Raw genomic sequence first — 57,671 nt, 5'->3', positions numbered from 1 at the left:
CCGGACATCGGGCCGCTGCGCCCGCCGCTGGGGCGGCGGGCGACGCCGGCGCTCAAGCGCCGGACGCTGTCGGGCACGGCGAAGAAGGAGTCCGAACAGGCGCAGGCCGAGCTGCTGGCGCGGGCCGCGCTGTCCGCCGACGCCATCTCCGGTTCCGGGTCGCTCGACGTCAACCGGCACGGGTACATCCTGCGGCCGCGCGAGCTGGTCGGGGTGCGCGGCGCCGGGGTGACGTACGACGGCGACTACTACGTCAAGTCCGTCACCCACAACATCAGGCCCGGCTCGTACCAGCAGAACTTCACGCTCTCGCGCGAGGGGCTGATCGCCCGGAGCAGCACCGTCCGGCCGTAGCAGCGGCCACAGGACCGGCCGTGGATCCGGCCGTAGGACCGGCCGCAGGAAGGGATCAGGGAAACAGCGCATGGCTGCAGGAGGGAACAACCGGTTCCTCGGCAAGTTCCGGGGGCGGGTGGTGAGCAACGACGACCCGCTGAAGATCGGCCGGGTCACGGTCAACGTGCCGGACGTGCTGGGAGGCGAGACCTCCACGTGGGCACTGCCCTGTCTGCCGTTCACGGGCCGGGGGTCGGGGCAGTACGTCGTGCCCGCCGAAGGAGCGGGCGTGTGGGTGGAGTTCGAGCAGGGGGACCCGAGCTACCCGATCTGGACGGGGTGCTGGTACGGGGAGCGCGGGGAGCTGCCGCCGGACGCGCTCACGGGCGGCCCGGCACACCAGAACGTGGTGATCCAGACCTCCGACAAGCACAAGTTCGTGATGGGTGACGTGCCGGGGGGCAACGGGATCCGGCTCCAGGCCGCGACCGGGGCGTACATCCAGGTCGACGAGAAGGGCGTGACCATCGCCAACGGTCAGGGCGCGTCAGTCGTCCTCAGCGGCGCCGAGGTCAACATCAACGACGGCCGGCTGATCGTGCCGGGCAAGCAGTGACCACGCACGGCAGTGACCACACAACGGGGAGAGAAGTCTTGTCCGGACACTCCGGTAACTCCGGCGTCTGCATCAGCGCCGCATCGGCGATGCACTGTCCGCACGGCGGCCGGGTGTTCGCCGCGTCGGCGGCCGGTGCGGTGCGCGTCGACGGGCATCCCGTCCACACCGCCTTGGACGTGTTCGCCGTGACCGGCTGCGCCCACACCGTGGACGGTGTGCCGCAGCCCTGCACCAGCGCCCGTTTCGATCCGCACGCCAGGGGTGTGCTGGTGGACGGCGCGCCGGTGCTCCTGGACACCACGGCCGCGCAGTGCTTCGGCGCCGCGCTCGTGCCGCAGGGACCGGTGGTCGTCTCCGCCGGACGACAGGGAGTGATGTGCCGATGAGGGCCGTACGCAGTGACATCGCGTTTCCGTTCCGCGGCGACCGGCGGGGGCGTACCGCGCATGCCGCGTACGACGAGCATGTGCGCGATCTGATCGAGCAGTTGCTGTTCACCAGCCCCGGGGAGCGGGTCATGCGCCCCGACTTCGGCTGCGGGCTGCTGGACCTGGTCTTCACCCCGAACAGCCCCGAACTGGCCTCCGCTCTGGAGCTTTCGGTACAGGCGTCGTTGCAGCGCTGGCTGGGTGAGCTGATCGAGGTGGAGTCGCTGGACGTGGTGAGCGAGGAGAACGTGGTCCGGGTGTATCTGCGCTATTCGGTGCGCGCCACCGGGAGTCTGCGCGACGAGGTGTTCGAGGGGAGCGGGCCCGCATGAGCGGCGTGGAGGAGCTGGTCTGCCGCGGCGACGGCAGGCGTGGGAAGGTGCGCGCGGCGCAGCTCGGCGGCGTGGACGCGGTGGAGGTGGGTGACGACGGGCTGACGCTGACGGTCACGTTCCTCGGCAAGGCGCCGCACGGGCTGTGCCCCGAGAACATCCGCATCGACGGCGGGCGCCGGGTCACCGGGATCGAGGCCGTCGACGTCGTCGTGGAGCGGGAGGAGGACCCGGAGCTCGACGACCGGCTGCTGGTGACGCTGGACCGCACCGGGGACACGAGCCGGTACCGGCTGTCGGTGGTGGACACCGATCCCTACGGGCGGCCGGGGACGGAGCCGTTCCCCGGTTTCGACCAGCGGTACTTCTCGGCCCGGTTCGCGTTCCGGCCGGACTGCCCCACCCCGTTCGACTGCAAGGACGAGCCGGGCGACTGCCCGCCGGACTTCCCGGCCGCACCTGTCGTCGACTACACGGCGCGCGACTACGACACGATCCGCCGGCTGATCCTGGACCGGCTCGCGCTGACCACTCCCGACTGGGTGGAGCGCAACCCGGCCGATCTCGGTGTCACGCTGGTGGAGCTGCTGGCGCACACCGCCGACCGGATCAGCTACCAGCAGGACGCGGTCGCGACGGAGGCGTATCTCGACACCGCGCGGCGGCGGGTGTCGGTGCGCCGGCATGTGCGGCTGATCGACTATCCGATGCACGACGGGTGCAACGCCCGCGCGTTCGTGACCGTCGAGGTGGCGCGCGAACTGACCCTGCTGCCGGGCACCTTCCGGTTCGCCGCGGTCGACGTCGCGCGGCTCGGCCCGAGGGACCGGCCCGAGATCGGCACGGTGATCGACGACGGGGATCTGGCGGTCCTCGGGGAGCGCGGGTCGGTCGAGGTGTTCGAGCCGGTCGTGGCGGCCGAGCCTCTGGTGCTGCGCCCGGCGCACAACACCATCGGATTCTGGACCTGGGGCGGCGAGGTGTGCTCGCTGCCGAGGGGGGCGACGTCGGCGACGCTGCGCGACGCGTGGGCCGACGAGGAGTGCTCCGTCAGGGAGTTGTGTCTCGCGCCGGGCGACCTGCTGCTGATCGAGGAGGTGCGCGGGCCGGTCTCGGGCACGCCCGGTGACGCCGACCCGTCGCACCGGCAGGCGGTGCGGCTCACCTCCGTCACCCCGGTGGTGGACGCCCTGTGCGACCAGCCGGTGCTGGAGGTCACATGGGCGCAGGAGGACGCGCTCACGTTCCCGGTGTGCCTGTCCACGCGGGGCGGCAGGGACTGTGAGCCGGTGGCCGACGTGAGTGTGGCGCGCGGCAACGTGGCGCTCGTCGACCACGGACGTTCCCTGACGTTCTGCGAGGGCACGGCGGAGACGGTGACCGTGCCGGCGGAGCCCGCCGTCCTCGGCTCGTGCGATCCGTCCGGCTTCGGCTGCCCGGACCGGGACGCGGGCAACGCCGTCGCGGACCTGATCGGTGCGCGCATGGACCAGACGCGGCACGGCGGGCTGCTGACCGCCGGACAGATACGGGAGCTGTTCGCGGTCGTCGGCGAGGACGCGACCGGGCGGGCCGGTCTGGGTCTGGAACTGGCGGGCCGGCGGCGCGAGAAGGTCGTGCCGGGCACCGCGTACGAGCAGGCGGAGGCGCTGGAGACGCTGCTGGCGCAGGTCGTGTATCCGGGCATCCGCCCGCGGTTCCGTCCAGTGCTGCACCACTCCCCCGTGGTCCAGTCGGTGCCGTTCCCGCTGTCGGCGCACGTGTCGGGCGGGCAGGCGGCCCGGCTCGCGGCCGTCCCGGAGCGGGTGCGGCAGCGGCTGGTGGAGCTGTGGCGCAGCGCCCGTGACCGCGACGGTCTGGCCGAGGCGGAGATCGCCGAGCTGACGGTTCTGTTCGGGCTGAAGGTGCTCGAACGGCTGGAGCTGCGCCGCCGGCCGGTGCCCGCCCTGCGGGAGCTGCTGCACCGCAGCGAGCGGCTGCTGGCCCCGAAGCTGCGGCGGCTGGAGGTGCTGACGGCCCGGGCCCGCGCGGGCGCCGTTCTCGACGGCGGGATCGCCTGGGAGGTCGCGCACACCTGGGGTCCGGTGTACGCGGCGGGGCTGCACCCCGACGAGCCGGAGCTGCGAGGCCCCGCGGCGGCCCTCGTCCAGGACCCGCGTCAGGCGCTGCCCGCGGTGCGGGTGGTCGACGCGGAGCGGGACGAGGAGTGGACGGCTCGGCGTGACCTGCTGGCGAGCGGGAAGCGGGACCGGCACTTCGTCGGGGAGCTGGAGGACGACGGCCGGATCGCGCTGCGGTTCGGCGACGGGCGGCACGGGGCGCGGCCGCGGCCGGGCGCCCGTCTGGAGCTGCACTACCGGCTCGGCGGCGGCACGGCGGGCAACGTGGGCGCGGAGGCCATCAACCACCTCGTACTGTGCCGGGATCCGCACGTGGCGGAGGCGGGCGAGGCGATGCCGGTGGCGGGGGTGCGCAATCCGCTTCCGGCGGTGGGAGGCACCGAGCCGGAGCCGCTGGAGCAGGTGCGTCAGCTCGCGCCGCTGGATCTTCGGCGTTCGCGGCTGCGCGCGGTGACCGCCGACGACTACGCCGCGCTGGCGTCGGCGCTGCCGGGTGTGCAGCGGGCGGCGGCGGAGATCCGCTGGACGGGAAGTGTGCAGGAGGCCCATGTGGCCGTGGACGCCCTGGGCGCGGGTGAGCCGTCGCAGCGGCTGCTCGACTCGGTGGCGTACGGGCTGGAGGCGTACCGGCGCATCGGGCACGACCTCGTGGTCGGCCCGGCGCGCAGGGTGCCGCTGGACATCGCGCTGTGGGTGTGCGCGGCTCCCGGCCACCAGCACGGGCAGATCCTCGCCGAGCTGCACCGGCTGCTGGGCAGCCGGCGGCTGCCCGGCGGACGGCTCGGCTTCTTCCACCCCGACGCGCTGTCGTTCGGCGAACCGGTGCGGCTGAGCCGCCTGGTGGCCGCGGCGGCGGCCGTGCGGGGCGTGGAGAGCGTGCGGGTGACCAGGCTGGCCCGGCTCTTCGACGCCGGGCCCGCGCAGGAGACGGACGACACGGCACTGGAGGCAGGCGTGCTGCGGCTCGGCCCGCTGGAGATCGCGCGTTGCGACAACGACCCCGACCGGCCCGAGAACGGGCTGCTGTCCATCGAGATCGGCGGAGGTGCGCGATGAGCGGCACGTGCGGCTGCGGCTGCGGCGGGCACGACGAGCGCCGCGCCCCGCGGGCCCTGTACAACCCTCCGGGCCGGGACGCGCTGGACTACCGCGTGGGCGAGTACGGCTCGTTCCTGGCGGCCATGCTGGACCGGCTGGCCTCGCCCGCCTATCCGGCGCTGCGCGGGCTGACGGTCCGTACGCCGGACGATCCGGCGATCGGACTCCTGGACGCGTGGGCGGTGGTCGGTGACCTGCTGACCTTCCATGCGGAGCGGATCGCGGACGAGGCGTATCTGCGCACCGCGAACGAGCACCGCTCGCTGGCGCTGCTGGGCAGGCTGGTGGGGCACCGGCCGCGGCCGGGCATCGCGGCGGACACGCATCTCGCGTACACCCTGGACCGGGATCCGCGGGAGCCGGATCTGTCCGTGCTGATACCGCGGGGTGCGCGGAGCAACAGCGTGCCCACCTCCTCCAACGAGCAGTCGCAGGTGTTCGAGACGAGCGAGGACATGGTGGCGCGGGCGGCGTGGAACGAGCTGGCGGTGCGCCGGCGCAGGCCCTCGCTGCTCACGCCCGACGATCTCGGGCGGCGGTCGGAGATCTTCGTCGCGGGTACGTCCACGGGGCTGAGCACGGGTGACCGGCTGCTGTTCGTGTTCGCCGGGGAGGAGGGCGGGCCGGCGGGGCAGCGGCTGCTGCTGCCGGTCGCGCGGACCCGGGTGGACCGCGACGACGACGTGACCGCGGTCGCGCTGCCGCGGTCCGCGCCGCCCACGCTCGGCGAGCTGGTGGACGAGCTGCGCCGGTGGATCACGGAGGACGACCGGGCGACCGAGGACGGCGAGCCCGCCCCGGACAACCCCAATCCGCGTCCCGTCAGCCGGTACATCGAGGAGTTCGACGCGCAGGTGCTCGCCCCGCTGCGGGCGGGCCTCGACACCGTCACCACGCCCGCCGCGTTCGCGTCCCTGCTCGCCGGTCCGCACGAACGGCTCGCCGAGGCGCAGGCGGTGGCCGCCGCGTACGAGGACGTGGCGGCCTGGTTCGAGCAGTTGGAGGCCGTGGTCGGCGATCTGCGCGAGCGGGCGGCCGATCTGGAGCCGTCCCGGCCGGCGCCCCGGCCGGAGGAGCAGGTGTCCGGCGGCGCCGCGGCCCTGCGGGCGCTGGGCGCGGTGCTGCCCGCGCTGCGGACCCGTGACGTGCGGCCGGGCGCGGGCGCCCGGGCGCTGCCCCAGGACCGGCTTCCGGCGGCGGGTTCGGAGCTGGGCGCGCAGTTGCTGTCCGCGCTCGACCCCCGGGTGGCCGACGGGATGTACGCGGCGTGGCGGCGGTCCGCCCCGACCGCACCCGCTCTGCTGACCGAGCTGCAGGCGATGCGGGTGACGGCGGCGCCGTTCGGTGCGACGGCTCCCCTGCGGCCGGTGCAGGACGAGCGCGGCCGGGTGGTCCGGCAGGCAGACTGGCCTCTGACGGGCGCGGCGCTGACGACGATGCGGATCGTGTACGACCCGTCGGGGCGGGTGCCGCAGCGTGCCGAGTTCCAGCACACCGAGACGGGCTCGTCGGTCCAGGTGGCCGAGAACCTGCCGGCGGACAAGTCGTTCGAGCTGGGGCCCGGCAGGATCACGCTGCGCACGCGGTCGGGCCAGGACCACGACCTGAGCTGGCTGAGCAGGCGGCCCGCGGACTCCCAGGAGCCGGGCGTGACGGCACAGCTGTCGGACGGCCTGCCGGAGCGGACGCTGTTCGTGTCCCGTCCCGGTGAGGACGGCCGCGTGCACGTGGCCGTGCAGAACGGCGAGCCGGTGAACTGGCGGCTCGCCCCGGGCGAGCGCCGCCAGGTCCGGCACGGGGGCATGGAGCTGACCGTGAGCTACACGGTGGGCAGCGAGCCGGCGAACGTCGTGGTCGGTATCGCGACGGTGCCGGAGCCGGCGAACCGTCATGTGCTGCCGCTGGACTCGGTGCAGGACTCGGTGACGGTCGGCAGCTGGGTGGCGATCGAGCGTCCCCGCAAGGGCGCGGAAGGGCCGGACGGGATCCCCGGCGACGCGCGGCTGGGCTTCGTCACCACTCGGGTGACGGCCGTGCGCACGGCCGTCTACACCAACTACGGCATCACCGGCCGGGGCACGGAGCTGACGCTGGCCGACCCGTGGCTCGACGAGCACGACGTGCTGTTGTCCAACATCCGCGACACCACGGTGCACGCGGGCGGTCAGACCCTGCGGCTCGCGGGTGAGCCGCTCGGCGAGGACGTGCACGGCGACGAGATCGAACTCGCGGAGCTGTACGACGGGTTGCGTCCGGGTCGCCACCTGGTGGTCTCCGGGGAACGGACGGACGTGCTGCCGCAGTCCCCGGCGGCGTCAGGGGTCATGGGCACGGAACTGGTGGTGATCGCGGATGTGGAGCAGGTCGTCGATCGGCGCCTGCCGGGCGATCATGTGCACACCCGGCTGTCGCTGACGTCGAAGCTGGCCTACCGCTACCGCCGTGACACGGTGCGCGTGCTGGGCAACGTGGTGCCGGCGACGCACGGCGAGAGCCGTGACGAGCCGATCGGCAGCGGGGACGCGAACCGGCCGAACCAGACGTTCGCCCTGTGGCAGTCGCCCCTGACATGGCTGCCCGCCGACACCCCTCTGGGGGCGACGCCCGTGCTGGAGGTCCGTGTCGACGGGCTGCTGTGGCACGAGGTGGACAGTCTCGCCGGGCGCGGCCCGACCGAGAGAGTGTACGTCACGGGCACGACGGCCGACGGCCGTACGACGGTGACGTTCGGCGACGGGGTGCACGGGGCGCGCCTGCCCAGCGGCAGCGAGAACGTCCGCGCCCGCTACCGCTTCGGCACCGGCCGTGCGGCCAACGTCAGGGCGAACCGCATCACCCAGGCCGTCACGCGGCCGCTGGGCGTCACAGGGGTCACCAATCCGCAGCCCGCCACGGGCGGCGCGGACGCGGACGGGCCTTCGCTGACCCGCCGCACGGTGCCGCTCGCGGTGTCCGCGCTCGACCGGCTCGTGTCGGTCGCGGACTACGAGGACTTCGCACGGTCGCGGGCCGGGATCGGCCGGGCGGTGGCACGGGAGGTCTTCGACGGCCGTCGGCAGGTGCTGCACGTGACGGTCGCCGGGGTGGACGACATCCCGGTCGCCGGGGACTCCGACGTGCTGCGCGCCCTGCGCTCCTCGCTGGCCGAGTACGGCGACTCGCGGCTGCCTGTGCGGGTGGACGTGCGGGAGCTGGTGCTCCTGCTGATCGCGGCGAAGGTGAAGGTCGCGCCGGACCACAGCTGGCGGGTGGTGGAGCCGAGGCTGCGGCAGGCGCTGCTACGGGAGTTCGGACCCGGTCGGCGCGAACTGGGCAGTCCCGCCCAGCTGTCCGACGTGCTGGCGACGGCGCACCGGGTGCCCGGCGTCGACTTCGTCGACGTGGACGTCTTCGGCGGGGTCCCGGCGTCGCTCACGCCCGACGGCCTGACCCGCCTCGCCGAGGGGCTCACCGAGGTGCGGCCGACGGTCCCGGCACGGCTCGCCGCGTACGACGAGGACGTGCACACGGTCACCGCCGACGAGGGCGAGACGCTGACCGGGGTGGCGGCCCGGTACGGGATCCCGCTGTCCGAACTGCTGCGCCTCAACCCGGACGTCACCGACACCCGGCGGCTGGCGAAGGGGCGCGCCGTGTGCGTCTTCCGCGGCGTCCGCCCGGCCCAGCTCGTCCTGCTGTCCCCCCACGTGGCGGACACGCTCATTCTCACGGAGGTCACCGCATGAACACGTATGAAAGGAGCGCCGCATGAGCAGGGAACCGGACGGGCTCGCGGAGCTGCTCCCCCAGTGGCACCGGCTCCGGGACGCCGAGGCCGGGGAACCCCTGCGGGCGCTGCTCGCGGTGATCGCCGAGCAGGCCGACCTGGTGCGCGACCGGGTGGAGCAGGGCTACGAGGACCTGTTCGTGGAGACGGCCGCGCCCTGGGTGCTGCCGTACATCGGCGACCTGGTGGGTTACAGGCCGCTCCCCGGTTACGAGAGGGTGCGCACCGACGGGCTCGGCGACGCGGGCCGGGACGCCTCTCGCGGCGCTCTCGCCGAGGCCCTCGCGCCGCGCCGGGACGTGGCGGCCACGGTCGCCAACCGGCGCCGCAAGGGCACACTGCACCTGCTGGAGGAGCTGGCGCAGGAGATCGGGGGATGGCCGGCGAGGGCCGTGGAGTTCTCGCGGCTCGTCTCCCACCACCAGCCGGTGAAGCTGTACGGGTCTGGGCCGGCGGCCGCCGATGTGCGCCGGGCCGGGCGCGGCCGGCTCGCCGACGTACGGGAGGGCGCCGAACTGGATCTGGCGGGCGGCCCGTTCGGGAACACCGCACGGTCGGTGGACGTGCGCAGGGCGGGCTCCGCACGACGCACGGGCGGGTACACGCCCGCGGGAGTGGGCCTGTTCGTGTGGCGGCTGAAGCCGTATCACCTCAACCGGGCCCCGGCGTACTGCATCGACCGTGCGCGCAGTCTCTACACGTTCTCGATCCTCGGCAACGACGCCCCGCTGGTGACGAATCCGGTGCCTGAGCCGTCGGCGACGCACATCGCCACGATCGACAACGTGCCCGCGTACATCCGGCGCCGCCAGCTCGCCGACCGGCTCGCGGACTACTACGGGCCGGGCAAGAGCTTCACGATCTGGCGGGACGGCCAGGACGAGCCGGTGCCGATGTCGGACATCGTGGTCGCGGACCTGTCCCAGTGGCGCTACCGGCCGCGGCGCGGCCAGGTGGCGGTCGACCCGGTGCTGGGACGGATCGCGTTCGGGTCGCGTTCGGCGCCGCGGCAGGGCGTGTGGGTGACGTACCACTACGCGTTCGGCGACGACATCGGCGGCGGCGAGTACCCCCGGGAGCGCGACACCTCGCCGGCGGCGAAGGTCTACCGGGTCGGCCCCGGCGGCGGCCATCAGAAGATCATGGACGCGTACGAGGAGTGGCGCGAGGACCGCAGGGCGGGCCGGTGCGGGCCCGAGGGCGTCATCGAGATCACGCACAGCGGCGCCTACCAGGAGCAGCTGGACTTCGACCTGGAGCGCGGCGACCGGCTGGAGCTGCGGGCGGCGGAGGGCTGCCGCCCGGTGATCCGCCTCCTCGACTGGTACAGCAACCGCCCCGACGCGCTCAACATCCGGGCGCGGGAGGAGGACTGCGGGGGCGAGGCGCCGCGCATCGTGCTGGACGGTCTGCTGGTCACCGGCCGCGGCCTGCATGTGAGCGGTCCGGTGGGCGCGGTGGTGCTGCGGCACTGCACGCTGGTGCCGGGATGGTCGCTGGAGCCCGAGTGCGACCCGCACTCCCCCGAGGAGCCGAGCCTGGTGCTGGAGCGGACGACGGCGTGCGTGCAGATCGAGCACAGCGTTCTGGGCACGATCGAGGTCATCGGGGACGAGGTGAACCACGAGCCGCTGCCGCTCCACATCCGGGACAGCATCCTGGACGCCACCGGCCACGACCGCGAGGCGCTGTCCGCTCCCGACTGCCGGCTCGCGCACGCGGTGCTGCACGCCCACCGCACCACGGTGATCGGGGAAGTGCACACGCATGCCGTGGAGATCGGCGAGAACAGCGTCTTCACCGGGCGGATGCGCGTCGCCCGGCGCGGCATCGGCTGCCTGCGGTACTCGTACGTGCCGCCGGGCTCCCGCACCCCGCGCCGGCACCGCTGCCGGCCCGACCTCGCGGGCGGTGAGCCGGTCCGTCCTCTCTTCGAGAGCGAGCGGTACGGCACGCCCGCCTACGGCCGGCTCGCCGGCGTGTGCCCGCCGGAGATCCGGCGCGGCGCCGACGACGGCTCCGAGATGGGCGTCTTCCACGACCTGTACGAACCGCAGCGCGAGGACAGCCTGCGGGCCCGGCTCGCCGAGTACACCCCGGCCGGTACGGACGCCGGGATCATCCCCGTCACCTGACACGACTTTCACGACTGCCTGAACTTCCCGAGGGGGACCCCAACTCATGCACGCAGACATCTCCCGCGTCACCTTCCGGCCGGAGAGGCACTACTCGGCGGTGATCGCCCAGCAGGGCCGGGTCCAGCTGGACGCGGACTCCAACGAGCAGACGGCGATCCAGCTGCACCGGGCCCGGACCGTCGCCCGCGACCTGATCGGGCAGCACGGCGGCCCGCAGGGCGCGACCGGTTTCGCGGTGCAGTTCCTGGGCGGCAGCCGGGAGCTGGACGATCTGGCGATCGGCGGCGGCCGCTACTACGTGGACGGCATCCTCCTCGACGCGACGCGTCCCGCCCCGGGCGTCCCGGTCACGGAGCCGGCCGCGGACGGCGAGGCCGCCGACAGTCCCGCGCCGCCGGCGACCTGGACGTACTGGGACCAGCCGGACGGCTACCGGGACCCGGAGCGGCCCGGTGACCGGCTGCCGACCCAGTTCCCGTACCTGGCGGCGCTGAAGGTGTGGGAGCGGGTCGTGACCGCCGCCGAGGACCCGCTGCTGCGGGAGGTCGCGCTCGGCTCGGCCATGCCGGACACCGCGGCGCGGGTGAAGGTGGTCTGGCAGGTGGTTCCGGTGCCGGGCTCGGAGCTGGAGCTGGCGGACGGGGCGACGAAGGACCAGGTGCGGGCCGCGTTCGACAAGTGGGCCGCGGCGCAGGCTCCGACGGCACGGATGGCGGCGCGCAGCGAGCGTCCGGACCGCGCGGACGAGGACCCGTGCCCGGTACCGCCCGACGCCCGCTACCGCGGACCGGAGAACCAGCTGTACCGGGTGGAGATCCACGAGGGCGGGGCGGCGAAGGACGCGACGTTCAAGTGGTCGAGGGAGAACGGGTCGGTGACCTTCCCGGTCGACGAACTCGACGGGACCTGGGTGGAGTTGGCGTCCCTCGGCGGCGACGACAAGCTCGACTTGAACGTCGGTGACTGGGTCGAGTTCACCGACACCGCGTACACCAGCCGCCGCGAGCCGCAACCGCTGCTGCGGGTCGAGGAACTGGACCTGCCCGGCCGCCGGGTGAGGCTGTCGGACGAGCCGCACCCCTCGGTGGGCCGGCGTCCCGAGCTGAACCCGTATCTGCGGCGCTGGGACCACCGGCCGCCCTCGGGCCGGGGCAAGGGCGGCGCGTCGAAGGCGCGCGGCGGGGCGCTGCGCATCGAGGAGGGTGTGTGGCTGCCCCTGGAGGACGGGGTGTTCGTGTACTTCGAGCCCGGACGTGCCTACCGGTCCGGGGATTTCTGGACCGTGGCGGCGCGTACGGCGACGGGCGACGTGGAGTGGCCGACGGACAGCGCGCGGCGTCCGCTGCTGCGCTCGCCGCAGGGTGTCGAGGTGCACTACGCGCCGCTGGCGTGGGTGCTCGGTGAGGGGTCGGTTGCCGATCTGCGGCAGTCCTTCGGCTCCTTGGCGGCGCCGATCCCCGCGGCCGACGCAAAGACGCTGGCGGCCGAGGCGAGCGCGGAGGAGGAGGCCGTGGCGGCGGAGCGTGCCGCGCAAGGCGGTTCGGCGGACGCGGAGACCGGGCAAATCGATCAGGGACGGCCGGAGAACTGACGGACTCCCGGGAAGGAGCACCACCATGGCGACACCCCTGTCGGCCGACAGACTGCTGAAGGCCCTTCGCAACGAGGGACTGCGCGTGGTCGAGCATCGCAGCTGGCGCACGCACAACCGCAATCACAAGGGTCCGTGGGGCCCGGTGAACGGCGTGATGATCCATCACACCGTGACGAAGGGCACCGAGAGCTCCGTCGAGCTGTGCTACAACGGCCACTCCAGTCTGCCCGGACCGCTGTGCCACGGTGTCATCGCGAAGGACGGCACGGTCTACCTCGTCGGCAACGGCCGCGCCAACCATGCCGGGCTGGGCGACGACGACGTCCTGCGCGCGGTCGTCAACGAGTCGGCGTCACTGCCCGCCGACAACGAGGCCAACACCGACGGCAACCGGCACTTCTACGGTTTCGAGTGCATCAACCTCGGGGACGGCAAGGACCCTTGGCCCGCGGCGCAGCTGGAGGCCGTCGAGAAGGCGGCCGCGGCGATCTGCCGGGCGCACGGCTGGTCGCACCGCTCGGTGATCGGGCACAAGGAGTGGCAGCCGGGGAAGGTCGATCCGCGCGGGTTCACGATGGACTCGATGCGCAGCCGGATAAGGGAGCGGCTGGGCGGCGCTCCGGACGGACCGGCGACGCCGCCGCCGGCTCCGCGCTACGAGCCGTTCCCGGGCGCGGCGTTCTTCCAGGCGGGCCGGCGCAGCCCGGTCATCACGGCGATGGGCAAGCGGCTGGTCGCCGAGGGCTGCGGCCGCTACGAGGTGGGCCCGGGTCCGGAGTGGACCGAGGCCGACCGCGCGTCGTACGCGGCCTGGCAGCGCAAGCTCGGCTACTCGGGGAGCGACGCGGACGGCATCCCGGGCAGGACGAGCTGGGACAAGCTGAAGGTGCCCAACGTCTGACGTGAGCGTGACGGCGGCCGCACACCCGGGGGTGTGCGGCCGCCGTCGTGTGTCAGGTACGGCTCGCGGTGCAGTCCGCGGGAGTGGGCCTGCCGGTGGGCCAGGCGAGTCCGACGAAGCGGATGCGGCCGGGGGCGTCGGCTGCGAGTTCCACGACGGAGACCGCCTTGTTGTAGGGGTTGCCGTAGTTGTCCAGGCAGATCCAGCCGCTAGCGCCGTCCACCTTGCCCATGCCGTGCAGCCGCAGCCAGGAGTCGCTGATGCGGCTGAGGGCGGGGATGACGGGGTCGCCGTCGTCGCGCATCCGGATGGCGGTGACGGCGGTGAGTCCCGCGTCGTAGAAGGTGATGGTCCGTGAGTCGGTGAGCTCCACCGCGCCGATGTCGCCGACCTCCTTGCTGCGCGCGAGCTCGGCGAGGGTGCGGTAGGCGGCCGCGGAGCCGCCGGTGGCGGGCGTCTGTGGGCCGGTCCAGGCGTCAGGGTGGGCGACGGCCGCGTACTGGAGGGTCACGCCCTTGCGGAAGGCGTCCCAGTCGAGGAGCTTGTCCGAGGAGAGCGTGGAGGCGCCGGATCCGGTGATGACGGTGTACTTCTTCTCGGTGCAGCCGCGGTTGCCGAGTTCGTTGACGAACTGCCGCAGCTGGACGGGGCGTCCGGCGAAGTAGATGACCTTGGCGGCCGAGGTGCAGATGGTGTCGACCATCTGGTCGAAGGCGTTGGCTGTGGTGCCTTCCTCGTGGAACTCGTCGGGTGCGCGGTACTGCTCGGGTGCGCGCGGCGATCCGAGGGTGCGTTCGGCGAAGGCCCGCTTGAGTGCGTCGACGTAGTTGTCGCCGGTGCGGACGTCCTCGACCACCAGGGTGTGCTCGGGGTCGATGTCCTTGTTGAAGTGGGACAGGGCCTTGGCCTGGTCGGTGGTGGTGGGCACGACCCGGGCGAGGCCGGGGTAGGCGTCGGGCCGTTCGGGACTGTTGCCGGAGTCGTCGGCGGTGATGGGGCCGCCGACGACGGGGATGCCGCGCTCCCGGGTGAGGTAGCCGATGGCCGCCTGGGTGGTGGCGGTGGAGACGTCGAAGCCGATCACGGCGCGGAGGTTGTCGGTCGTCGACTCGGACATCTCGCCGAGCTGTTCGGCGACGGGCCTCCAGTGGGTGTGACTGCGGCCCGGGTTGGCGAGCAGGAGCCGGATCGCGGGCTTCTTGCTGTTGGACTCGTGGTTGGCGCGGTACTGGGCGAGGTAGGCGCCCTGCACCTCGTGCAGGGTCTTCTCCTGCTCGAAGCCCTGGCTGGGCGCCATGGGCAGCATCACGGCGACGGAGACGTGCGGTTCGTCCGCGATCCGGTCGTTCTCCGCCTTGATGCGTGCGCTGACCTCCTTGAGGTTGGCGGCGAAGACGTAGCTGCCGTCGGTGACGCCCGTGCATTCCCCGGCGCCCTCGGGGCCGCGTTTCTCGATGCCCTTGCCGCAGGACGGGTCGGGTCCGAAGACGGCGATGCCGGCCCACACGGCGGCGCCGAGGACGGCGAGGGCGACGACGAGGGCGGCCGCCTTGGTGAGCGGTCCGCCGGGGAGTCTTCCGATGAACGACGTCATGACGCGGCACCTTCCTGGACGGGCAGGTCGGGGGCCTGAGTTCCGGCTCTCAGACGGGCCGGCCAGGCGGCGGACGCCTCGCGGTAGGGGGCGTGCGCGGCCTTGTTGCCGTACAGCGTCTCCAGCGCGATGCGGACGGTGGTCAGCTCGTCCTCGCGGGGAGCGAGGGTGAGCGGGTCGGACAGCCGCCACAGCAGGGGCACCAGCGAGGCGACGGCCTCGTGGTGCGGGCCGGGGACGTCGCTGCCGCAGGCCGTGCACGACAGGGCGGGGCTCCCGGCCGGGGGCTCGTAGCCCTCGCGGGGGTGGGGGGCGGCGCAGATCAGGTTGAGCGCGGCGAGCCATTCGGCGGGCCGGGTGACGGTGAACCGGTGGTGCAGCACGCACACGACCTCGTCCACGCGGCCGAGTGCGAGGGTGTGGTGCAGGTAGGTGTCGCCGCGCGGGTCGCACAGGGAGCGCAGGCGCAGCTGGGTGTCGCGCCAGCGCTCGTGGGTGGTGGTGGCGGCCAGCCGGTGCCGCAGCAGCAGGTCGAGGGCGCGGTCGCCGTCGAGGCAGGACCGGGTGCGGTAGTCGTCGGCCTCGCGGACACGGGCGGCGACCAGGTCGTCGGAGTGGTCCTCGGGGTGGGCGAAGGTCCACAGTCCGCGCCGGGTGCCCGCGTCGGCCGCGGCGGACAGCAGCACCAGACGGTCCCGCAGCACGGGGTCGGGCAGCAGTTTGGCGAGGAGTGCGGGTGCGGCGTCGTCGAGCAGTTCCCGGCTGCGCAGTGTGCCCGCCTCCTGGACGCGGCGGACGGCCGTGTCCGCGAGGATCCGGGCGGCGGCAGCGCGCCCCCCGCTGTAGCGGGCGACGACGCGGGGCAGGTGGTCGGGGTAGTCGACGCGGCTGAGCATCTCGGCGATGTGGGCGGGTTCGATGGCGGGGATGCCGAGGACGAGGGGCCGGTCCTGCGGGACGGCGTCGCCGCCGACCTCGCCGAGCGGCGGATGCCGCTCGCCCCTGCCGAGGACGGTGGCGAGGGTGACGGGCCGCGTCGGGTCCTTGCCGGGGGTGTCGTAGCCTGCGTCGAGCAGGTCGAGGAAGGTGCGTCCGACGTCGGAGTGGGCGTTGTCGAGGAGCAGCAGCGGCCGGGGCTTCTTGTTGAGCCGGCGCAGTCTGCCGTAGTTGGCGTCGACGTCGTCGAGGAGGGCGGCGACGAGGTGCTGCTCGGCGGTGCGCCGGCGGTCGTCCAGCCTGCGGAACCCGCGGACGAACTGGAACAGCCGTTGCAGGGAGTCGCCCTGGTAGCCCTGGGAGCCGTGCAGCCGGCCGCCCCACCAGGCGAGCGCGCCCTTGTCCGGTTCGCTCTTGACGAGCTGCTGGCGTGCGGTGTCGAGGACGATTCCGGCGATGGAGTCGAGGCCGGGGACGACGGACAGGACCTGCGGGAGGTTGTCGGTGACGACGTCGAACCAGCGGCCGAGGCTTTCCCTGCGGCGGCGTACGTCGGGGTCCTCGGCGGTGATGAAGGTGCGCAGGTCGGCCTCGGCCCGCCGCAGGTCGGGGGGCCGCACATCGGTCTCGTCGCTGTTCAGGGGGCGCCAGGCGGTGACGACGAGGAGACCGAGCGACAGCCTGGGGAAGCCCATGGGCCGGCCGAAGTGCCGGACGTCGAGGCCGAGTTTGTAGGCGAGGAGATACAGCAGGTGGGTGATGTGGGAGGCGTTGGGGACCTCCTCGTCGCTGAGCTCGGCGACACCCGGCTCGCCGAATCCGGGGGCTCCGAGGTCGACCCGCGCGAGCGGCACCCGGCCGTTGTACGCGTCATGGACGGCCCCGAGCAGCGCGGTCTTGCCGGTGCCGCGTCCGCCGACGATCCGCACCACGGGGGCGCCTTTGGGATAGGCGAAGGGGACCTGGTAGGCGTTCTGGTGGTGCAGTCCCACCAGCCGCGGGACGAAGTCCTCCTGCAGGGCCTGCTGACCGTACAGTCTCCCGCCCATGGCGCTCCCCCGCCTTCCCCCTGCCAGCTGCGCATCATGAGATCAACTCGCCGTGCACAGAGGGAATTTACCCGACGTAAGCCCACTCGGCAGGGGGTTGTGAGCGCCGGTGTCACCTGCGGCCCGAGCAGGACGCGGGCAGTGCGCGCGCCGACGCGCGGAGGTCAGAGCTCGCGGAGCGCCGGCAGCAGCTTCTTCCCGGCCCAGTCGAGGAACGGACCCTGCCGGTCCCCGCCGATCTGGACGAGGGCGACCTCGGTGAATCCGGCCTCCGCGTACGGGCGTACGGCGTCGACGAAGGCGTCCACGTCGTCGCCGCAGGGGATCTGTCCGGCGACGTCCTCGGGGGTGACGAGTGCGGTGGCCTGCTCGAAGGACTTCGGCCCGGGCAGTTCGGCGTTGACCCGCCAGCCGCTGAGCGCCCAGCGGAACTGGTCGTGGGCGCGGGCCACGGCCGCGTCCCGGTCGGTGTCGTAGCAGACCGGGAGCTGGCCGATGCGGGGTTTGCCGGCGCCGCCGTAGCGGTCGAAGGCGTCGAGCAGTTCCTTCTTCGGCTCGGTGGCGATCACCAGGTCGGCATTGTTCCCGGCGATCTCGCAGGAGCTGTCGCCGGAGACGGCGATGCCGATGGGCACGGGCTGTTCGGGCACGTCCCACAGTTTGGCGTCGACGACGTCGAAGTGGGGCCCGTGGTGGGTGACGTGCTCGCCGTCGAGGAGCCTGCGGATGATGTCCGTGGCCTCCTCCAGCTTCTCCAGGCGCTCGTGCGCGCTGGGCCAGCCGCCGCCCACCACGTGCTCGTTGAGGTTCTCGCCGGAGCCGAGGCCGAGGCGGAAACGACCTTCGGACAGCAACTGGACGGTGGCGGCCTTCTGGGCCACGACGGCGGGGTGGTACCGGGTCGTCGGGCAGGTCACGTACGTCATGAGCGGGATGGTCGAGGTGGCCTGGGCGGCTGCGCCGAGGACGCTCCAGGCGTACGGCGCGTGGCCCTGGGAGCCGAGCCAGGGGAAGTAGTGGTCGGAGATGACGGAGAAGTCGAAACCGGTCGCCTCGGCGCCGGCCACATGGCCGATGAGCTCACGCGGCCCGGCCTGCTCGGTCATCATCGTGTATCCGATGCGCAGCATGCTCTACGCCTCCTCGTCCTTGCCGTGCCACAGCGTGGTGACGTTGCAGAACTCCCGGATTCCGTGCCCGGACAGCTCGCGTCCGTAGCCGGACCGTTTGACGCCCCCGAACGGCAGGGCGGGATGGGAGGCGGTCATGCCGTTGAAGAAGACGCCGCCCGCTTCGAGGTCCCGCGAGAACCGCTCGATCTCGGCCTCGTCGCGGGTCCAGGCATTGGAACTGAGTCCGAACGGCGAGTCGTTGGCGAGGGCGACGGCCTCGTCGGCGCCGGCTACGCGGTAGAGCGTTGCCACCGGTCCGAACGCCTCCTCCCGGTGGATGCGCATCGCGTCGGTCACGCCGGTGAGCACGGTCGGCTCGTAGTACCAGCCGCGGTCGCGGCCGGGCGGGCGCCGTCCGCCGCACTGTGCGGTGGCGCCCCGGGCGAGCGCGTCGTCGACGAGCTGTTCGAGGTCCTCGCGGCCCTTCTCGGTGGCGAGCGGGCCGACGTCGGTGGACTCGTCCATCGGGTCGCCCACGGTCAGGTCACGCATCGCGGCGGTGAACCGCTCGCGGAAGGCGTCGTGGATGTCGGCGTGGACGATGAACCGTTTGGCCGCGATGCAGGACTGGCCGTTGTTCTGCACGCGGGCGGTGACCGCGGTGGCGACCGCGCGGTCCAGGTCGGCGGAGGGCATGACGATGAACGGGTCGCTGCCGCCGAGTTCCAGCACCGTCTTCTTGACCTCGTCGCCGGCGACGGAGGCGACGGAGCGTCCCGCCGGTTCGCTGCCGGTCAGGGTGGCGGCGGCCACGCGCGGGTCGCGCAGGACCTTCTCGACGGCGTCCGAACCCACCAGCAGCGTCTGGAAGCAGCCTTCCGGGTAGCCGGCCCGGCGGAACAGGTCCTCCAGGTACAGGGCGGTCCGCGGCACGTTGGACGCGTGCTTGAGCAGCCCCGTGTTGCCCGCCATCAGGGCGGGCGCGGCGAAGCGCACGACCTGCCAGAGCGGGAAGTTCCACGGCATGACGGCGAGGACGACGCCGAGGGGCCGGTAACGCACGGTGGCGCGGGCCGCTCCGGAGTCCGTCACGTCGGCCTCCGGCGGGTGCTCGTCGGCGAGGAGTTCCTCGGCCCGGGCGGCGTACCAGCGCATCGCCTTGGCGCACTTGGCCGCCTCGGCGCGGGCGGCGGCCAGTGGTTTGCCCATCTCGGTGGTCATCGTGCGGGCGATGCCCTGCTGGTCCTGCTCCAGCAGGTCGGCGGCGCGGTTCAGCAGGCCGGCCCGCTCGGCGAAGGAGGTCGTGCGATGCCTCGCGAAGGCGTCGGAGGCGAGCTGGACGCGCCGCTCGATCTCGTCGGGGCCGAAGGCGTCGAAGGTCTCGAGCGTCTCCCCGGTCGCGGGATTGACGGTGGCGATGGGCATGGTCAGTCCTCCTGGGCTCGGGTGCCTGGCGGGTCGCCGGTGTGTTCGGCCGAGCCGGTCACTGATGGATGCCGCTGGTCAGCCGCAGCTGCACGTCCTTCTCCTGGTCGCCGGCCGCCATGCCCTCCTCCTGGACCTGGAAGCTGGTCGCGAGCATCTCCTTCATGCGGTCCACGGCCCAGTAGCCGCCCTGCATCTCGATCGTCACGGGTGCCGCGAGCCGTACCGGCTCCGCCTTGCCGAGGGGGTGGGACACGTCGAACGTGGTCGTCCACACGGTCTCGTGGCCCTCTATGACGTGCCGGGGCACCTCGGACTCGTCGCGGTCCGAGGGGTACGCGCGGCCGAGGGCGCGGAAGACGGAGTCCGCGTCCTCGCTGGAGCAGCCGGTGACCGTGACGACGACCGACTCCGTGTGCTCCTGTGCAGTGTTCACCGTGATTCCCGCCTTCCGTTCCTGTCCCGTGGGGCCGGCCTGTCCGCGCCGGGCGGCGCGCCCTCCCCGTCTCCTCAAGCCTCGCCCCCCGGCCGCGGCGGTGCGAGCGGGCCGGGTCCGGGCGGTGGGCGGACGGCCGCCGGGGGCGTCGGGTACCCAGGCGGCGGGTGACGATGCCTGGCCGATGCTCGGCATGCTGGTCATCGAGATCGGCTACGGCGCCGGGATCGGCCGCTTCCACGGCCATGTGCGGGACGCCGAGGGCGCACCGGTGGCGTGTGCCCTTGTGACGCTGATCGACCGGTCGGGCCGCCGGGCGGGCCTGGCGGTGGCGGACGCACAGGGGCGTTACGCCCTCCCCGCGCCACCCGAGGGGAGCTATGTACCGGCGGTGACGGCGTCCGGGCACGCGCCGCGTGCGTTCACGGCGGTGTACGAGCGGGAGGGGGCCGGGACCGGGTACGAGATGACGCTGACGGCCCCCACCGCGCGGGGCCGACCGGGCGGTCCGCACCCCACGCGGGGCGACCGAACGGCCTGCCGGGCAGCACGGCCCCTGATGAGACGCCCCCCGTAACCCGGGCCGGCGGCCCGCCGGCCGCTTTGGCGTGCCCCCGGAACATGTCGACGCAAGGGCGTTGTCAGTGCCGCGCGAGATGCTTGACGGCCCGACACCTTCACGAGGGGAACCGCGAGATGAACGATCCCGAGCTCGCCGCCGCGCAGGCGTACGTACGGCTTCTGCAGACCACGAGGGCCCTGCTCGCCGATCCCCGCCGGGCCCCGACGGCGCTTCCGCTGCTGTCCGCACCGATGGCGGAGGCCGACGAGGCGCTCAGCGCGGTCGGACTGGCGGGCAACGAGGCCGGATTCTTCCGCCTGGTGGCGGACCTGCACACGACCGCCCGGCAGAACAGGAGCGCTGCCTGAGGCGGCTCCGATTCGCCCGGCGGCCGGTCCCGGGTACGAGACCCGGGCCGGCCGCACGGGCTGCCGGCAGGCCGGGGTCCGTCTCGCGGGACGTGGGTGTCGCCACAGAGGGCGCGTGTCGCGGAGTGACCGGCGTGACGGCCTTTTCGTGTCCGCTGGTCCCGCTGCCGAAGCGCGCGTGCACCGCACGCGCGCGCCTGAGGGACCGCGGACCTCTCACCGCACGGCATCCACCTCGAGGGCAGGCGCATCGGACGGATGCCCAGGCAGGGCCAGCGGCCTGAACTCGACGACGGGCCGCCTCGGGGCGCGGGGGCCGGTCAGGATCCGCTCGGCCTCCTTGACCCGTCTGCTGAACCAGATGACCTTGCCCTCCTCGGTGCCGCACGTGCCCCAGCTGTCGCTGAGCTTGGCGACCTTGGCGAGCCCTCCCCGCGACGGGGAGGAGCTCCGCACCGGTGGCAGGCACCGGTCCCGGTCGGAGACGGACGCGACCAGTCGGCGACCGGTCCAGCGCAGCTCGACCACACAGGTCTTGTCGCCGCTGACGTGCTGCACGACGTTGTCGACGAGTTCGTCGACGGCGCTGCAGACGGCATTCACATGGTGCTCAAGGCTCCAGTACCTCAGATGCGCCGCGAGAATGCGCCGGATCTGGGGAATGCGCTCTGACGATGCCGCCACTTCCATTCTGTAGTGGCAGGCAACCGGAACATTCATGACCGTGGCTCCTCACCGCGACGGCCCTTCATTTCGCAGGATGGACCCCCGAGTACGAAGAGTGAGCCCTTGTCGCTTCTGGGTCACCATCAGGGTGCCTGCACCCGGCGCACCCCGCAACACGCGCGGCGGGCGCCCGCTCGGCGCAAGCCCGTCCCGGGGCCTGCGGCGTTCGGTCCGACGACTGCGCCGACCGGGGGCGGAGCGCAGCGGTACCGCTTGCGAGAACCGCGTGGTCGTCGTCGCCCGGCGAGTGCAGGAGTCGCCGACCGCGTTCTTCAGGGCGGAGGCCGAGGCGCGGTTCGGCCGATCGGGGGCTGCCGGCACGGGAGTTGCCCCTCGTCTTCGACGGCGCGAGCGCACGCGTGGGCGCACGCGCCGAATCGCTCGGCGCCCTGACGCGGAGCCGCCGACGGCCATGACGACGGTGGCCGCCAGGACGTCGACGAAGGCGCCGTCGGGCAGGTCGGCCGCACCGGCCGCCCACAACCCGAGCGCGGCGGTGACGACCATGACCACGAGGCCGGCGAGAACGGCCAGGAGCGCGTGGGGCCGGCCGTGGGCACCGCGTACCGCACCGGCCGGCTTCGTCGTTGCTTGCTGACTCACGCTGCCACGCTAAGGAGGGCCGGATCGCCGCGCGCCCCGGGTGGGCCGACCGCGTGCCCGTGGCGGGATGCGTATCCGAGGGCCGTCCCGCGCCCCTCGGCAGCGGGGGCACGACTCCGTCATGGGCTCCCATAGCGCACAACTGCCTCCGCCGCAAGAGGCCGTGAGCCGCTGACTGGGAGCGCGGCTGTGGGCCGCCTCACCATTCCTGTCGCGTGTGCCGGTTCCTACTGTGACCGGGATCCACCGACCGTGGGAGGTCCGGATGTCGCAGCGCATGAGCCCCCGGCCGCGGGGACCGATGTCCGCCGGACGGCTGGTCGCGGTGCTCGCCCTGCTGTTCGGGTGCCTGTCGGCCGTCCCCGTTCCCGTCGCGTACGCGGCCGTCCCCCTGGAACGGGTCACCGCTTTCGGCAGCAACCCGGGCGATCTGGCCATGTACGTCCACCGGCCCGCGTCCCTTCCGGCCGAGCCCGCGGTCGTCGTCGCCCTGCACGGCTGTACGCAGAGCGCCCAGGTCTACGCCGACAACTCGGGGCTCGCGGCCTTCGCCGACCGCCACGGCTTCCTGCTGGTCCTCGCCCAGACGACGGCGTCGAACAATCCCAACAACTGCTTCAACTGGTTCCAGGCGGCGGACAACCGCCGCGGGCAGGGCGAGGCCGCCTCCGTCCGGCAGATGGTGGCGCACGCCGAGAGCGCCTACGGCGCCCACCCGTCCCGCACCTTCGTCACCGGGCTGTCGGCCGGCGGCGCGATGACCGCGGTCGTCCTCGCCGCCTACCCGGACGTGTTCGAGGCGGGCGCCGTGATCGCCGGCATCCCGTACGACTGCACGAGGGACACGGGGCCGTTCACCTGCATGAGCCCCGGCACCGACCGGACGCCCTCGGCGTGGGCGCAGCGGGTGCGCGACGCGTACCCGTCGTACACCGGGCCGTGGCCGCGGGTGGCGATCTGGCACGGGGACGACGACGCCACGGTCGCCCCGATGAACGCCGGTGAGCTCAGGGACCAGTGGACGGCCGTGCACGGGCTCGGCCAGGTCCCTGACCGGACCGGCCCCATCGGGCCGAACGGGACGCGGCGCGAGCAGTACCTGGCCGGCGGTGAGGTCGCCGTCGAGGTGGACCGGGTGCCGTCTATCGGGCACGGCACGCCGGTGGATCCGGGCAGCGGCCCCGAGCAGTGCGGGGCGACCGGCACGCCGCACTTCATCGACGCGATCTGCTCCAGCCTCTGGGTCAGCGAGTTCTTCGGCCTGGCGGGCGACGTCGACCCGGACCCCGGCGGTCTGCCCGCACCGGGCGGGCTCGCGGTCACGGGAGCGGACGACAGCTCGGTGTCCCTGCGCTGGGACGCGGTCGACGGGGCGGCCGGGTACGCCCTGTACCGCGACGGCGTCCGGATCACCGCCCCCGCCGGCACCTCGCACACCGACACCGGCCTGGCCCCCGGCACCTCGTACGCCTACAGCGTGGCCGCACGGGACGCGCAGGGCACCGAGGGCGTCCGCTCCGGTGCGGTCACGGCGTCGACCACCGGCCGGGCCGCGGCCTGCTGGACGAGCAGCAACTACGCGCACGTCCAGGCGGGCCGGGCGACCACCGCCGGCGGCTACGCCTACGCCAGGGGATCCGGCCAGTTCATGGGCCTCGACAACACGTTCGTCACCCACACGCTCAAGGAGTCGCCGGCCGGCTACTTCGTCGTCGCCGACGGCTCCTGTCCCTGACCCCGCTCCCCCGACCCCCAGGAGGCCCGTCCGTGCTGTCCGCCCTGCCGCCGCCACGCACCGCACCCGTCCGCTCGCGCCGCCGCGCGTACGCGCTGTCCCAGTGGACCGCCCGCGCGGCGGCCGTGACCGCCCTGCTCGTGGGGTCCGTCGCCGTCCCGGCCGCGGCCGCCCCGGACGCCGGCGGCGGGCACTGCGCCCGGATGGGCGCCCTGCGCGTGCCGGGCGCCGGGCACCAGGAGGTCTCGTGCGTCGGCGAGTTGACGACGGCCGGCACGATCGCCTCAGGCCACACCGACGAGGCGGACTGGGCCGGACTCACTCCTGCGGGCCTGGCCACGCCGAGCGGGGTGCCGGGCATCCAGATCGACGGCTGGTTCCCCGACGACTCGGCGGGCAACACCAATCACGGCTGGAACCACGACGCGCAGTTCGTCGTCCGGCTCCCCGACCGCTGGAACGGCGGTCTGGTCGTGGCCGGTTCGCCGGGTGTGCGGGAGCAGTACGCGAACGACCGGGCGATATCGGACTGGGTGCTGTCCCGCGGCTACGCGTTCGCCGCGACGGACAAGGGCAACACCGGCGCGGCGTTCCACCGCGACGGCGACCGGCCCGGCGAGGCGATCGCCGAGTGGAACGAGCGGGTCACCCAGCTCACCCGGGCCGCCCGCGCGGTCGTCGCCCAGCGCTACCACCGGCCGCCGGCGCGCACGCTGGCCACCGGCATGTCCAACGGCGGCTACCTGGTGCGCTGGCAGCTGGAGAACCATCCGGAGCTGTACGACGGCGGCGTGGACTGGGAGGGCAATCTGTGGCGCGCACAGGGCCCCAACCTGCTCACGTTCCTGCCCTCGGCGCTGCGCAGCTATCCCGTGTACGCGGCGGGCGGTGAGGGGTCCGAGCGGGCGCACCGCGAGATGGTGGCGGCCGGGTATCCGGCGGGCTCCGAGTTCCTGTGGGCCTTCCACCACCAGTACTACTGGGACCTGACACAGCGCATATACCGCGAGGAGCTCGACCCGGGCTTCGACGGCGCGACGGAGGCCGGGACCCCGTTCTGCGCACCCGGCACCCCCGCGTGCGACGCGGACTACGTGTACGGGGACCGGCCCCGCGAGGTGGCCGACGCGGTCGAACGGATCGCGCTGACGGGGCGGATCGGCAAGCCGCTGATCACGCTGCACGGCACACTCGACGTGCTCCTGCCCATCGGGAAGGACTCCGACGTGTACGCGGGGATGGTGCGCGACGCGGGCCGCGCGAAGCTGCTGCGGTACTACCGCATCGAGGGCGGCACGCATGTGGACTCGCTCTACGACGCCTTCCCGGACCGGCTGCGGCCCCTGACACCGTGTCACCGCTCGGCCTTCACCGCTCTCGAGGACTGGACCGGGAACGGCAGGGCGCCCGCGCCGAGCCGAACCGTTCCACTGCCGAGGGCGGGCGAGGGCGACGGACGCGATCTGCTCAGCCGCTGTTCGCTGGGCGGCTGAGGACGGTCCTCCACCCCGGCACTCCGAGATACCGCAGGGGCCTCTGTTCGGGGCGAGCTTCCAGTCGGCGGACACACCGGCCCGCCACCTCACGGCTCTCCAGGGAGCGTGAGGCGGCGGGCCGTGCGCGCGGCTGTCAGGCGCCGCGCGTCAGACGCAGCGTCACGAGCTCGAACGGGCGCAGGTTCAACCGCACCGCGCTGTCCCTGAGTTCGTGCCGCCGCGGGTCGGCGAGCGGGCGCTCCAGCAGGTCCGTCGTCGCGACCCCACTCGCCGTGAAGCCCGGGACGACCCGTGCCCTCGCGCGGCCACCCGCCGACTCGTAGACCCGCACCACGACGTCGCCGCTGCCGTCGTCGGCGAGCTTCACGGCACTGACGACGACCGCGTCGTTGTCGACGGTGACCAGCGGTGCGACCGCGGTGTCACCCGGGACGCGCCGCTCGGGCAGGTTGACGCGGTAGCCCTCGCGGACGGCGTCGCCGATCGAGGCGCCCGGCACGAGGGCGTGGCGGAAGCGGTGCACGCCCTGGTCCGTCTCCGGGTCGGGGAAGCGGGGCGCGCGCAGCAGGGACACCCGCAGCGTGGTCGTGGTGCCGGAGTCGGCCGTGCGGACGGTGCGGGTCACGTCGTGGCCGTACGTCGAGTCGTTGACGAGCGCGACGCCCCAGCCCGGCTCCTCCATGTGGACGAAGCGGTGGTTGCACGCCTCGAACTTGGCGGCCTCCCAGCTGGTGTTGGTGTGGGTGGCGCGGTGGAAGTGGCCGAATTGGGTCTCGGAGGCGTACCGCTCGGCGTGGATGTCGAGCGGGAAGGAGGCCTTGAGGAACTTCTCCGTCTCGTGCCAGTCGACCTCGGTGTCGATGTCGAGGCGCTTGACCCCGGGGGTGAGCGTGAGCACCTGCGTGACCTTGGACGCGCCGAAGCTGCGGACGACGCGCACGGCCGCGGACGAGCCGGCGTCGACCGGGGACACCTCGTCGGCGTCGGTCAGGTCGGTGACCGTGTTGCGGTAGAACGCGTCGACGTCCCAGGCGTCCCACATGTTCGGGAAGTCGGGGTGGAGCTGGAGCAGGTTGGCCGCCCGGCCTGGCGCGACCGTCTCGCGCTCGGCGGCGATGTCGTACGCGGACACGATCAGGCCGTCGGCGTCGACCTCCACCCGCAGCAGGCCGTTGTCGAGGACGAAACCCCCGCCGTCGCGCTCGGCCAGCCGGGCGCCGCCCGCTTCGGCGGGCACGGCGGCGCCGCCGGCCGCGACACCGTGCCGCTCGTGCGGGGCGGCGTTGAAGACGAGTTCGCCGCCGGCCTCCGGGTCTCCGGCGAGGGCCCGCTGGGCCTCGTCGATGATGCCGTTCAGCTCGTCGGCGACGGCCGCGTAGGTCTTCTCCGCCTCGCGGTGCACCCAGGCGATGGACGAGCCGGGCAGGATGTCGTGGAACTGGTGCAGGAGGACGGTCTTCCAGATGCGGTCCAACTGCTCGTACGGGTAGGCGGATCCGGTCCGCACGGCGGCGGTCGACGACCACAGCTCGGCCTCGCGCAGCAGGTGCTCGCTGCGCCGGTTGCCCTGTTTGGTCCTCGCCTGGCTCGTCAGGGTGGCGCGATGCAGCTCGAGGTAGAGCTCGCCCACCCACACAGGCGGAGCGGGATACTCCGCCTCGGCCTTGGCGAAGAACTCCGTGGGGGTCTCCCACGTCACGGTGGCCGAGCCTTCGAGGTCGCGCAGCCGGGCCGCCTTGGCGACCATCTCGCGGGTGGTGCCGCCGCCGCCGTCGCCCCAGCCGGTCGGCGCGAGCGAGTGCCTCGCTGCGCCCTTGTCCTTGAAGTTCTTCGCCGCGTGGGCGATCTCGCTGCCCTTCATCGAGCAGTTGTAGGTGTCGACGGGCGGGAAGTGCGTGAAGATGCGCGTGCCGTCGATGCCCTCCCACAGGAAGGTGTGGTGGGGAAAGGTGTTGGTCTGCGACCACGAGATCTTCTGGGTGAGCAGCCACTTGGAGCCCGCGGCCTTGATGATCTGGGGCAGCCCGGCCGCGAAGCCGAACGTGTCCGGCAGCCAGGCCTCGTCGTTCTCGATGCCGAACTCGTCGAGGAAGAACCGCTTGCCGTGCACGAACTGCCGTGCCATGGCCTCGGAGCCGGGCATGTTGGTGTCGGACTCGACCCACATGCCGCCGGCCGGTACGAACCGGCCCTCGGAGACCGCCTTCTTGACCTTGGCGTAGACCTCGGGCCGGTGCTCCTTGACCCAGGCGAACTGCTGCGCCTGCGACATGGCGAAGACGAAGTCCGGCTCGTCCTCCAGCAGGGCCGTCATGTTGGAGGTGGTACGGGCCACCTTGCGGACCGTCTCGCGCAGCGGCCACAGCCACGCCGAGTCGATGTGGGCGTGGCCCACGGCGCTGATGCGGTGCGCGGAGGGCTCGGCCGGGGTGGCGAGCACCCCGGCGAGCTCGTCGCGGGCGGCGGCGGCGCTGCCGTTCACGTCCTGGAGGTCGACGCGGTCCAGCGCGCGGCCCACGGCGCGCAGGATGTCGTGGCGGCGGGGGCCGTCCGCCGGAAGCTCGTGCATGAGCTCGCCGAGCACCTCCAGGTCGAGCACGAGCTGCCACACGGTCTCGTCGAAGACGGCGAGGTCCATGCGCGCGAGCCGGTACTGCGGTTCGCTGCCCGCGGTCTCCTTGTCGCCGAGCTGCGTCGGAATGAAGGGGTGGTAGTCCAGGATGACGGGGTTGGACGCGGCCTCGACGTGCAGCAGGACTTCTTCGCCGCCGGTGACCGGTGCGCCGATGCGGACCCACTGGTTGCGCGGGTTGAGGCCCTTCACCGGGGTGCCGTCGGGGCGGTAGACGAGCCCCTCGCACTGGAATCCGGGCATGTTCTCGTCGAAGCCGAGGTCGAGGATCGCCTCGACCGTACGGCCGGCCCACTCGGCCGGAACGGTCCCGGTGACGGTGAACCAGCTGGTGCCCCACGGAGCACCCCACCGGTCGCCGACGGCGATCGGCGCGGGCGTCGCGGCGAGCCCTTCGGCGACCGGGACGGGCTCGCCCGGCGCGTTCCACACCGCGACGTCGAGCGGCACGGACGCGGGGTGGACGGCGGGGCGGATGCGTTCGTCGAGGACGCGCTTCAGGCGCGCCTCGACGAGGGTGCGGTCGTCATGCATGAGGGGTGCTCCGGGGGTCGGTGGTGATTTACCAGGGGTGGTCGGTCGTCGCGGCGGTGGACACGCTGTACAGCTCCCCCACCGCGCGGACTTCGAACCGGGCCGCCCGCTCGCCCTGTTCGGGCTTCTGGCCGGGGACGAAGAAGGCCCGCTGGCAGGTGGCGCCGAGGAAGCGACGCGTCCCGTCGGGCAGGAGGCGGTGCAGGGTGTGGTGGCGCACGGCGCCGGGCGCGGGCTGCCAGGTGAGGCGCAGGCCCGCGGCCGACGCGTCGGTGACGCGCAGGGCCGTGGGGGCGGCGGGCCGGGGTACGGTCCCGGCGGCGCGTACGGCGAGGGCGCCGAGCCGCCAGGTCACCCGGCCGCCGCTGCCGGTGAGCCGTACGCCGAGGGCGTGCACGGTCCCGGTCAGGCCCGTGAGCCGTACGGTCCGTGTGGTCCAGCCCGGTCCGGCGGTGCCCACGGGGAGGTAGGTGTACGGGTGGGGCTCGCCGGGTCCGGCGGGTTCCGCCGTGGCGACGGCCAGTTCGACGGCGACCTCGCCCGCCTCGGCGCGGTGCGTGAGCTCCACGACGGTGTCCGCGGCGAGCGGCAGCCGCGTCGCGTACAGGTCGAGCGTGGCCGGTGCGTCGAGGGCTCCGTCGACCCGGAGGCTGCTGCCGCCGTGCCAGGCGTCGGCGAAGTCGAATCCGACCGCGGGCCGGGTCCCCTCGGTGCGCACGACCCACTGGCGCGACGGCATGCGGTCCTGGAGGCCGAGGTGGTTCCACGCGGTGTCCGAGACCGCCCTGCCCGCCTCGTACCAGCGCAGGCCGTGCCCGGTGTTGAACACGGTCGCGAACGGCCACGCGCCGACCGTCGAGCGATCGGCGACGGCGAGCGCCGGGGCGCGCCAGGTGTCGGAGGTGTCCGGCCGGGACGGGTCGAGCGAACGTCCGCTCCAGAAGCGGTCGTCGGCGGCGTGGAACTGGGCCGGGGTGCGGCCGGCCGGCAGATGGTTGCGGGTCCACTCGGGCCGGTAGAAGCTCAGCGAGACGACGTCGTCCGTGGCCTCGGGGAGGACGGCGTCCCAGTCGACGGTCTTGTTCCAGCCACTGGCCTCCACGTCGACGCCCGCCCACAGCGCGTACCGGCTGCGGCCCATCCGCTGCGCCAGCTGCCCGGAGGAGGTGAGGTCGGCGCGCGTCCAGTTGAAGTTGAGGAACATGGAGTCGGCGGCCTCGAAGAACGGCCGGTTGCGGTCGTTCAGGGCGTCCTGCCAGTCCACCGACCCGTCCACGGTCATCGAGTCGTACCAGGTGACGCGCAGGCCCTTCGCGGTGCCGAGGCTCTTCAGCTCGGCGAGAAAGCCCCGCATGTCGGTGGCGAGCGCCCGGTCGCCACCGCCGGTCTCGGCGTTGACGAACCACCCGTCGAAGCCGTACGCCACGGCCACCGCGACGAGCTGCGCGGCCAGCGGGTAGCGGCCGAAGGCGTCCTTCTGCACCAGGTCGCGGGTCCAGCGGAGCTGACCGCCGTAGGCGACGGGCGGCAGGAACACGTTACCCAGCACCGGCACTCCGTGGCGGTGGGCCGCGTCCACGACGGGCGCGTTGGGCGCGAGGATCAGGCCCTCGCCCGACGAGCCGCCCCAGAAGACCAGTTCGTCGACGTACGCCCAGTGCGTGGTGGCGTAGTAGTCAGCGGTGGGCGCGCCCTGGGAGGGGTTGGACGCCGTGGGCGCGAAGGAGACGAGGGACTGGACGCGGGCCTGGCCGGCGCGCGCGGTGCCGTTCACCGGGGTGGGGGTGAACCGGCGCGCGAGGGGGACGGCGGACTTGTTGAAGGGCAGGTCCGTGTCCTGCTCGGCCCGCCAGGACTTCAGGCTGCGCCAGGTGATGCCTTCCCCGGGGCTGCCGGAGGGCAGCGAGTCGGGGTACCAGTAGGAGGCGTACGGCGCGCCGAGCGCGTTCTTCTTCGCGGCGGCGGCCGTGCCCGGCACGAGGACCGGGGTGAGGGCGGCGGCCGCGGATGCCGCGAGGACGGCTCGTCTGCTCAGGCGGGGGGTCATGACGGTGCTCCGTATCGTGTCGTGGACGGCTTACGGTGCGGTGCGAGGGGGTTGTCCGGTGGATCAGGGCCGGACAACCCCCTAGGCCGGCTCGGGGGTGACGCCGGCCTGTTCGGGGGTGACGACCTCGGTGATGCCGCGGGCGGCGAGATGATCCCGGTCGCCGGCGCGGCTCGCCAGGACGGTGGTGGGTCGTGCCCCGTCGGCGGTCAGGCGCGCGAAGGCCTCGAAGACGGGGCCGCCGGGGGCGCACACCGAGCGCCGGGGCGCGGTGTCCTCGTCGCCGGCGTCGACGACGAGGGCGGTCGTGCGGGGCGCGGGGCGGTGCTCGCGTCCGCGCCACGCCTCGGTGATGCGGGCGATGGCCCGTCCGGCCGGTTTCACCTTCCGGTCGTTGGTCAGCAGGCCGAGGCTGTACTCGAGTTCGGGGAAGTCGGCCAGTGAGCGGGAGACGTCGTGGGAGCACCACCAGGTCACGCCCCATACGTCCGGGCAGTCCAGCGCGCCCGCGACGGTGGCCTCGGTGAAGGCGGCGGTGTGCTCGGCCGGGATGTGCGGTGCGGGCGCGCCGACCTCCTGGAGCCATACGGGCCGGCGGGCGTCCAGCGCCCATGCCTTGGACAGCTCGATGAGGTAGGCGGCGTGGTGCTCGGTGGCGGTGCCGGTGCGGCCGTGCCGCTGGGCCGTGCCGTTGAAGACCCAGGAGTGCACGGCGGTGACGGGGCCGATCCGGGCCGCGTGGGCGGGGGTGAAGGGCTGGTCGTCCTGGTACCAGGAGGCGTCGTACTCGGCGTGCAGGTGCATCCGGCCCGGCGCGCCCTCCTCGCAGGCCGCGAGCAGCCGCTCCAGCCAGCCACCGGCCTGCTCGGGGGTGACGCGGTCGGGGTCGGGGTGGGGTCCCGCGGCGAACTGGGCGATCTCGTTGCCGATGGTCATGCCGATGAAGTTGGGCCGGTCGGCGAGGGCTTCGGCGAGCGTGCGCAGGTACGCGGCCTGTCCGGCGACGACATCGGGGTCGGTGAAGATGTTGCGCCGGTGCCAGGTCTGGGTCCAGGCGGGCAGGAAGTCGAAGCTGGACAGGTGTCCCTGCAGTCCGTCGACGTTGACGTCGAGGCCGCGTTCGGCCGCGGCGTCGGCGAGTCGGACGAGCTGGTCGACGGCGCGCGGGCGGATGAGGGCGCGGTTGGGCTGGAAGAGCGGCCAGAGCGGGAAGACCCTGATGTGGTCGAGCCCGAGGCCGGCGACGGAGTCGAGGTCGGCGCGCACGGCGTCGATGTCGAAGTCCAGCCAGTGGTGGAACCAGCCCTCGCTGGGGGTGTAGTTGGCGCCGAAGCGCAGGGCGGAGCTCATGGAGAGGCGGTGTCCCAAGTCTCGTCGTGGTGTCGGTCAGCCCTTGACGGCGCCCTCGCCGACGCCGCGGAAGAAGAACCGCTGGAGGCAGGCGAAGAGGACGATCAGCGGCAGCACGGCGATGATCGTGCCCGCCGCGACGAGCCGTTCGTCGTTGGCGAAGGTGCCGTGCAGGTAGTTGAGGCCGATGGTGAGGGTGAAGTTCTCCGGGTCGCTGAGCACGATCAGGGGCCACAGGAAGTCGTCCCACGCGCCCATGAAGGCGAAGATGGCGACCACGGCGAGGGTGCCCCGGACCGAGGGCAGCGCGATGCGCACGAACCGCTGCCAGACGTCGGCGCCGTCGACGAAGGCGGCGTCCTCCACCTCCTGCGGGAGATTGAGGAAGGCGTTGCGCATCAGCAGGACGTTCAGCGCGGCGACCGACCCGGGCAGCAGTACACCGAGCAGGGTGTTGTTGAGGCCGAGGTCCCGCATGGTGGTGAACTGGGCGATGATGATGCCCTCGACGGGGACGAGCATGGCGAGGATGAACGCCAGGGTGGCGGCCCTGCGTCCGCGGTAGCTGAGCCGGGCGAGCGCGTAGCCCGCGAGGGCGGCGCCCACGCAGTTGGTGACGACGTTGGCGACGGCGACCTTGAGCGAGTTGAACGCGTAGTCCCACACCGGGATGGTCTCGGCGACGCGCGTGTAGTTGCCGATCGTCGGATCGCTCGGCAGGAACCGCGGCGGTGAGCTGAAGATGTCCTCGTGCGGACCCTTGAGCGAGGTGGACAGCTGCCAAAGGAAGGGCCCGACGGTCAGCGCGAGTACGGCGAGCAGCAGGACGTAGCGCAAGACGAGCTGGGTGGCGGGGATGCGCTTGCCCTCGGCGTCGGTGATGCCCCGGTTGCTCACGCGTCCTCCTTCCGGTCGGCGCGCAGCACGAGGAGCATGAGCGCGACGGTGACGACGAAGACGACGACGGAGATGGCGGAGGCGTAGCCGACGCGGCCGGACAGGCCCGTGCCGACGCGCTGGACGAGCATGACGAGCGTGGTGTCCTCGCCCGCCGGGCCGCCGCTGGGCCCGGCCATCAGGTAGACCTCGGAGAAGACCTTGAAGGCGGCGACGGCGGAGAGCGCCCCGACGAGGACCATGGTGGAGCGGACGGCCGGGACGGTGACGGAGAAGAAGCGGCGTACGGGTCCGGCTCCGTCGACGGCCGCGGCCTCGTGCAGCTCGCGCGGGACGTTGGCCAGCGCCGCCAGATAAATGATCATGTAGTAGCCGAGGCCCTTCCAGACCGTGACGGCCATCGCGCTCAGCAACAGGAGCCACTGGTCGCTGAGGAAGCCGATCCGGCCGACGCCCACCGCCTCCAGCACCGCGTTCACCAGGCCGCGGTCGTCCAGCATCCACACCCAGATGAGGCCGACCACGACGACGGAGGCGACGACCGGGGTGTAGAAGGCGGAGCGGAAGAAGGTGATGCCGGGGATGTGGCGCTGCACGAGCATCGCCAGGAGCAGCGGCAGGATCACCAGTGCGGGCACGACACCGAGGACGTAGAGGGTGCTGTTGCGCAGGCCGATCCAGAACATCTCGTCATCGAGCAGTTCGCGGAAGTTGGCGAGACCCACGAACCGGCCGGGGACGAGCGTGCGCCGGTCGGTGAACGCGTTGACCAGGGTGCTGAGGAACGGGTACAGGACGAACGCGCCGACGACGAGCAGGCCGGGCGCCGCGAACAGCCAGGGGCTGGAGGGCAGATGGCGGCGGACGGCGCCGCCGGCCCGGCGCTCGGGGGAGCCGGGGCTCCCGGGCGCCGGGCCGGACGCGGCCGGGCCGGACGAGATCGCCTCGGAGGCGGTGGAGGTCTTCATGGCGGTGTCGATCAGCTCGGTCGGTCAGCTCTGCTTCAGCAGCCGGTCACACGACTTGACAGCGTTGTCAAGCGCTTCCTCGGGGCTCTGCTTCCCTTGCAGGGCGCGGGCGACCGCGTTGCGCAGCTCGGTCTTCATCTGCTCGCTGAACAGCACCGGCGTGTAGTTGACCGCGCTCTTCAGGGACTTGGCCGCCGCGATGCGCACCCGGGTCTCGTCGGTGCCGTCCTCCTTGGTGAAGTACGGGTCGTCGAGGGAGCCGGCGGTGCTCGGGAAGATGGCGACCTGCTTCGCGAACTCCATCTGGCGGGTCGCGTCGGTCACGAAGTGCGCGAAGGCGACGGCGGCGGGCTTCCGCTCGGTCCGGGCGTTGACCATCACCCCCATGACGTACATGTTCGCCTTGCCGGTGCTGGTGATCTGGTCCGTGATGCCGATGTTCTCGTAGAGGCTCGGGGCCTCCTTCTTGAACTTGCCGAGGTCGAGCGCGCTGCCGGGGTTCATGGCGACGGACTCGGTGAGGAACTTGTGGCCGGCGGACTCGGGGGTCGCGGTCAGCGCCTGGGCGTCCAGGGCTCCCGCGTCGAACAACTCCTTGTAGCGGGTGAGCAGTTCGACACCCTTGGCGTCGTTGAACGCGAAGCCGGTGCCCTCCTCGTTCATCAGGGGGACGCCGTAGCGGCCGAAGTCCTCGATGGTGGGCACGTTCGCGAGGGTGGCGACTTTGCCCTTGCTCTTCTCGGCCGTCTTCAGGCCGTAGTCGAAGACCTCGCCGTAGGTGGTCGGGGGCTTCTCGGGGTCGAGCCCCGCCTCCTTCAGCAGGCGCTTGTTGTAGAAGAGCGGACCGGTGTTGAGGTACCACGGGAAGGCGTACGTGCCCTCGACGCCCGGCACCTCGTGGGCCTGCCAGGCACCCGGCAGGTACTCCTTCTTGTACTGCGGCGCCGCCTTGTCGAGGTCCAGCGCGAGGCCCGCCTTGGCGAGGGGGGCGACGAGGTCGGGCGAGACGTTGACGACGTCGGGCAGGGTGCCGCCGGCCGCGTCGGCGCTGATCTTGTCGGCATAGCCCTCGGCCGGCCGGTCGACCCACTTGACCTCGGTGCCCGGGTTCTGCTTCTCGAACTCGGCGATGAGGCCGTTGAAGTAGTCCTTGAAGTTGGCCTGGAGGTTCCAGGTCTGGAAGGTGATCTCGCCTTCGACCTTGCCCTCGATCTTGCCGGAGCCGTCGGCCGCGCCCGGACCGGAGCCGCCGCCACAGGCGCTCAGCGGCAGGACGACGGCGATGACGGCGATGACGGCGAAGGCCCTGCGGTTGATGCGCACGGTGAACGGCTCCTTTGCTCGGCACAGACGCATGAGGGATACGGCGGCCGGCTCGAAGAGGTGGCCGGCTGCGCACGCCCAGCAGACCTTGCACGGGGTCGGCGGAGAAAGTCAACAGATTCGTCGCACAAATTCCAGCCTGGCGACATCACAGCAGGTCAGAGGGCTAATGGATACTTCTTGCCGCGATCGACTAATGCGCTTTAGGCTGATGTGGCTCAAGCGCTTTAGTCATTGATCGGCGACTGTTTCGACCGGCCCAGCGCACAGGCCATAGGATGCCCGTGCACCGGCCCGCCCACGCGGGCACGGAGACTTGGGAAGGGGTCCGGGTGACTGCCAACACCCCGTCCGCCAGGGACACTTCGCAGCCGAGGCGCACTCCCGCCCGGCGGCCGACGATGAAGGACATCGCACAGCGGGCCGGTGTCTCGGAGAGCGCGGTGTCCTTCGCGCTCAACGACCGCCCGGGCGTCTCGGAGATCACCCGCGACCGCGTCCGCCGCGTCGCCGCGCAGCTCGGCTGGCGCCCCAGCACCGCCGCGCGTGCCCTGTCGGGGGAAGGCGCGGCGACCGTCGGCCTGGTCGTGGCCCGCCCGGCGACCACACTCGGCGTGGACTCGTTCTTCCTGCAGCTCATCTCCGGCATCCAGGAGGTCCTGGCCGAGCGACAGCTGGGCCTGCTCTTCCAGATGGTGGACGACGTGACCGCCGAGTGCGCGGTCCACCGCCGCTGGTGGGCCGAGCACCGGGTCGACGGCGTGCTGGTCGTCGACCCCCGGACGGACGACCCGCGGCCGGCCCTCCTCGACGAGCTGGGGCTGCCCGGCGTGGTCATCGGGGGGCTGCCCGACCGGCACCCCAACCTCTCGGAGGTGCGGGCCGACGACACCGGCGCCATGGCGCATGTCGTCGGCCGGCTGCACGAGCTCGGCCACCACCGCATCGTGCACATCGCGGGGCTGCCCTCGCTGGCCCACACCGACCGGCGCATCCGTTCGCTGCGCGACGAGGCGGAGCGGCGCGGGCTGACGGGGGTGCGGTCGGTGACCACGGACTACTCCGACACGGAAGGCGCCGCCGTCACCCGGCGCGTCCTGGCGTCGAAGGCCGCACCCACGGCGCTGGTCTACGACAACGACGTGATGGCCGCGGCCGGCGCCGCCGTCGTCGCGGGCCTGGGCCTGGCCGTGCCCGCGGACGTGTCGATCGTGTCGTGGGAGGACTCCGTGCTCTGCCGGATGGTGCACCCCTACCTCACCGCGCTCTCCCGCGATCCGGTCGCCTTCGGCCGTATCGCGGCCAAGGAGCTCACGGCGCTGCTCGACGGCGGCACGGCCCGCTCGGTCCAGGTGCCGCTGCCGGAGCTGATCGAACGGGAGAGCACGGCACCGGTCCACGGCTCCCGGCCCTGACTTCCCCGGGATCGCAGGCCCGCGCATGCTGGACGACGAAAGGGCTCCGGCCTGCGGCGTCCATTAGGGCGTCCGGGTCCATACTGGCTCTTAAGAGAGCCAGAATGGGTACGCGATAGTCATGGCCACTTACAGTCAAACGGCTCAGGACGCCGCCACGCTGCTCGCCGCGGGCGAGGGAGCACCGGCGGTCATCGTCTTCCTTCTCGTCGTGCTCGGCCTGCTGGTCCTGCTCGTGTGGGTCGTCTGGCAGGTGGGCGCGAGAAGGCGGCGCGACACACCCCCGACACGGGAGGAGCAACCTGTTCCGCCCGAGCACCAGACCCACTACGAGAGCCGTCTCGAGCCGGACGAGGTGGACCCCACCCAGGGCCACCAGGCCCCCGGACGCCTGACACCCCACGAACTGCACGGCTACGGGAACATGCCGTCCAGGCTCGCACCCGAGAAGGAGCCGCCGCGCGACTCCGACGAGAGCGGCGGAGCCTTCGGCAGCGGCGGCCACGGCGGCTGACCCGGTGCCGCACCGTCCGTACCTGTGCCCCGCCGCCGCCGCGGCGGGGCTGCTTCTGCTGAGCGGGTGCGCCTCGGTCACCGAGCGCGAGAGCGCCGCCTCCGGTGCCGTCGAACGGTTCGAGGCGGCGCTGCGCTCGGGACAGACCGGGCGCGCCTGCGCCGTTCTCGCCCCCGGGACCGTGGAGGAGCTCGAGGACTCCGCGAAGACGGCGTGTCCCGCCGCGCTGAATGATGCCGAGGTGCCCGCGGGCGGCGCGGTCGAACGCGTCGACGTCTACGGCCGTCAGGCCCGCGTGGTCCTGCGGCACGACACGCTCTTCCTGTCCGTCTTCCCCGACGGCTGGCGGATCACCGCGGCCGGCTGCCGACCGAGGACGGGCGGCCTGCCCTACAGCTGCGAAGTGAAGGGGGAATGAGCGGATGACACGGTTCCTGTTCGTCCTCTGCCTCGCCGTGGTGGGGCTGGGGCTCGCGTACTTCATCGCGTTGGGGGTGCTGCACCGTTGAGCGATCAGCAGTCCGCCTCGCGCGGCCCCCTCCTCAGGACCCTGCAGCAGAACGGTCTGACCCTGGTATTCGGCGCGGCGTTCCTGCTCACGCTCGTGGGGCAGGCGTTCGCCGGACACGCCAAGTTCAACAGCGAGCTCACCGCCGAGCACCTCCACGCGATCGGGTTCGGGCAGTACGTCACCTCGTCGCGGTTCGCGGTGGACGTGACGGAGAACTGGCAGTCGGAGTACCTGCAGTTCTTCCTCTTCATCTTCCTCACGGTCTGGCTGCTGCAGCTGGGGTCGCCGGAGTCCAAACAGCTCCACAAGGCGGGCACCGAATCGGACCGGGAACAACGGACGGGCCCCTTCGCGCGGCCAGACTCCCCCCGCTCGGCCTTCACCGGCGGGCTGCGTCAGACGCTGTACTCGCGCTCCCTCGGCCTCGTCATGGGCACGATCTTCCTCGCCTCGTGGGCCGCCCAGTCGATCACGGGCATGGTCGCCTTGAACGAGGAGCAGTTGCGGGGACTGCAGGCGCCTATGAGCTGGGGCCAGTACGTCCTGTCGGCCGACTTCTGGGACCGCACGCTGCAGAACTGGCAGTCGGAACTGCTGGCCGTGGCGTCGATGGTCATCCTGTCGGTCTATCTCCGCCAGCGGGGTTCACCGGAGTCGAAGCCGGTTGGCTCGTCCCACGATGCGACGGGCGTCGAGGGCTGACACCGACGGCCCGGAACCGTAGGGCTCCGGGCTCAGTCCTGCGCGTCGCCGTCGGGGCGGTCCGTGTCCGGTTGTCCGGCGGCAAGCCGCCGTGACCACCGGCAGACCAGCAGACCCAGTCCGCTCAGTGTGAGCACCCAGGTCGCGGCGAACGCCCAGATCAGGGCGGGCGACGAGGACGACGCGGCCATCACCAGCAGTACCGCCGTCATGGCGCCCGCGAGGCCGGTGCCGATGGCGAGCAGACGCCCGCGGAGCAGGCCAGGAGCTTCGGTGTACGGCAGTCCCGGGCGCATGGTCCTGAGGTGGCGGTCGAGCAGCAGGTCGGTCCGCAACTGCTCCTCGATCCCGGCCAGTATCGCGCGCTCCCTCTGCGACAGTCCGGCTCCGTCCATGGCCCGCGCCTCCCATTACGCAGTCAGGCGGTTCTCCCGGGGGATCAGTCCTCACCCCGGACGATGGTCAGGTCGGCACTGCTGTCGCCCTGCTCCGTTTCGGCGCCCTGCCGGACGACGGCGGGCAGACAGGTCCGCACCCGTTCGTGTTCGGGGATATCGCCGCTCATCGGTTCGGTGTCGGCGTGGGGGTCCACGGCTGACACCTCCTCTGGTCCCTCGGTACCGGCGACGTCGCCGGAACGTTGTCGTACATGTGAGCTGCGGGTACCCGGAATGCGGCGCGTCAGTCCCGGCGGACGGGACGAAAGGCCGCAGAAGTGATGCTTCGGTCGCGGTGGGCGGGGCACCCGCACGGCATGCCGAACGATTCCCGTACCCCGCCCGTGACCTCCCCGCCGCGCACCACCGAATCGCACTGGCTGCGCACCACGGACAGCACCTCGTATCCGCCGCTGGCCGGCGACACGACGGTCGACGCCGTCGTGGTCGGCGGCGGGATCGCGGGGCTGAGCACCGCCTGGGAGCTGACCCGGGCGGGACGCTCGGTCGCCGTCCTGGAGGTGGACCGCATCGCCTCCGGGGTCACCGGCTTCACGACCGCGAAGCTCACCGCACAGCACGGACTGCGCTACGACCGGCTGCGCCGCACGCGCGGCGCGGAGGGCGCCGAGCTGTACGCGCGCTCGCAGCAGGCGGCGGTCGAGCGCGTGGCCGAGATCTGCGCGGAACTGGACGTCGACTGCGAGCTGGAGCGCGTGCCCGCGTACGCCTACTCCCGCGACACCGCGCAGCGCCCGGCGCTGCGCGCCGAGGCCGAGGCCGCGCGTGCGGCCGGCCTGGACGCCTCGTACGTCGAGTCGACGGGTCTGCCGTTCACGCCGGCCGGTGCCGTGCGGATCGACGGCCAGGCGCAGTTCCACCCCCGCAAGTACCTTCTCGCGCTGGCCGCGGACCTCACGGCGTACGGGAACGCCATCCATGAGCGCACCCGGGTGACCGGGCTGCGGGAGGGCACGCCGTGCCAGGTCACCACGGAGAACGGGTACACCGTCACGGCACGCGACGTCGTGGTGGCGACCCACTTCCCCGTCTTCGACCGGGCGCTGCTGTTCACCCGGATGTCGCCGCGCCGGGAGCTGGTCGTCGCCGGTCCCCTGCCCGCCGACCGCGATCCGGAGGGCATGTACATCTGCGAAGAGGGAACCAAGCGGTCGGTGCGCACCGCGCCGCTCGACGACGGCAGTCGGCTGCTCATCGTGACCGGTGAGTCCTTCACGCCCGGCACCGCCGACGCGGGCGAGCGCTTCCGCCGTCTGGAGGAGTGGATGCACACCCATTTCCCGGTGACCGAGACGCGCTACCGCTGGGCCGCGCAGGACAACGACCCCAGTGACTCGGTCCCGCTCGTCGGCGCCTTCCACCCGGGCGCCCGCCACACGTTCGTGGCGACCGGCTTCGGCGGATGGGGCATGAGCAGCGGTGTCATGGCGGGGCGGCTGATCACCGATCTGATCTGCGCCGTCACTCCCCCGTGGACACGGCTGTACGACCCGCGCCGGCTGTGGAGCGCCCTGCGCGAGGCGCCGACCATGCTCTCCCAACAGGCCGAGGTCGCCCAGCACTTCGTCGGCGACCGGCTGCGCACGACCCATGTGGACTCGGCGGACGACATCCCGCCCGGCACGGGAGCGGTCGTCCGTCTTGCCGGGCGGCGCAGCGCCGTGTACCGGGACGAGGCGGGCGCGTGCCACGCCGTGTCGGCCCGCTGCACCCATCTGGGCTGTCTGGTGTCGTTCAACGCCGCCGAACGCACCTGGGAGTGCCCCTGTCACGGCTCCCGGTTCGGCGTCGACGGATCGGTGCTCCAGGGGCCGGCCGTACACCCGCTCGAACAGCACGACGTCGACGGCGTCGGCGGCCCGGACGCGGCGGGCTCGCCGGACCCGGAGGAGCCCTGAGCCCGACGGCACCGGAAGCGCGTGAATCGGCGCCGCTCGGCGAGCGCGACGGCGCGTTCCGCCACAGGCTGGAGGAGCCGCCGCCGGGCGGCCCGCGGTGCGGCGGACGCGACACGGAAAGGTGCCAGGCGTGGATCCGAGCAGGCCACAGGGGAGGGTGGGGACGGCCGGTGCGGCGGACACCCACAGCTCCGTCCTCACCCTCCATGTCAACGGCGTCGCGTACACGATCGCCCTCGACCACCGCACGACGCTGCTGGACGCGTTGCGCGAGCGGTTGGACGTGACCGGGCCGAAGAAGGGCTGCGACCACGGTCAGTGCGGGGCGTGCACGGTGCTGGTGGACGGCCGCCGGATGCTGCCGTGTCTGCTGCCCGCCGTGGCGTACGACGGTTCGCGGATCACCACGGCCGAGGGGCTGGCCGACGGTGAGCGGCTGCATCCGCTCCAGGAGGCGTTCGTGGCGCGCGACGCCCTGCAGTGCGGTTACTGCACGCCGGGCCAGATCTGCTCCGCGGTCGGCATGCTGGCCGAGGCCGCGGACGGTCATCCGTCCCATGTCACGGCCCGTGACCACGCCGGCGGCGCCGTCCCGCTGACGCGTGAGGAGATCCGCGAGCGGATGAGCGGCAATCTGTGCCGCTGCGGCGCGTACACCAACATCGTGGCCGCCGTCGAGGACGTCGCCGGGGAGGCGAAGCCGTGAAACCGTTCGCGTATGTCCGCGCCACGAGCCCCGAGGAAGCCGTCGAGGCGTACGCCGCCCGTCCCGGCGCCCAGTACCTCGCCGGCGGCACCAACCTGGTCGACCTGATGAAGCTCGGCGTCACGGCCCCCGACGTGCTGGTCGACGTCCGGCGGCTGCCGCTGGACACGGTCGACGACACGCCCGGCGGGGGCCTGCTGATCGGCGCGACGGTCCGCAACAGCGATCTCGCCGCCCACCGCGCCGTGCGCTCCCGCTACCCCGCCCTGTCCCAGGCCCTGCTCGCCGGTGCGTCGGGACAGCTGCGCAACGCGGCGACGACCGGCGGCAATCTGCTGCAGCGCACCCGGTGCACGTACTTCCAGGACGTGTCCAAGCCCTGCAACAAGCGGGTGCCGGGGACGGGGTGCCCGGCACGGGAGGGTGTGCACCGGGATCTGGCCGTCATCGGGCACTCGGAGCACTGTGTCGCCACGAACCCCTCCGACATGGCCGTCGCCCTCGCCGCGTTCGACGCCTTGGTCCGGCTGCGCGGTACGGGCGGCGAACGCGCCGTCCCCGTCACGGACTTCCACCGGCTGCCCGGCGACCGGCCCGACCGGGACACCGTGATGGAGGACGGCGAGCTGATCACCGGGGTGGAGCTGCCGCCCCCGCCGGTGGGTGCCCGCTCCGTGTACCGCAAAGTGCGCGACCGGGCCTCGTACGCCTTCGCGCTGGTCTCCGTGGCGGCGGTCCTCGCCGTCGAGGACGGCCGGATCCGGCATGCGGCGCTCGTCTTCGGCGGGCTCGCGCACCGGCCGTGGCGGGCCTGGACGGCCGAGGAACGGCTGCTGGGCGCGCAGGCCACCGCGGCGTCGTTCGAGCAGGCGGTGGAGGCGGAGCTCGACGCGGCCGAGCCGCTGCGCGACAACGCGTTCAAGGTGCGGCTCGCCGGCGACGTCGCCGTCGACGTGCTGTCAGGTCTCGTGCGGTCGCGGGAGGCGTCATGAAACTGTCCGCCCGCGCCCTCGGCGCGGACGCCGTCCGCCGGGAGGCCCACGACAAGGTGACCGGGCGGGCGCGCTACGCGGCCGAGGCCCGTCCGGCGGGGCGGGCGCACGCCTGGCCCGTGGCCGCCGGTGTGCCCCGCGGCCGCGTCACGGCGGTCGACGCCGGCGCCGCACTCGCGCTGCCCGGCGTCCTCGCCGTCCTGACCCACGAGAACGCGCCGCGGCTGGCGCCCTGCGACGACCCGACGCTCTCCCTCCTGCAGGACGCACGCGTCCCGCACCGCGGCTGGTACGTCGCCCTCGTCGTGGCGGACACACTGGAGAACGCCCGCGCGGGCGCCGCCGCCGTACACGTCACGTATGCGGCGGAGGACCACGACGTACGGCTCACCCGCGACCGTGCGGACCTGTACACGCCCGAGGAGGTCAACGGCGGCTATCCCGGCACGCGTGAACGCGGCGACGCGGAGGGCGCGTTCGCCGCGGCCGAGGTACGGGTGGATGCCGCGTACACGCTGACCGCGCTGCACAACCACCCCATGGAGCCGCACGCGTCGACCGCCGAGTGGCGCGACGGCAGGCTGATCGTGCACGACTCCAGCCAGGGCGCCGGCACCGTGCGGGACGTCCTGGCGAAGATGTTCGGGATGGACCGGCACGACATCACGGTCGTCTCCGAGCACGTGGGGGGCGGTTTCGGCTCCAAGGGCACGCCACGGCCCCAGGTGGTGCTCGCCGCGATGGCCGCGCGCCACACCGGACGGCCGGTCACCCTCGCCCTCCCGAGGCGGCAGCTGGCGGCCGTCGTCGGGCACCGCGCGCCCACGCTGCACCGGGTGCGGATCGGAGCCGGGGCCGACGGGGTGATCACCTCGCAGGACCACGACGTGGTCACGCACACCTCGCGGGTGCGGGAGTTCGTGGAGCAGGCCGCGGTGCCCGCCCGCGTCATGTACACCTCCCCCAACAGCCGTACGGTGCACCGGGTCGCCGCCCTCGACGTGCCCACCCCGTCCTGGATGCGGGCACCGGGAGAGGCGTCCGGGATGTACGCGCTGGAGTCCGCGATGGACGAGCTCGCGTCGGCCGCCGGGATCGATCCGGTGGAGCTGCGGGTGCGCAACGAGCCCGACACGGAGCCCGACAGCGGCCGCCCCTTCAGCAGCCGCGGTCTCGTCGCCTGCCTGCGCGAGGGGGCGCGCCGCTTCGGCTGGCAAAGCCGCGACCCACGGCCCGGGGTGCGGCGGGAGGGCGCTGTGCTGCTGGGCACGGGCGTCGCCTCGAGTACGTACCCCTTCTTCATCGGTCCCTCGCGCGCCACTGCGCACGCCGCCGCCGACGGCACGTACCGGATCGCCGTCAACGCGACCGACATCGGCACCGGCGCCCGGACCGTGCTGGCCCAGATCGCGGCCGACGCGCTGAATGCGCCGCTCGACTCGGTGCGGATCGACATCGGCAGCAGCGAACTGCCGGCGGCCATGCTCGCGGGCGGCTCGGCGGGTACGGCGTCGTGGGGATGGGCGGTGCACAAGGCCGCCTCGCAGCTCGCGGAGCGGCTGGCCGGACTGCCGGGCGGTGTGCCGGCCGAGGGACTGACAGCCGCTGCCGACACGCGGGCGGAGACGGCCGAGGAGTCGCCGTACGCGCGGCACGCGTTCGGGGCCGTGTTCGCCGAGGTCCAGGCCGACACGGTGACCGGCGAGGTACGGACGCGACGGCTGCTGGGTGTGTTCGCGGCCGGCCGCATCCTCAATCCCCGCACCGCGCGTTCGCAGTTCATCGGCGGCATGACGATGGGGCTGGGCATGGCGCTGACCGAGGGAAGCACCATGGACGACCGTTTCGGCGACTTCGCCGAGTGCGACCTCGCCACCTACCACGTGCCCGTCTGCGCCGACGTGCCGGAGGTCGAGGCGCACTGGATCGAGGAGCACGACCCCCATCTCAACCCCATGGGGAGCAAGGGCATCGGAGAGATCGGCATCGTCGGCACGGCGGCCGCGATCGGCAACGCGGTCCACCATGCCGTCGGCGCACGGCTGCGGGAGCCGCCCCTCACCCCGGACAAGGTCCTGGCGCATCTGCACCGGACGCCGGTGGCGCCGGGTCCAGGCCGGTGACGCGGGCCGCACGGCGGAACACCTCGACGAGCATGGGCAGGGTGACGCGCCCGGTGAACACGTTGCGCCGGCTGGGGTGGTAGCAGCCGAAGAGGTGGAGTTCGCCGGACCCGTCCCCGGCCGGCAGCGTCACATGGGCGCCGTGCCCGAACAGGGGGCGCGGGCGCGGCAGCCGGTATCCGGCGGCGGCGAGGACGGGCAGCACCGCCTGCCAGCCGAAGGCGCCGAGCACGACGACACCGCGCAGCCCGGTCAGCAGCCCGAATTCCGCGGCGAGCCACGGACGGCAGGTGTCCCGTTCCTCCGGCGTGGGCCGGTTCTGCGGCGGCGCGCAGTGGACGGGAGCGGTGACCCGCACGCCGCGCAGGCGGAGGCCGTCGCCACGATGGGTGGAGGTGGGCTGCGAGGCGAGTCCGGCCGCGTGCAGCGCGGCGAACAGGACGTCGCCGGAGTCGTCCCCGGTGAACATCCGGCCGGTGCGGTTGCCGCCGTGGGCGGCCGGGGCCAGGCCGACGACGGCGAGGACCGCGTCGTCGGGCCCGAACCCGGGGACGGGCCGCCCCCAGTACTCCCACTCCCGGAACGCGGCCCGCCGCTCCGCGGCGACGCCCTCCCGCCAGGCGACGAGACGCGGACAGGCCCGGCACCGGGCGACCTGCGCGTCCAGCTCCCCGAGGCCGGAGCAGTGCGGCGCGGTACGGGCGGGAAAGTCCGGGTCACCGGCGTCGTCGTCCCCCCGCACGGACCGCTCGTGCCGGGGAGTCACCGGGCGTCCCGGGCCGGCCGCGGGGACGTGTCCGACGGCTCGGACCAGCGGGCGGCGAGGAGCAGGGCGATGTCGTCGGGACGGTCGGCGTTGCGTCGCGCTTCGTTGATCAGGCGGTCCGCCGTCTCGGCGAGCGGGGACGAGCCCACGTCCGACAGGGCCTGGCGCAGGCTTTCGATGCCCTGGTCGATGTCGGATCCGGGCTGCTCGACGAGACCGTCGGTGAACAGGGCGAGGACGGCGCCGGGAGCGAGCCGCAGGGCGGTGACCGGGTACGCGACGTCCGCGTCGACCCCGAGGACCACGCCGCCGGGCAGGTCGAGCACGTCGGTGCGGCCGTCGGGGTGGCGCAGCAGGGGCTGGAGGTGGCCGGCCCGGACGGCCTGGGCGCTGCCCGTGGCCGGGTCGAGGACGATGTAGCAGCAGCTCGCGAACTGGCCGGAGTCGAGGTCGATGAGCAGCCGGTTGGTGCCGCTCATCACTTCCTCGGGGCTGTGGCCGCTGACGGCCAGGGCCCGCACGGCGCTGCGGAGCTGGCCCATGGTGGCAGCGGCCGAGACACCGTGCCCCTGGACGTCGCCGATGACGATGGCGAGTCCCTGGCCCGTCTCGACGACGTCGTACCAGTCGCCGCCGACCTCCATGCCCTGGGTGCCGGGGAGGTAGCGGCCGACGGTGTCGACGTGGTCGACCACGGGCAGTCGGCGGGGCAGCAGCCCGTCCTGGAGCCCGCGGGCGAGTGCCGCCTCGGAGTCGTAGCGCCGGGCGCGCTGGAGGGCCTGGGCGATGAGGCCGGCGAGGGCGGTGAGGACGGTGCGCTCCTCCGGGCTGAAGCCCCGGGGCTGGTCGAAGCCGAGGATGCAGGTGCCCACCGGCCGGCCGGAGGCGATCAGCGGCAGGAACGCGCGGGCCCCGACGTGGGCGTCGAGGGGGATGCCCGGATAGGCGGCGGCCAGGTGCTGCATGGATTCGAAGAACAGGGGGCGGCCCGAGGTCAGCGTCTCGACACCGGGGAGCTTGGTGTCGAGGCCGACGCCTTCGAACCGGCTGAGGAAGCCGCGGGGGAAACCGGTCTCCCAGGCGAGATGGAGGTGACGGTTGCTCAGCAGGTAGATGGCCAGCTGCCGGCCGCCGAAGGCCGGCAGCAGTTCCTCGGTGACGACGGCGGACACCTGACGGGCCGTGACCGCCTCGGTGAGCGCGATGGCGAGCGCGACCGGACGGTAGAGGGCGACGGCCCGGTCGGCCGGCGAGCCGAGTCCGGTGCCGGGGGCGACGACGGATTCCGGCGCGTAGGCGGGGTGTTCGCCGGGGCTGAGGGTCGCGGTCAGCCCGTCGACCCCGGGGAAGAGGGAGACCGAGAGCCAGTCCCCGTCCCGGTTCACCGCGAAGTGCACCGGATCGCTGGACAGCAGGGCTGCCCGGTAGTGGTCCTCGTAGGCGGCCTGCGCGAACCAGGGCACCGCCTCCCACAGCACGCGGCCGACGAGTTCGGTGCGCGGCAGGCCGAGCAGGGTCTCGGCCCGGTGGTTGAGGTAGGTGATGCGGCCGAGACGGTCGACGTTGCAGACACCGTGCGGGAGCCGGTCCGCGGCCTCGGCGACGACGGGTCCGGCGCCCAGGTCGATGAGGAAGCCGGTCAGGTGGGTGCTCGGCGGGCCGTCCCGCGGGCGTCCGCGCCGGCCGGTGATCTCCAGCAGATGCGGTCGTCCGTCGGATCCCTGCAGCCGCATCCGGCGGTTCACCGGCCGGTCGGACACGGCCGCCTGCCGGGCCAGGGCCCACAGTCCGTACGCGTCCTCCGGCTCGATCCGCGCGGCCAGCGCGTCGACGGTGGCCGGCAGGCGGTCGGGTGTGGTGCCGAGGATGGCGCACCAGCCCTCGTCGCCCGTGACCGTACCGGCCTCCAGGTCCCAGTCGAACGAGCCGATCCGTACCGGCGGCGCGGTGACGGAGGGCAGGGTGACCGCCATCGGCTCGTCGTCCCACTCGATGCGCGGTCCGTCCGCCGACATGGCGGCGAGCGTGCCGGCGAGGTTCGCGCCGACCTCGCTGAGGCGGCGGCGGTCGCCCTCGTCGACCCGGAGACCGGGTGTGGCCGGCCGGAGCACCGCGACCACTCCGAACGTCTCCCGCTCGTGGGTGACCGGCACGTACAGCGAGGCGAAGGGGAAAGGCAGGCCGGCCATGAGCTGCGGGTAGCAGCGCATGGCCTCCTCCGCGTCGTGGAGGTAGACGGGCCGGCCCGAACGGTAGACGTCGGAGTGCGGGAAGGGCCGGTTCACGTGCATCCGGCTCCAGTGCTGGAACAGTTTCGCGGGCAGTCCGGCGAGCACGGCGAGACGCAGCAGTTCCGGCGTGCCGGAGCGCAGGTAGAGACCGCCGGCGAAGCCGCCGACGGCCTCGATGGCGCTCACCTCCGCCTGGGCCAGCACCATGGGCAGCTCCCCCGGCGCCGGGCCGCCCTCGTCCGCCGCCGCGGGTTCCGCTCCGGCCCGGGCGGACGGGTGGCGCCTGCCCGCACCGTTCCCGGTCACCTTGCCAGGATGCTCCCCGACGGCCGTGCTCCGCATCTTCGGGACCGTCGCGCGGGCGGCGCCTGCGGCCGGTGACGAGACGGCTCTGGGTCTGGGCCCTTGAGCTAGATTTGAGCCCGATCCGGACGACAGGGAGGCACACGGTGTCATCAGGGCAGCAGGCACGTGCGCAGGCGGCGGCGATCACCCCGGGCCGGCAGTCGCCGGTGCCCGAGGCCGCGCCCGCGGACAGGCTCCGGGCCCTGTTCGGAAGCCACCGGCTGTCGCCGGGACAGCGCCGTATCGCCCAGTACATGATCGACCATCTGACCGAGGCCGCGTTCCTGTCGATCACGGACCTCGCCGAGCGGGTGGGCGTCAGCCAGCCTTCGGTGACCCGGTTCGCGACCTCCCTCGGCTACACCGGCTTCCCGGCACTGCGGGAGGCGCTGCAGCCGATCGCGCTGAGCGCCGTGGCGGGCGCCCAGGAGACGCGCGAGCAGATCCGCCACAACGAGCTCCAGGCGGCCGTCGACGCGGAGATCGCGAATCTGGAGAGCCTGCGCCGGGTCTTCGCCGACACCGACCGGGTCCTGGACTTGGGCCGGGAGCTGGCCCGCTCGATGCCGCTGACGGTGCTGGGCCTGCGGATCTCGGTGTCGCTCGCCGAGTACTTCGCGTACGCGGCACGCCGTATCCACCCCGACGTGCGGCTGGTGACCCGTGGCGGCAGCGTCGCCTACGACGCGCTGCTCCAGTCGCGCGAGGCGGGCGGGACCTGGGTGCTGGCGTACGCGATGCCGCGGCACGCCAACGAGACGCTCGCGGCGCTGCGAGCCGCGCGCAGCACGGGACTTCGCGTGGCGCTGATCACGGATCTGACGCTCGGGCCGCTCGTGGACGAGGCCGATGTGTCGCTGACGGCGGGGACCGGCTCACGGCTCGTCTTCGACTCGTACTCGGCGCCGGGCGTCCTGTCGGCCGCCGTGCTGCAGGCGATGGCGGACGCGGACCCGGAGCGCACGCAGTCCCGTCTCGAGGGGTACGAGCAGGTCGCCGAGCAGCACGACTTCTTCCTCGAGGACTGACGGTCGGCGCGGTCGACTTTCCCGTGTGACCTGTGTGTTTCCGGGACATTTTCACGTCCCGGGTTGCATGAAATTTTTCATACCCTTGATTACTCGACGGTATATATATTTACTGCTCGTGGCAGCGGGTCCTCGGCAACCACGAGCACGCCCCTGCCCCACGACCGAACATCCAGAGCCGGTGCTCCCTCCTCGCACCGGACTCCGGTGTTCAATCCGGGCAACCGCCGTACCGCGGATGCCCCTGGCGGTCCCGGTCAACCCCTGGGCCGGGACCGCCACAAGCCTCTCGATCAGAGCCCGTCGGCATGACCCGGAAGCGACGACGATGTCCCAGACCCTCACCACGCTCGGACCGGACTGGCCCTGTCAGGTCAAGGCCCCCGGAACGCGCGACTGGGAGCGTACGGCCGCCCGGTGGCTCCGTGACCTGCTGCCGGCCCGCTACGCGGGATACTCGCCGCTCACCCGCCATCCCGTCCTGCTCGCACGCCACGCCCGGCTCCAGTTGCAGCACGAGGTGCGCACCGTGCGCGTGGCGCTCCAGACCGCCCGCGTCGAGCTGCCGACCCTGGGCGTCGCGGAATCGGTCATCGAGAACAGCATCCGGATGTACGCGGTCGAGCTGGACCAGCTGAACCGGCTGGCACGCGGCGTCCGGCTCGTCACCGACGCGCTGCTCGCCGAGGGCACGCCCCCCGCGCCGCGCAGGCGCACCCCCGCTCAGCGCGTGTCGTAACCGCGGCGGGACCCCGGGCTGAGGACGCCTCGTACCACCGCGGGCCGGTCGGGACCGGGGTTCGCGCCGTGCCCGGCCCGGTCCCGGTCGGGCGCCCGCGCTTCCTCGGCCGTCAGGCCATCTGCCGTCGCACCAGCTCGTACAGCCGCCCGTTCGGGTCCGCGAGCAGATCCGCGGGGCGGCCCTCCTCCACGATCCGGCCGTCGGACATGACGAGCACCCGGTCGGCGTCCATGACCGTGGTGAGCCGGTGGGCGATCACCACGCGCGTGGCGCTCAGCTTGCGGGTGCTGTCCATCACCGTCCGCTGGGTCTCGTTGTCCAGCGCGCTGGTCGCCTCGTCGAAGAAGAGGATGCGCGGGCGGCGCACCAGGGCCTGCGCGATCATCAGCCGCTGGCGCTGCCCGCCGGAGATCGCACCACCGTTGGAGATCATCGTGTGCAGCCCCATGGGCATCCGCTTGATGTCCTCGGCGAGCCCGGCCATCTCGGCAGCCGCCCAGACCTCCTCCTGGGAGAAGCTCTCGGCTCCCGAGATGCACTCCAGGATCGAGCCGGTCAGCGGCTGGGCGTTCTGCAGGACGACGCCGCACTGGCGGCGCACCGCGGCACGGTCCAGGGCGGAGAGGTCCTGGCCGTCGTAGAGCACCGACCCGGCGGCCGGCCGGTCGAAGCCGATCAGCAGCCTCAGCAGGGTGGACTTCCCGCAGCCGCTCGGGCCGACGACGGCGACGAACTCCCCCGGCCGCACCTGGAGCGACACGTCGTCGAGGACGGCGGGGCCGTCGTCGGTGTAGCGGAACGAGAGCCTGCGTGCCTCGATCTCGCCGGACAGGACGCCCGGCTGGGCGCTCGCTCCCCGCACCTCCGGCGTCTCGTCGAGGATCGGGCGCACCTGCTCGAACATGGGCAGCACCGCGACCGCCGAGACCAGTACGCCGGTCAGCTGGGTGACCGAGGTCAGCAGCATCGTCACGGCGGCGTTGAAGGTGAGGAAATCACCGGCCGACATGCTGCCGCGGGCCGGGCCGGCCAGCAGCATGAACATGATGAGCGAGCACAGCGGCAGGTAGACCGCGTCCATCACGGTGGTGAGGTTCCTGATCCGGCCGACGCGCTGCTGGAGTTCGCGGGAGCGGGCGAACTCCCGTGCCCACGCCGCGTACGCGAAGCTCTCGGCCGCGGCCACGCGGAGTTTGGGCAGCCCGCGCAGCGTCTGGAACGCCTGGTTGTTGAGCTTGTTGCCGAGCTCCACCAGCCGCCGCTGCCAGCGCACCTGCCACAGCCCCATCCCGAGGAAGAAGAGACCGATCACCAGCAGCATGCCGATGGCCGCGAGGGCGAGCGGCACGCTGTACCACAGCAGCAGGGCCACGTTCATCGCGCCGACGGTGCCCGACTGCAACGCGACCGGGCCGATTCCGGACAGGACACGGCGGATCGAGCTGATGCCCATCGCCGCGCTCGCCAGCTCACCGGTGGAGCGCTCGGTGAAGAAGCGGGTCGGCAGCCTCAGCAGCCTGTCCCACACGGCGGGCTGGAGGGCGCTCTCGATCCGGCCCTCCATCCGCAGGATGGTGAGGTTCTGGAGGAGCATGAACGCCGCCGACACGATGCCGGCGGTCATCACCGCGAGCGCCATCTGCACGATCAGGCCGGTCTCGGCCCGCGGCACGTACTCGCCGAGCACCTTTCCGGTGGCCACCGGCACCAGGGCGCCGACGCCGACCGTCACGAGACCGGCGAGCAGCAGATTGCGCACGTCCATCCGGGTGCCGCGCAGGCTGAAGCGCGCCAGGCGCCGGAGGCTCGCGGGGCGTTCCGGCAGCGGCCGGTAGAACATGACCGCCCGCGGCTCGAAGTCGTCCGCGTTGTCCTTGCCGATGCGGGTGCGCGAGCCGGTGAGCGGGTTGACGGCCTCGTAGCGTCCCCGTCGCCACAGCAGGGCGACGGGTGCGCCGGACGCCGCGCGGTGCCCCACCAGCGGGCCGCTGTCCGTGCGCCACCAGCTGCCGGTGAGGCGTACGGGCCGGGTGCGGACGCGGGAGGCGATCGCGACGCGCTCGACGGGGCTGACGCGTTCCTCGTCGGCGGCGGTTCTCGGGGGCTCGGTGAGGGTGATCCCGGCGGCCTCGGCGACCCTGCGGCACACGGCGAACACGGCGTCGGCGCTGTCCGCCCCGGCGGTGCGGCGCGCGCCGCCACGCTTGCCGATGGAGGCGATCAGCGCCTCGTCGGCCCGTGCGCGGACGTCCTCGCCCGCCTTGATCCCGGCCGCCGCGCGGTCCTCGTGGGCGCGCTCCAGCTGTTCGATCCACTGGTCGACCGCGGACAGCAGCCGGTACTGCTGGTTGACCATCCGCTGCCACATCGCGCCCTCGACGAGCAGATCGGCCGCCGCCTCCGCACTGTAGGAGGCGCCGTAGCGGACGCTGCCCGGGTCGACGGGCATCCACAGGATGTCCTCGTCGGTCATGCCCGCGTCGGCGGGGCGGCCGTCGAGGGGCGCCTCGAACAGGACGCCGAGGCTGCGCCCGACTCCCAGGGCGAAGGCGTGCTCCAACGGGTTCCAGGCTCCGTGGCCGTACGGGTCCTGGGCGGCGAACGGATCCTGGGCGGCGTACGGGTCGGGTACGTGGATGCCCTGCGTCGCGTACGGGTCCTGCCCGTAGGGGTCCTGGTACAGCTCGCGCAGGGCGATGCGGCGCAGCACGCACTCCTGCGAGGGGCGCCCGACGAGTGTGTGGCGCGGGCCCTCCACCGGACCGAGCAGCAGGGTGCCGGGTTCGAGCCGGCCGAGGAAGTGCCAGTGGCCCTGCTCCGCGGCGTCCACGGCGAACAGGTCGAGGAAGCCGCCGAGCACCAGCCACAGCACCTGCGGACCTTCGAGGTGGAGGCTGCGCAGGCCGGTGCAGTCGACGGGCGCGCCGAGGCCCCCGAAGGCCTGGATCACCGCGTCGGTAGTCTCCGGCGTCCCCGCGGCCGCGGTGTGGCCTGCGTCCGGGTGTGCGGATGACACGTCAGTGCTCCTTGACCAGCTCGGCGTACGCGCCCTGGGCGGCGACGAGTTCCTCGTGACGGCCCCGTTCGACGACCGTGCCGTGGTCGAGCACCACGATCTCGTCGCTGTCGCGCACGGTGCTCAGCCGGTGCGCGATCACCACGCACGCGCAGCCGCGCCGGCGGATGTTGTCGATGATGACGCGCTCGGTCTCGGCGTCGAGGGCGCTGGTCACCTCGTCCAGCACGAGGATGCTCGGGCGGCGCACCAGGGCGCGGGCGATCTCCAGGCGCTGGCGCTGCCCGCCGGAGAAGTTGCGGCCGTCCTGTTCCACGCGGCTGTGGATGCCGTCCGGCCTGCGCCGGACGACGTCGAGGACGGCGGCGTCCTCCAGCGCGGCGAGGACCGCCTCATCGGTGATGGAGGGGTCCCACAGGGCGACGTTGTCCCGCACGGTGCCCTCGAAAAGGAAGATGTCCTGGTCGACGAAGGCGACGGAGGCGGCGACGGCGCTGCGGGAGATGTCCTCCAGTCGTTCGCCGTCGATCCGGATCGTCCCCTCCCACGGGGTGTACAGGCCCGAGATCAGGCGCGAGACCGTGGACTTGCCGCTGCCCGAGCCGCCGACGAGGGCGACCTGCCGGCCGGGCCCGACGGCGAGGGAGAAGCCGCTGAGCAGCGGTGCGTCGAGCGGGCTGTAGCCGAAGGTGATGTCCTCCAGCGTGACATGGCCCTTGAGCCTGCGGGTGCTCGGGTCGGGCTCGTCGCGCGAGTACAGCGGGTCGACGGGGAAGTTCTCGACGTCCTTGAGCCGGGCGACGTCCGCGGCGAAGTCCTGGATGCGCCCGGCCACGCCGTTGAGGCGCGTGATGGGGGCGGTGAAGCGGGCGACGAGCGCCTGGAACGCGACGAGCAGGCCGATGGTGATGTGGCCCTCGACGGCCCGCAGGCCGCCGATCCACAGGATCAGGGCGCTGTTGAGGGTGGCCAGGGTGGGCGCGACGACGGAGAGCACGGCGCTCGGCACCCCGAGGCGCTGCTGCACCTCCAGCGTGGTGGCGTGCTGACCGGCCCACCGGCGGAAGTAGCCGTCCTCGCCACCGGTCGCCTTCATGGTCTCGATCAGCTGGAGACCGGTGTAGGAGGTGTTGGTGAGCCGTGCGCTGTCGGCGCGCAGCTTCTGCGTGTGGGTGGCCCGCAGGCGGACGACGATCCGCATGGCCACCACGTTGAGGAGCGCGATGAGCACGCCGACGACCGTGAGCTGGGGGTCGTACGTCCACAGCAGCACCGCGTACAGCACGACCACGACGCCGTCGACGGCGGCGGCCGCGAGGTCGCGGGCCAGGGTCTCGGCCACCGCGTCGTTGGACTGCAGCCGTTGGACCAGGTCTGCCGGACTGCGCTGGGCGAAGAAGGTGACCGGCAGCCGCAGCAGATGTCTGAGGAAGCGGGCGCTGCCCAGCGTGGACGAGATGATGCGCCCGCGCAGCAGGTTGGCCTGTTGCAGGCCGGTCAGTACGGCGGTGAGCGCCACGAGGGTCGCCAGCGAGGCGAACAGGGGCCCCAGCAGCGAGGTCTGCCCGCCGATCAGGAACATGTCGATGTACGTGCGGCTCAGCGCGGGCACCGCCGCGCCGACGGCGACCAGCAGGAGGCTGGCGAGCAGCGCGGCCAGCAGGGTGCCGGTGGTGCCGCGCAGCCGGGCGGGCACGGCCTTCATGATCCCGGGCCGGCGGCCGCCCTTGGTGAACGTGCGGTCCGGCTCGAAGACCAGGGCGACGCCGGTGAAGCTCGTGTCGAAGTCCTCCACGGACACGAAACGACGCCCCTTGTCGGGGTCGTTGATGTGTACGCCGCGGCGTCCGAGGCGGCGGCCCGTGCCGTCGTAGACGACGTAGTGATTGAACTCCCAGAAGAGGATGGCCGGCGGCTGCACCTCGGCGAGAGCGGTGGCCTCCATCTGCATGCCCTTGGCCGTGAGTCCGTAACTGCGGGCGGCCTTGAGGATGTTGCTGGCGCGTGAGCCGTCGCGGGAGACGCCGCAGGCGATGCGGAGTTCTTCGAGCGGCACATTGCGACCGTAGTGCGCGAGCACCATGGCGAGCGCGGCGGCACCGCACTCGACGGCCTCCATCTGCAGGACGGTCGGCGTGCGGACGGGCTTGGGTTTCTGCTGCCGGCGGGGCGGCGGGGCGGCGCGGCGCGCGCCGCGGCGGCCGCTGGGGGCCGGCTCCGGGCGGTGTCTGCGGCGGCCCGCGGGCGGCAGCTGCCGCTGGGCGGGGACGGTGTCACGGTGTGCGGTCACGGCAGCAGCCAATCGATCGGATGCTGGGCGGCCAGGTGGACGGAGCCGCCGGCGAGGGTCATGGACTCGAGGGCGTAGGGAGGGCCCTGCGAGGAGGACCAGTCGTAGCCGGACTCGGTGCCGGGGGACTTCTTCAGCTCGACGAGCACCGACACGGGCTGGCCGTCCTCGGAGAACTGCTCGCCCAACTGGCTGCTGCCGAGAAAGGCGGTGATGCGCTGACGGGTCTCGGCGGTGCGGCCCACGGCCTTGACCCGGCCGCGCAGCACACCGTACTTCTGCGACGCGACGGACTGGACGGTGAGGTCGACGCGGGCGCCGACGGGCACGGCCGCGCCGTTCTCCGCGGGGACGTACAGCACGGCCATCAGCGGGTCGCCGGGCCTCTCGACGCGTTCCACGGCGGCGACGTCGCTGCCGGTGGTGACGACGGAGCCGATCGCGGCGACGAGGGTGGTGAGCCGTCCGGCCGCGATGGTGCGTACGACGGCGGTGCCCTGAGCGGTGCGGACCTTGAGCAGGGGTGCGTCGGCCCCGACGCGTTCGCCCTCCTTGGCCAGCACCTCGGTGATCTGTCCCGAGACCGGGCTCTGGAGGACGTAACTGCCCTGGCCGTGGGTGAGGATGCCGGGCGCGGAGACGGTGGAGGTCACGGTCCCGGCGACGGCCCAGACGGCGGCGGCGACCATGACGGCGACGGTCACGGCCAGGACGAGGAGGCCCTGCGGGCGGGCGAAGCGCACCGGAAGGTCGATCTCCTCCGGTGACTGCAGCTTGGAAAGGGCCTGTTGGCGGAACTGCACGACACTCTTCCCTCAACTGCCTGAACGGTACGGGTCCCCGGATTCGCCGGGGTCGGAAACTGCGCACGGCCGTGCGCCCCGGATCCTGGATCGGTCCGGGGCACACGGCTCGGCACGGCCGGCAGAGCGGGCCGGCGGGCCGCGGAGGTCTTACAGACCGGCGACGAGGCCGTTGACCGGGCCGGCGATCGCGGCGGCGTTGATGCCGGTGGCACCCTCGACGACGCCGGTGACGGTGGCAACGGTGCCGGAGACCGGGACGATGGTGTCAAGAGCGGCGGTGGCGTTGCTCACCGTGGCGCTGTGCAGACCGCCGGCCACGTTGTCCAGCTCGCTGTCGGAGATCTCCTGGGTGGGGACGAAGTTCATAAGAAGCTTCCCTTCGGATGGATATTTCGAAATGACAGCGCCCGGTCGCACGGAATGAGCGTGTTGCCGGCCGCCCAGCGGGGTGGGGAGATTCCCGGATCCGGGAACCCAATGAATCCCGCGGTGCGAAGGATCAAAGCACGTAAGCGTGTTGAGCGGCCAATCGCGCAGAGGGCGGGAAGCCGGGATCGCGCCGCGAGAGGTCGTCGTATTACCGCCGCGTGCACGCCCCTACATCAATTGGTGCCATCTTCTTCACGTGATCACCCCGCACGGCCCCGATGCGTGCACGCCACATCCCGACGACGAAGGGGACATTCCCCCACAGAGCCAGATAATCGCTGGTCAGAGCGGGGGCGGCAATGAGAGGACGGTGTGATGCCTGCGCATTCACTGTGCAGATTCGCAGGAGGTGAAGGCGGCTTGACGGGACGTCACAAGGCGTTCACGCGCCGAGGGGCACGGCGTGTACGCCGCACCCCTCGGGCCGTGAATTGTGTCACCGGGTAATTACCGACAGTAAATACCGGTTGCCTTGTCGGATATGCCGGACCGGCCCGCCCTGTGCCGGGAAAAGCGAAGGAAATCAGCCTCCAGTGGCTGCCTCGGCCGCAGGTGGGGTGATCCGGGCGTGAAGTGCGGCGGCGTACGCTTCGTCGGGATCGAGCCTGCGCAGTTCCTCCGCGATCAACTCGGCCGTGGTGCGCACTTTGAGTGCCAGCACACGGTTCGGCTGGCCGGGGATGGAGAGCCGGGCCACGGGACCTTCCGGACGGTCGATGTGGATCTCGCCGTCGGCGGTGCGCAGGCGCACGGCTGTGACGACCGGACCGGCGGTGACGACCTGTTCGACGGGCACGCCGAGGCGGTCGGCGAACCAGCGGGCGAGCAGTTCGGCACTCGGGTTCTCCGCCTCGCTCTCCACGACGGCCGAGACGACCTCCGCCCGCGCCTGGTCCAGCGCCGCCGCGAGCATGGAGCGCCACGGGGTGAGCCGCGTCCAGGCCAGGTCGGTGTCCCCCGGCTCGTAACCGGAGGCGCGGGCGTCCAGCTCCCGCAGCGGCTCCTCGACCGCGTACGCGTCGGTGATACGGCGCTGGGCGAGGGCGCCGAGGGGATCCTTGGCAGGGACCGGCGGCGCGTCGACGGGCCACCAGACGACGACGGGCGCGTCGGGCAGCAGCAGGGGGAGGACGACGGAGTCGGCGCGCTCGGCCAGTTCGCCGTGGAGCCGCAGCAGGACCGTCTCTCCCGCGCCCGCGTCGCCGCCGACGCGGACCTCGGCGTCGAGGCGCGTGTCGTGGCGGTCGCGCGGGGAGCGGGCATGGCGCTTGATGACGACGAGCGTGCGCGACGGGTGCTCGCGCGAGGCGTCGCCGGCGGCCTTGATGGAGTCGTAGGCGTTCTCCTCGTCGGTGACGATGACGAGGGTGAGCACCATGCCGACGGCGGGGGTGCCGATGGCCCGGCGCCCCTGGACCAGGGCCTTGTTGATCTTGCTGGACGTGGTGTCCGTGAGGTCGATCTTCATGGCCTGCGCCAGCTCCGTCCGTCTCGTGCGAGCATCTCGTCCGCTTCCTTCGGGCCCCAGGTGCCCGCGGGGTACTGGGCCGGGGAGCCGTTCGTGTCCCAGAACC

At 72.8% G+C, this 57,671-nt stretch carries 45 protein-coding genes (1 of these 45 running past the window's edge); 23 read left to right on the top strand and 22 right to left on the bottom strand.

Translation table 11 applies throughout. The features are described 5' to 3' along the window. The 9 genes from HW130_RS06335 to HW130_RS06295 form a co-directional block, all read left to right on the top strand. On the top strand, window positions 1-354 hold the final stretch of the coding sequence (locus HW130_RS06335; RefSeq protein ID WP_177148431.1) for a hypothetical protein. The gene continues 786 nt to the left of window position 1, outside the view; only the last 354 of its 1,140 coding nucleotides appear in the window; the start codon falls outside the window, past its left edge; the stop codon is at window positions 352-354. Window positions 355-424: 70 nt separating this feature from the next. Further along, on the top strand, window positions 425-952 hold the full coding sequence (locus tag HW130_RS06330) for a phage baseplate assembly protein V (RefSeq protein ID WP_177148430.1): 528 nt from the start codon (window positions 425-427) through the stop codon (window positions 950-952). Between the two features lie 38 nt (window positions 953-990). After that, window positions 991-1,341, top strand: a complete 351-nt coding sequence (locus HW130_RS06325; protein WP_256355915.1) for a hypothetical protein — start codon at window positions 991-993, stop codon at window positions 1,339-1,341. Next, a complete protein-coding gene (locus HW130_RS06320; protein ID WP_177148429.1) occupies window positions 1,338-1,715 on the top strand; it encodes a GPW/gp25 family protein in 378 nt (125 codons plus the stop codon). Before HW130_RS06325 ends, HW130_RS06320 begins: the two co-directional genes overlap by 4 nt. Continuing rightward, complete coding sequence (locus HW130_RS06315) at window positions 1,712-4,891, top strand: putative baseplate assembly protein (RefSeq protein WP_177148428.1); 3,180 nt, start codon at window positions 1,712-1,714, stop codon at window positions 4,889-4,891. Before HW130_RS06320 ends, HW130_RS06315 begins: the two co-directional genes overlap by 4 nt. Continuing rightward, window positions 4,888-8,658 carry a putative baseplate assembly protein gene (locus tag HW130_RS06310; protein WP_177148427.1) on the top strand — a complete coding sequence of 1,257 codons (3,771 nt, stop codon included), beginning with the start codon at window positions 4,888-4,890 and terminating at the stop codon, window positions 8,656-8,658. Before HW130_RS06315 ends, HW130_RS06310 begins: the two co-directional genes overlap by 4 nt. A 22-nt stretch (window positions 8,659-8,680) precedes the next feature. Continuing rightward, window positions 8,681-10,834 (top strand): hypothetical protein, encoded by a 2,154-nt coding sequence (locus HW130_RS06305; RefSeq protein WP_177148426.1) that lies wholly within the window; start codon window positions 8,681-8,683, stop codon window positions 10,832-10,834. Window positions 10,835-10,880: 46 nt separating this feature from the next. Beyond that, entirely contained in the window at window positions 10,881-12,428 is a 1,548-nt protein-coding gene (locus HW130_RS06300) for a DUF6519 domain-containing protein (RefSeq protein WP_177148425.1), read from the top strand. A 25-nt stretch (window positions 12,429-12,453) separates the two neighbouring features. Next, a complete protein-coding gene (locus tag HW130_RS06295) occupies window positions 12,454-13,332 on the top strand; it encodes a peptidoglycan-binding protein (protein WP_177148424.1) in 879 nt (292 codons plus the stop codon). A 52-nt stretch (window positions 13,333-13,384) separates the two neighbouring features. Here HW130_RS06295 and HW130_RS06290 read toward each other — a convergent pair whose 3' ends face one another. The 5 genes from HW130_RS06290 to HW130_RS06270 all read right to left on the bottom strand — a co-directional run bounded on the left by HW130_RS06290 (window position 13,385) and on the right by HW130_RS06270 (window position 19,884). After that, window positions 13,385-14,926 (bottom strand): ABC transporter substrate-binding protein, encoded by a 1,542-nt coding sequence (locus HW130_RS06290; RefSeq protein ID WP_177148423.1) that lies wholly within the window; start codon window positions 14,924-14,926, stop codon window positions 13,385-13,387. Continuing rightward, window positions 14,923-16,911, bottom strand: a complete 1,989-nt coding sequence (locus HW130_RS06285) for a hypothetical protein (RefSeq protein ID WP_177148422.1) — start codon at window positions 16,909-16,911, stop codon at window positions 14,923-14,925. The genes HW130_RS06290 and HW130_RS06285 overlap by 4 nt, the downstream gene beginning before the upstream one ends. Window positions 16,912-17,075: 164 nt before the next feature. Continuing rightward, window positions 17,076-18,041, bottom strand: coding sequence for an LLM class F420-dependent oxidoreductase (locus HW130_RS06280; protein ID WP_177148421.1), 966 nt, complete (start codon window positions 18,039-18,041; stop codon window positions 17,076-17,078). A 3-nt stretch (window positions 18,042-18,044) separates the two neighbouring features. Next, the gene (locus HW130_RS06275; protein WP_177148420.1) at window positions 18,045-19,448 is read right to left on the bottom strand and encodes an NADP-dependent succinic semialdehyde dehydrogenase; all 1,404 of its coding nucleotides are present in this window, start codon (window positions 19,446-19,448) and stop codon (window positions 18,045-18,047) included. 58 nt (window positions 19,449-19,506) lie between these two features. Next, on the bottom strand, window positions 19,507-19,884 hold the full coding sequence (locus HW130_RS06270) for a hypothetical protein (protein ID WP_177148419.1): 378 nt from the start codon (window positions 19,882-19,884) through the stop codon (window positions 19,507-19,509). A 184-nt stretch (window positions 19,885-20,068) separates the two neighbouring features. Between HW130_RS06270 and HW130_RS06265 the strand changes: the two genes are divergently transcribed. Then, entirely contained in the window at window positions 20,069-20,461 is a 393-nt protein-coding gene (locus HW130_RS06265; protein WP_177148418.1) for a carboxypeptidase-like regulatory domain-containing protein, read from the top strand. Window positions 20,462-20,580: 119 nt separating this feature from the next. Then, window positions 20,581-20,814 (top strand): hypothetical protein, encoded by a 234-nt coding sequence (locus tag HW130_RS06260; RefSeq protein ID WP_177148417.1) that lies wholly within the window; start codon window positions 20,581-20,583, stop codon window positions 20,812-20,814. Between the two features lie 216 nt (window positions 20,815-21,030). Here HW130_RS06260 and HW130_RS06255 read toward each other — a convergent pair whose 3' ends face one another. Then, window positions 21,031-21,504 carry an ATP-binding protein gene (locus HW130_RS06255; RefSeq protein WP_256355926.1) on the bottom strand — a complete coding sequence of 158 codons (474 nt, stop codon included), beginning with the start codon at window positions 21,502-21,504 and terminating at the stop codon, window positions 21,031-21,033. 904 nt (window positions 21,505-22,408) lie between these two features. On the opposite strand from HW130_RS06255, the gene HW130_RS06250 reads away from it, so the two are divergent. Continuing rightward, window positions 22,409-23,878: a PHB depolymerase family esterase gene (locus HW130_RS06250; RefSeq protein ID WP_177148415.1), complete on the top strand. Its 1,470-nt coding sequence runs from the start codon at window positions 22,409-22,411 to the stop codon at window positions 23,876-23,878. 95 nt (window positions 23,879-23,973) lie between these two features. Beyond that, the gene (locus HW130_RS06245) at window positions 23,974-25,371 is read left to right on the top strand and encodes a tannase/feruloyl esterase family alpha/beta hydrolase (protein ID WP_375256510.1); all 1,398 of its coding nucleotides are present in this window, start codon (window positions 23,974-23,976) and stop codon (window positions 25,369-25,371) included. Window positions 25,372-25,507: 136 nt separating this feature from the next. Here HW130_RS06245 and HW130_RS06240 read toward each other — a convergent pair whose 3' ends face one another. The 6 genes from HW130_RS06240 to HW130_RS06215 form a co-directional block, all read right to left on the bottom strand. Continuing rightward, on the bottom strand, window positions 25,508-28,540 hold the full coding sequence (locus tag HW130_RS06240; protein ID WP_177148414.1) for a glycoside hydrolase family 38 C-terminal domain-containing protein: 3,033 nt from the start codon (window positions 28,538-28,540) through the stop codon (window positions 25,508-25,510). Window positions 28,541-28,568: 28 nt separating this feature from the next. Further along, on the bottom strand, window positions 28,569-30,587 hold the full coding sequence (locus HW130_RS06235) for an endo-beta-N-acetylglucosaminidase (protein WP_177148413.1): 2,019 nt from the start codon (window positions 30,585-30,587) through the stop codon (window positions 28,569-28,571). A gap of 81 nt (window positions 30,588-30,668) precedes the next feature. Next, complete coding sequence (locus HW130_RS06230) at window positions 30,669-31,937, bottom strand: glycosyl hydrolase (protein ID WP_177148412.1); 1,269 nt, start codon at window positions 31,935-31,937, stop codon at window positions 30,669-30,671. Window positions 31,938-31,973: 36 nt separating this feature from the next. Further along, the gene (locus tag HW130_RS06225; protein WP_177148411.1) at window positions 31,974-32,834 is read right to left on the bottom strand and encodes a carbohydrate ABC transporter permease; all 861 of its coding nucleotides are present in this window, start codon (window positions 32,832-32,834) and stop codon (window positions 31,974-31,976) included. Next, window positions 32,831-33,802, bottom strand: a complete 972-nt coding sequence (locus HW130_RS06220; protein WP_177148410.1) for a carbohydrate ABC transporter permease — start codon at window positions 33,800-33,802, stop codon at window positions 32,831-32,833. Before HW130_RS06220 ends, HW130_RS06225 begins: the two co-directional genes overlap by 4 nt. 24 nt (window positions 33,803-33,826) lie before the next feature. Continuing rightward, on the bottom strand, window positions 33,827-35,125 hold the full coding sequence (locus HW130_RS06215; protein ID WP_177148409.1) for an extracellular solute-binding protein: 1,299 nt from the start codon (window positions 35,123-35,125) through the stop codon (window positions 33,827-33,829). A gap of 401 nt (window positions 35,126-35,526) precedes the next feature. Here HW130_RS06215 and HW130_RS06210 point away from each other — a divergent pair, with 401 nt between their 5' ends. From HW130_RS06210 to HW130_RS06195, 4 genes are all read left to right on the top strand, one after another. Continuing rightward, the gene (locus HW130_RS06210) at window positions 35,527-36,540 is read left to right on the top strand and encodes a LacI family DNA-binding transcriptional regulator (protein WP_177148441.1); all 1,014 of its coding nucleotides are present in this window, start codon (window positions 35,527-35,529) and stop codon (window positions 36,538-36,540) included. 121 nt (window positions 36,541-36,661) lie between these two features. Beyond that, a complete protein-coding gene (locus tag HW130_RS06205; RefSeq protein ID WP_177148408.1) occupies window positions 36,662-37,054 on the top strand; it encodes a DUF6479 family protein in 393 nt (130 codons plus the stop codon). A 4-nt stretch (window positions 37,055-37,058) separates the two neighbouring features. Beyond that, entirely contained in the window at window positions 37,059-37,472 is a 414-nt protein-coding gene (locus HW130_RS06200) for a hypothetical protein (RefSeq protein WP_309140345.1), read from the top strand. Window positions 37,473-37,559: 87 nt separating this feature from the next. After that, entirely contained in the window at window positions 37,560-38,267 is a 708-nt protein-coding gene (locus tag HW130_RS06195) for a DUF6766 family protein (protein ID WP_177148407.1), read from the top strand. Window positions 38,268-38,299: 32 nt separating this feature from the next. Here the strand turns inward: HW130_RS06195 and HW130_RS06190 are convergent, their stop codons facing one another. Together HW130_RS06190 and HW130_RS06185 are read right to left on the bottom strand one after the other, a co-directional pair. After that, a complete protein-coding gene (locus HW130_RS06190; protein ID WP_177148406.1) occupies window positions 38,300-38,662 on the bottom strand; it encodes a hypothetical protein in 363 nt (120 codons plus the stop codon). Window positions 38,663-38,706: 44 nt separating this feature from the next. Beyond that, window positions 38,707-38,859 carry a hypothetical protein gene (locus HW130_RS06185; protein WP_177148405.1) on the bottom strand — a complete coding sequence of 51 codons (153 nt, stop codon included), beginning with the start codon at window positions 38,857-38,859 and terminating at the stop codon, window positions 38,707-38,709. Between the two features lie 162 nt (window positions 38,860-39,021). Between HW130_RS06185 and HW130_RS06180 the strand changes: the two genes are divergently transcribed. From HW130_RS06180 to HW130_RS06165, 4 genes are all read left to right on the top strand, one after another. Continuing rightward, window positions 39,022-40,623, top strand: a complete 1,602-nt coding sequence (locus tag HW130_RS06180; protein WP_177148404.1) for an FAD-dependent oxidoreductase — start codon at window positions 39,022-39,024, stop codon at window positions 40,621-40,623. 130 nt (window positions 40,624-40,753) lie between these two features. After that, on the top strand, window positions 40,754-41,329 hold the full coding sequence (locus HW130_RS06175; protein WP_177148403.1) for a (2Fe-2S)-binding protein: 576 nt from the start codon (window positions 40,754-40,756) through the stop codon (window positions 41,327-41,329). Next, window positions 41,326-42,321, top strand: coding sequence for a xanthine dehydrogenase family protein subunit M (locus HW130_RS06170; protein WP_177148402.1), 996 nt, complete (start codon window positions 41,326-41,328; stop codon window positions 42,319-42,321). Before HW130_RS06175 ends, HW130_RS06170 begins: the two co-directional genes overlap by 4 nt. Then, window positions 42,318-44,444: a xanthine dehydrogenase family protein molybdopterin-binding subunit gene (locus HW130_RS06165; protein WP_177148401.1), complete on the top strand. Its 2,127-nt coding sequence runs from the start codon at window positions 42,318-42,320 to the stop codon at window positions 44,442-44,444. The genes HW130_RS06170 and HW130_RS06165 overlap by 4 nt, the downstream gene beginning before the upstream one ends. Here the strand turns inward: HW130_RS06165 and HW130_RS06160 are convergent. Both HW130_RS06160 and HW130_RS06155 read right to left on the bottom strand, forming a co-directional pair. Continuing rightward, window positions 44,380-45,210 carry a uracil-DNA glycosylase gene (locus HW130_RS06160; RefSeq protein ID WP_309140344.1) on the bottom strand — a complete coding sequence of 277 codons (831 nt, stop codon included), beginning with the start codon at window positions 45,208-45,210 and terminating at the stop codon, window positions 44,380-44,382. The genes HW130_RS06165 and HW130_RS06160 overlap by 65 nt on opposite strands. Beyond that, window positions 45,207-47,747, bottom strand: coding sequence for a SpoIIE family protein phosphatase (locus HW130_RS06155; protein ID WP_375256509.1), 2,541 nt, complete (start codon window positions 47,745-47,747; stop codon window positions 45,207-45,209). The genes HW130_RS06160 and HW130_RS06155 overlap by 4 nt, the downstream gene beginning before the upstream one ends. Before the next feature lie 143 nt (window positions 47,748-47,890). Here HW130_RS06155 and HW130_RS06150 point away from each other — a divergent pair, with 143 nt between their 5' ends. After that, window positions 47,891-48,814 (top strand): MurR/RpiR family transcriptional regulator, encoded by a 924-nt coding sequence (locus tag HW130_RS06150; RefSeq protein ID WP_177148399.1) that lies wholly within the window; start codon window positions 47,891-47,893, stop codon window positions 48,812-48,814. 328 nt (window positions 48,815-49,142) lie between these two features. Beyond that, window positions 49,143-49,553, top strand: coding sequence for a hypothetical protein (locus HW130_RS06145; protein WP_177148398.1), 411 nt, complete (start codon window positions 49,143-49,145; stop codon window positions 49,551-49,553). 112 nt (window positions 49,554-49,665) lie between these two features. On the opposite strand, the gene HW130_RS06140 is transcribed toward HW130_RS06145, so the two are convergent. From HW130_RS06140 to HW130_RS06115, 6 genes are all read right to left on the bottom strand, one after another. Further along, the gene (locus tag HW130_RS06140; RefSeq protein ID WP_177148397.1) at window positions 49,666-52,572 is read right to left on the bottom strand and encodes an NHLP bacteriocin export ABC transporter permease/ATPase subunit; all 2,907 of its coding nucleotides are present in this window, start codon (window positions 52,570-52,572) and stop codon (window positions 49,666-49,668) included. A 1-nt stretch (window position 52,573) separates the two neighbouring features. Next, window positions 52,574-54,823 (bottom strand): NHLP family bacteriocin export ABC transporter peptidase/permease/ATPase subunit, encoded by a 2,250-nt coding sequence (locus HW130_RS06135; RefSeq protein WP_177148438.1) that lies wholly within the window; start codon window positions 54,821-54,823, stop codon window positions 52,574-52,576. A gap of 35 nt (window positions 54,824-54,858) precedes the next feature. Continuing rightward, a complete protein-coding gene (locus HW130_RS06130; protein ID WP_177148396.1) occupies window positions 54,859-55,665 on the bottom strand; it encodes an HlyD family efflux transporter periplasmic adaptor subunit in 807 nt (268 codons plus the stop codon). Between the two features lie 150 nt (window positions 55,666-55,815). Continuing rightward, window positions 55,816-56,034: a type A2 lantipeptide gene (locus HW130_RS06125; RefSeq protein ID WP_177148395.1), complete on the bottom strand. Its 219-nt coding sequence runs from the start codon at window positions 56,032-56,034 to the stop codon at window positions 55,816-55,818. Between the two features lie 586 nt (window positions 56,035-56,620). Beyond that, on the bottom strand, window positions 56,621-57,565 hold the full coding sequence (gene opcA / locus HW130_RS06120) for a glucose-6-phosphate dehydrogenase assembly protein OpcA (RefSeq protein ID WP_177148394.1): 945 nt from the start codon (window positions 57,563-57,565) through the stop codon (window positions 56,621-56,623). After that, window positions 57,562-57,671 (bottom strand): hypothetical protein (locus HW130_RS06115; protein WP_177148393.1); only part of this gene is annotated, 110 nt, incomplete at its 5' end. The genes opcA and HW130_RS06115, both read right to left, overlap by 4 nt.

Source organism: Streptomyces sp. PKU-EA00015 (assembly GCF_013387495.1).
Taxonomy (GTDB): domain Bacteria; phylum Actinomycetota; class Actinomycetes; order Streptomycetales; family Streptomycetaceae; genus Streptomyces.
The sequence above is the reverse complement of the archived record's forward strand: the minus strand, read 5'-3'. Positions and strand labels throughout refer to the sequence as shown.

Excerpts from the sequence above, each read along its gene's own strand:
- HW130_RS06330 (WP_177148430.1), top strand. The coding sequence starts at position 425 with ATGGCTGCAGGAGGGAACAACCGGTTCCTCGGCAAGTTCCGGGGGCGG.
- HW130_RS06320 (WP_177148429.1), top strand. The coding sequence starts at position 1,338 with ATGAGGGCCGTACGCAGTGACATCGCGTTTCCGTTCCGCGGCGACCGG.
- HW130_RS06315 (WP_177148428.1), top strand. The coding sequence starts at position 1,712 with ATGAGCGGCGTGGAGGAGCTGGTCTGCCGCGGCGACGGCAGGCGTGGG.
- HW130_RS06310 (WP_177148427.1), top strand. The coding sequence starts at position 4,888 with ATGAGCGGCACGTGCGGCTGCGGCTGCGGCGGGCACGACGAGCGCCGC.
- HW130_RS06305 (WP_177148426.1), top strand. The coding sequence starts at position 8,681 with ATGAGCAGGGAACCGGACGGGCTCGCGGAGCTGCTCCCCCAGTGGCAC.
- HW130_RS06300 (WP_177148425.1), top strand. The coding sequence starts at position 10,881 with ATGCACGCAGACATCTCCCGCGTCACCTTCCGGCCGGAGAGGCACTAC.
- HW130_RS06295 (WP_177148424.1), top strand. The coding sequence starts at position 12,454 with ATGGCGACACCCCTGTCGGCCGACAGACTGCTGAAGGCCCTTCGCAAC.
- HW130_RS06290 (WP_177148423.1), bottom strand. The coding sequence starts at position 14,926 with ATGACGTCGTTCATCGGAAGACTCCCCGGCGGACCGCTCACCAAGGCG.
- HW130_RS06285 (WP_177148422.1), bottom strand. The coding sequence starts at position 16,911 with ATGGGCGGGAGACTGTACGGTCAGCAGGCCCTGCAGGAGGACTTCGTC.
- HW130_RS06280 (WP_177148421.1), bottom strand. The coding sequence starts at position 18,041 with ATGCTGCGCATCGGATACACGATGATGACCGAGCAGGCCGGGCCGCGT.
- HW130_RS06275 (WP_177148420.1), bottom strand. The coding sequence starts at position 19,448 with ATGCCCATCGCCACCGTCAATCCCGCGACCGGGGAGACGCTCGAGACC.
- HW130_RS06265 (WP_177148418.1), top strand. The coding sequence starts at position 20,069 with ATGCTCGGCATGCTGGTCATCGAGATCGGCTACGGCGCCGGGATCGGC.
- HW130_RS06260 (WP_177148417.1), top strand. The coding sequence starts at position 20,581 with ATGAACGATCCCGAGCTCGCCGCCGCGCAGGCGTACGTACGGCTTCTG.
- HW130_RS06255 (WP_256355926.1), bottom strand. The coding sequence starts at position 21,504 with ATGGAAGTGGCGGCATCGTCAGAGCGCATTCCCCAGATCCGGCGCATT.
- HW130_RS06250 (WP_177148415.1), top strand. The coding sequence starts at position 22,409 with ATGTCGCAGCGCATGAGCCCCCGGCCGCGGGGACCGATGTCCGCCGGA.
- HW130_RS06240 (WP_177148414.1), bottom strand. The coding sequence starts at position 28,540 with ATGCATGACGACCGCACCCTCGTCGAGGCGCGCCTGAAGCGCGTCCTC.
- HW130_RS06235 (WP_177148413.1), bottom strand. The coding sequence starts at position 30,587 with ATGACCCCCCGCCTGAGCAGACGAGCCGTCCTCGCGGCATCCGCGGCC.
- HW130_RS06230 (WP_177148412.1), bottom strand. The coding sequence starts at position 31,937 with ATGAGCTCCGCCCTGCGCTTCGGCGCCAACTACACCCCCAGCGAGGGC.
- HW130_RS06220 (WP_177148410.1), bottom strand. The coding sequence starts at position 33,802 with ATGAAGACCTCCACCGCCTCCGAGGCGATCTCGTCCGGCCCGGCCGCG.
- HW130_RS06210 (WP_177148441.1), top strand. The coding sequence starts at position 35,527 with ATGAAGGACATCGCACAGCGGGCCGGTGTCTCGGAGAGCGCGGTGTCC.
- HW130_RS06205 (WP_177148408.1), top strand. The coding sequence starts at position 36,662 with ATGGCCACTTACAGTCAAACGGCTCAGGACGCCGCCACGCTGCTCGCC.
- HW130_RS06190 (WP_177148406.1), bottom strand. The coding sequence starts at position 38,662 with ATGGACGGAGCCGGACTGTCGCAGAGGGAGCGCGCGATACTGGCCGGG.
- HW130_RS06180 (WP_177148404.1), top strand. The coding sequence starts at position 39,022 with ATGCCGAACGATTCCCGTACCCCGCCCGTGACCTCCCCGCCGCGCACC.
- HW130_RS06165 (WP_177148401.1), top strand. The coding sequence starts at position 42,318 with ATGAAACTGTCCGCCCGCGCCCTCGGCGCGGACGCCGTCCGCCGGGAG.
- HW130_RS06145 (WP_177148398.1), top strand. The coding sequence starts at position 49,143 with ATGTCCCAGACCCTCACCACGCTCGGACCGGACTGGCCCTGTCAGGTC.
- HW130_RS06125 (WP_177148395.1), bottom strand. The coding sequence starts at position 56,034 with ATGAACTTCGTCCCCACCCAGGAGATCTCCGACAGCGAGCTGGACAAC.
- opcA (WP_177148394.1), bottom strand. The coding sequence starts at position 57,565 with ATGAAGATCGACCTCACGGACACCACGTCCAGCAAGATCAACAAGGCC.